The sequence below is a fragment of the Pseudokineococcus lusitanus genome (assembly GCF_003751265.1).
Taxonomy (GTDB): Bacteria; Actinomycetota; Actinomycetes; order Actinomycetales; family Quadrisphaeraceae; genus Pseudokineococcus; species Pseudokineococcus lusitanus.
In genome coordinates this window covers 1-52,024 of record NZ_RJKN01000012.1, presented here as the reverse complement: position 1 = coordinate 52,024, position 52,024 = coordinate 1, and the positions used below count along the sequence as shown (strand labels likewise).

42 protein-coding genes and 4 tRNA genes are annotated in these 52,024 nt (G+C 76.8%); 31 read left to right on the top strand and 15 right to left on the bottom strand.

Features of this window, described 5'->3' with window-relative positions:
- The first annotated feature begins 270 nt into the window (after positions 1-270).
- Together zapE and EDC03_RS16890 are read left to right on the top strand one after the other, a co-directional pair.
- Positions 271-1,326, top strand: coding sequence for a cell division protein ZapE (gene zapE / locus EDC03_RS16895; protein ID WP_199720375.1), 1,056 nt, complete (start codon positions 271-273; stop codon positions 1,324-1,326).
- 155 nt (positions 1,327-1,481) lie between these two features.
- A complete protein-coding gene (locus EDC03_RS16890) occupies positions 1,482-2,930 on the top strand; it encodes a hypothetical protein (RefSeq protein ID WP_199720374.1) in 1,449 nt (482 codons plus the stop codon).
- Between the two features lie 57 nt (positions 2,931-2,987).
- Here EDC03_RS16890 and treZ read toward each other — a convergent pair whose 3' ends face one another.
- Genes treZ through glgX form a run of 3 tightly spaced genes read right to left on the bottom strand, consistent with a single transcriptional unit; the run spans position 2,988 to position 9,678 of the window.
- Positions 2,988-4,796, bottom strand: a complete 1,809-nt coding sequence (gene treZ / locus EDC03_RS16885) for a malto-oligosyltrehalose trehalohydrolase (protein ID WP_123381434.1) — start codon at positions 4,794-4,796, stop codon at positions 2,988-2,990.
- Between the two features lie 56 nt (positions 4,797-4,852).
- Positions 4,853-7,405 (bottom strand): malto-oligosyltrehalose synthase, encoded by a 2,553-nt coding sequence (gene treY, locus EDC03_RS16880; RefSeq protein WP_123381433.1) that lies wholly within the window; start codon positions 7,403-7,405, stop codon positions 4,853-4,855.
- On the bottom strand, positions 7,402-9,678 hold the full coding sequence (glgX, locus tag EDC03_RS16875; protein ID WP_123381432.1) for a glycogen debranching protein GlgX: 2,277 nt from the start codon (positions 9,676-9,678) through the stop codon (positions 7,402-7,404). Before glgX ends, treY begins: the two co-directional genes overlap by 4 nt.
- Before the next feature lie 163 nt (positions 9,679-9,841).
- Here glgX and EDC03_RS16870 point away from each other — a divergent pair, with 163 nt between their 5' ends.
- Positions 9,842-10,753, top strand: coding sequence for a YihY/virulence factor BrkB family protein (locus tag EDC03_RS16870; RefSeq protein WP_123381431.1), 912 nt, complete (start codon positions 9,842-9,844; stop codon positions 10,751-10,753).
- Between the two features lie 5 nt (positions 10,754-10,758).
- On the opposite strand, the gene EDC03_RS17990 is transcribed toward EDC03_RS16870, so the two are convergent.
- The 6 genes from EDC03_RS17990 to EDC03_RS16845 all read right to left on the bottom strand — a co-directional run bounded on the left by EDC03_RS17990 (position 10,759) and on the right by EDC03_RS16845 (position 16,631).
- A complete protein-coding gene (locus EDC03_RS17990; protein ID WP_199720373.1) occupies positions 10,759-11,589 on the bottom strand; it encodes a class II fructose-bisphosphate aldolase in 831 nt (276 codons plus the stop codon).
- A complete protein-coding gene (locus EDC03_RS17985; RefSeq protein WP_199720372.1) occupies positions 11,586-12,548 on the bottom strand; it encodes a 1-phosphofructokinase family hexose kinase in 963 nt (320 codons plus the stop codon). Before EDC03_RS17985 ends, EDC03_RS17990 begins: the two co-directional genes overlap by 4 nt.
- Positions 12,545-13,498, bottom strand: coding sequence for a DMT family transporter (locus EDC03_RS16860; RefSeq protein ID WP_123381430.1), 954 nt, complete (start codon positions 13,496-13,498; stop codon positions 12,545-12,547). The genes EDC03_RS17985 and EDC03_RS16860 overlap by 4 nt, the downstream gene beginning before the upstream one ends.
- Positions 13,495-14,493: an N-acetylglucosamine kinase gene (locus tag EDC03_RS16855; RefSeq protein ID WP_123381429.1), complete on the bottom strand. Its 999-nt coding sequence runs from the start codon at positions 14,491-14,493 to the stop codon at positions 13,495-13,497. Before EDC03_RS16855 ends, EDC03_RS16860 begins: the two co-directional genes overlap by 4 nt.
- A complete protein-coding gene (locus EDC03_RS16850; RefSeq protein WP_123381428.1) occupies positions 14,490-15,719 on the bottom strand; it encodes an SIS domain-containing protein in 1,230 nt (409 codons plus the stop codon). Before EDC03_RS16850 ends, EDC03_RS16855 begins: the two co-directional genes overlap by 4 nt.
- Before the next feature lie 120 nt (positions 15,720-15,839).
- On the bottom strand, positions 15,840-16,631 hold the full coding sequence (locus EDC03_RS16845) for a GntR family transcriptional regulator (protein WP_123381427.1): 792 nt from the start codon (positions 16,629-16,631) through the stop codon (positions 15,840-15,842).
- A 110-nt stretch (positions 16,632-16,741) separates the two neighbouring features.
- Between EDC03_RS16845 and EDC03_RS16840 the strand changes: the two genes are divergently transcribed.
- The 5 genes from EDC03_RS16840 to nagA are packed head-to-tail and all read left to right on the top strand — an operon-like array spanning position 16,742 to position 22,094.
- On the top strand, positions 16,742-18,043 hold the full coding sequence (locus EDC03_RS16840) for an ABC transporter substrate-binding protein (protein WP_123381426.1): 1,302 nt from the start codon (positions 16,742-16,744) through the stop codon (positions 18,041-18,043).
- A gap of 1 nt (position 18,044) precedes the next feature.
- Positions 18,045-18,992 carry a carbohydrate ABC transporter permease gene (locus EDC03_RS16835; protein WP_123381425.1) on the top strand — a complete coding sequence of 316 codons (948 nt, stop codon included), beginning with the start codon at positions 18,045-18,047 and terminating at the stop codon, positions 18,990-18,992.
- Positions 18,989-19,912 carry a carbohydrate ABC transporter permease gene (locus EDC03_RS16830; RefSeq protein ID WP_123381424.1) on the top strand — a complete coding sequence of 308 codons (924 nt, stop codon included), beginning with the start codon at positions 18,989-18,991 and terminating at the stop codon, positions 19,910-19,912. Before EDC03_RS16835 ends, EDC03_RS16830 begins: the two co-directional genes overlap by 4 nt.
- Positions 19,909-20,919 carry an ROK family protein gene (locus EDC03_RS16825; RefSeq protein ID WP_123381423.1) on the top strand — a complete coding sequence of 337 codons (1,011 nt, stop codon included), beginning with the start codon at positions 19,909-19,911 and terminating at the stop codon, positions 20,917-20,919. Before EDC03_RS16830 ends, EDC03_RS16825 begins: the two co-directional genes overlap by 4 nt.
- Positions 20,916-22,094: an N-acetylglucosamine-6-phosphate deacetylase gene (nagA, locus tag EDC03_RS16820; protein WP_123381422.1), complete on the top strand. Its 1,179-nt coding sequence runs from the start codon at positions 20,916-20,918 to the stop codon at positions 22,092-22,094. The genes EDC03_RS16825 and nagA overlap by 4 nt, the downstream gene beginning before the upstream one ends.
- Before the next feature lie 64 nt (positions 22,095-22,158).
- Here nagA and EDC03_RS16815 read toward each other — a convergent pair.
- The 3 genes from EDC03_RS16815 to EDC03_RS16805 all read right to left on the bottom strand — a co-directional run bounded on the left by EDC03_RS16815 (position 22,159) and on the right by EDC03_RS16805 (position 22,447).
- A tRNA-Val gene (locus EDC03_RS16815) sits at positions 22,159-22,233 on the bottom strand.
- A gap of 45 nt (positions 22,234-22,278) precedes the next feature.
- Positions 22,279-22,349, bottom strand: a tRNA-Cys gene (locus EDC03_RS16810).
- Positions 22,350-22,375: 26 nt separating this feature from the next.
- A tRNA-Gly gene (locus EDC03_RS16805) sits at positions 22,376-22,447 on the bottom strand.
- Between the two features lie 59 nt (positions 22,448-22,506).
- Between EDC03_RS16805 and EDC03_RS16800 the strand changes: the two genes are divergently transcribed.
- Positions 22,507-23,658, top strand: coding sequence for a chorismate-binding protein (locus EDC03_RS16800; protein ID WP_123381421.1), 1,152 nt, complete (start codon positions 22,507-22,509; stop codon positions 23,656-23,658).
- Positions 23,655-24,557, top strand: coding sequence for an aminotransferase class IV (locus tag EDC03_RS16795; RefSeq protein ID WP_123381420.1), 903 nt, complete (start codon positions 23,655-23,657; stop codon positions 24,555-24,557). The genes EDC03_RS16800 and EDC03_RS16795 overlap by 4 nt, the downstream gene beginning before the upstream one ends.
- An 84-nt stretch (positions 24,558-24,641) precedes the next feature.
- On the opposite strand, the gene EDC03_RS16790 is transcribed toward EDC03_RS16795, so the two are convergent.
- Positions 24,642-25,088: an SsgA family sporulation/cell division regulator gene (locus EDC03_RS16790; protein ID WP_123381419.1), complete on the bottom strand. Its 447-nt coding sequence runs from the start codon at positions 25,086-25,088 to the stop codon at positions 24,642-24,644.
- Between the two features lie 491 nt (positions 25,089-25,579).
- Between EDC03_RS16790 and EDC03_RS16785 the strand changes: the two genes are divergently transcribed.
- From EDC03_RS16785 to EDC03_RS16700, 18 genes are all read left to right on the top strand, one after another.
- Positions 25,580-25,654: transfer RNA gene (locus tag EDC03_RS16785), tRNA-Val, on the top strand.
- A gap of 80 nt (positions 25,655-25,734) precedes the next feature.
- Complete coding sequence (locus EDC03_RS16780; RefSeq protein ID WP_158674345.1) at positions 25,735-26,406, top strand: MOSC N-terminal beta barrel domain-containing protein; 672 nt, start codon at positions 25,735-25,737, stop codon at positions 26,404-26,406.
- A gap of 106 nt (positions 26,407-26,512) precedes the next feature.
- Positions 26,513-28,537, top strand: coding sequence for a threonine--tRNA ligase (gene thrS / locus EDC03_RS16775; protein WP_422393840.1), 2,025 nt, complete (start codon positions 26,513-26,515; stop codon positions 28,535-28,537).
- 8 nt (positions 28,538-28,545) lie between these two features.
- A complete protein-coding gene (locus EDC03_RS16770) occupies positions 28,546-29,133 on the top strand; it encodes an HIT family protein (RefSeq protein ID WP_241967242.1) in 588 nt (195 codons plus the stop codon).
- 62 nt (positions 29,134-29,195) lie between these two features.
- Complete coding sequence (gene pgsA, locus EDC03_RS16765) at positions 29,196-29,858, top strand: phosphatidylinositol phosphate synthase (RefSeq protein ID WP_123381439.1); 663 nt, start codon at positions 29,196-29,198, stop codon at positions 29,856-29,858.
- Complete coding sequence (locus EDC03_RS16760) at positions 29,855-30,802, top strand: phosphatidylinositol mannoside acyltransferase (RefSeq protein ID WP_123381417.1); 948 nt, start codon at positions 29,855-29,857, stop codon at positions 30,800-30,802. Before pgsA ends, EDC03_RS16760 begins: the two co-directional genes overlap by 4 nt.
- On the top strand, positions 30,799-32,037 hold the full coding sequence (locus EDC03_RS16755; RefSeq protein ID WP_123381416.1) for a glycosyltransferase family 4 protein: 1,239 nt from the start codon (positions 30,799-30,801) through the stop codon (positions 32,035-32,037). The genes EDC03_RS16760 and EDC03_RS16755 overlap by 4 nt, the downstream gene beginning before the upstream one ends.
- A complete protein-coding gene (locus EDC03_RS16750) occupies positions 32,034-32,714 on the top strand; it encodes a hypothetical protein (protein WP_199720370.1) in 681 nt (226 codons plus the stop codon). The genes EDC03_RS16755 and EDC03_RS16750 overlap by 4 nt, the downstream gene beginning before the upstream one ends.
- A gap of 1 nt (position 32,715) precedes the next feature.
- A complete protein-coding gene (gene pdxS / locus EDC03_RS16745) occupies positions 32,716-33,699 on the top strand; it encodes a pyridoxal 5'-phosphate synthase lyase subunit PdxS (protein WP_123381415.1) in 984 nt (327 codons plus the stop codon).
- A gap of 218 nt (positions 33,700-33,917) precedes the next feature.
- On the top strand, positions 33,918-35,285 hold the full coding sequence (locus EDC03_RS16740) for a hypothetical protein (RefSeq protein WP_123381414.1): 1,368 nt from the start codon (positions 33,918-33,920) through the stop codon (positions 35,283-35,285).
- Positions 35,272-36,039: a class F sortase gene (locus tag EDC03_RS16735; protein ID WP_199720369.1), complete on the top strand. Its 768-nt coding sequence runs from the start codon at positions 35,272-35,274 to the stop codon at positions 36,037-36,039. The genes EDC03_RS16740 and EDC03_RS16735 overlap by 14 nt, the downstream gene beginning before the upstream one ends.
- A 141-nt stretch (positions 36,040-36,180) precedes the next feature.
- Positions 36,181-37,452, top strand: a complete 1,272-nt coding sequence (locus tag EDC03_RS16730) for a hypothetical protein (protein ID WP_123381413.1) — start codon at positions 36,181-36,183, stop codon at positions 37,450-37,452.
- Positions 37,453-37,640: 188 nt separating this feature from the next.
- Positions 37,641-38,972 (top strand): glycosyltransferase family protein, encoded by a 1,332-nt coding sequence (locus EDC03_RS16725; RefSeq protein ID WP_123381412.1) that lies wholly within the window; start codon positions 37,641-37,643, stop codon positions 38,970-38,972.
- Positions 38,959-40,266 (top strand): glycosyltransferase family 4 protein, encoded by a 1,308-nt coding sequence (locus tag EDC03_RS16720; protein ID WP_199720368.1) that lies wholly within the window; start codon positions 38,959-38,961, stop codon positions 40,264-40,266. Before EDC03_RS16725 ends, EDC03_RS16720 begins: the two co-directional genes overlap by 14 nt.
- Positions 40,263-41,543, top strand: a complete 1,281-nt coding sequence (locus EDC03_RS16715) for a glycosyltransferase family 4 protein (RefSeq protein WP_123381411.1) — start codon at positions 40,263-40,265, stop codon at positions 41,541-41,543. The genes EDC03_RS16720 and EDC03_RS16715 overlap by 4 nt, the downstream gene beginning before the upstream one ends.
- A complete protein-coding gene (locus EDC03_RS16710) occupies positions 41,540-43,339 on the top strand; it encodes an ABC transporter ATP-binding protein (RefSeq protein WP_241967241.1) in 1,800 nt (599 codons plus the stop codon). Before EDC03_RS16715 ends, EDC03_RS16710 begins: the two co-directional genes overlap by 4 nt.
- Positions 43,336-44,547 (top strand): aminoglycoside phosphotransferase/kinase family protein, encoded by a 1,212-nt coding sequence (locus tag EDC03_RS16705; RefSeq protein WP_123381409.1) that lies wholly within the window; start codon positions 43,336-43,338, stop codon positions 44,545-44,547. The genes EDC03_RS16710 and EDC03_RS16705 overlap by 4 nt, the downstream gene beginning before the upstream one ends.
- Positions 44,544-45,593 (top strand): phosphotransferase family protein, encoded by a 1,050-nt coding sequence (locus tag EDC03_RS16700; RefSeq protein WP_148058134.1) that lies wholly within the window; start codon positions 44,544-44,546, stop codon positions 45,591-45,593. The genes EDC03_RS16705 and EDC03_RS16700 overlap by 4 nt, the downstream gene beginning before the upstream one ends.
- 49 nt (positions 45,594-45,642) lie before the next feature.
- Here the strand turns inward: EDC03_RS16700 and EDC03_RS16695 are convergent, their stop codons facing one another.
- The gene (locus EDC03_RS16695) at positions 45,643-46,041 is read right to left on the bottom strand and encodes a hypothetical protein (protein WP_148058133.1); all 399 of its coding nucleotides are present in this window, start codon (positions 46,039-46,041) and stop codon (positions 45,643-45,645) included.
- 539 nt (positions 46,042-46,580) lie between these two features.
- Between EDC03_RS16695 and EDC03_RS16690 the strand changes: the two genes are divergently transcribed.
- The 3 genes from EDC03_RS16690 to EDC03_RS16680 all read left to right on the top strand — a co-directional run bounded on the left by EDC03_RS16690 (position 46,581) and on the right by EDC03_RS16680 (position 50,987).
- Entirely contained in the window at positions 46,581-47,042 is a 462-nt protein-coding gene (locus tag EDC03_RS16690; RefSeq protein ID WP_148058132.1) for a hypothetical protein, read from the top strand.
- A gap of 113 nt (positions 47,043-47,155) precedes the next feature.
- Positions 47,156-47,605: a hypothetical protein gene (locus tag EDC03_RS16685; RefSeq protein WP_123381405.1), complete on the top strand. Its 450-nt coding sequence runs from the start codon at positions 47,156-47,158 to the stop codon at positions 47,603-47,605.
- A gap of 976 nt (positions 47,606-48,581) precedes the next feature.
- The gene (locus EDC03_RS16680) at positions 48,582-50,987 is read left to right on the top strand and encodes a family 43 glycosylhydrolase (RefSeq protein WP_123381404.1); all 2,406 of its coding nucleotides are present in this window, start codon (positions 48,582-48,584) and stop codon (positions 50,985-50,987) included.
- A gap of 147 nt (positions 50,988-51,134) precedes the next feature.
- On the opposite strand, the gene EDC03_RS16675 is transcribed toward EDC03_RS16680, so the two are convergent.
- Positions 51,135-51,569, bottom strand: coding sequence for a YlmC/YmxH family sporulation protein (locus tag EDC03_RS16675; RefSeq protein ID WP_123381403.1), 435 nt, complete (start codon positions 51,567-51,569; stop codon positions 51,135-51,137).
- Positions 51,570-52,024 lie beyond the last annotated feature (455 nt).

The following is a 52,024-nucleotide window of genomic DNA, read 5'->3' as shown; positions in this document are numbered from 1 at the left end:
GCCGAGGTGGTCGGCCAGCCACTGCGTGGTCACGAGGCGCTCGGGGTGGGCGTACTGCGCCAGCGCGGGGCTCGGGTCGGTCGGGACGCTCACGGGTCTCCTCCTGGTGGGGCCGGGCCGCCTCGCGGGAGGCGGAGGGGTCTCGGTCTCGTACCTGCTGGGCGCAACGTCGCCCGCGCGGACCGATCTTCCCGGACGGCACCCCGCGTCCGTGCCCTTGCCCGCCAGCCGGGACGCCGCGGCGGCGCGTCCTGCGTAGGGTCGACGCCCGTGGTGGACCCCCGCACTGGTGACGGCGTCGGCTCCCTCGTCGGCAGGACGCCGCAGCTGGGGCGCGACCGCATCGTCGCCGAGCTCGTGCCCTCGCCCAGGTTCGCGGACGTCTCCTTCGGGTCCTACGTCCCCGCCCCCGACCAGCCCTCCCAGGCGCGGGCCGTCGAGGTGCTGCAGGGCCTCGCCGAGCGGGTCCGCGCGGGGCGTGCGGGGGAGCAGGGCGGCTCCGGCCTGCGCCGCCTCCTCGGGGGACGACCCAAGGCGCCCGCCGGCGCCCCCGGCGTCTACCTCGACGGCGGCTTCGGTGTCGGCAAGACCCACCTGCTCGCGTCCACGTGGCACGCCGTCCCCGGGCCCAAGGCCTTCGGCACCTTCGTCGAGTACACCAACCTCGTCGGCGCCCTGGGCTTCGCCGAGGCCGTGCGCGCGCTCTCGCCCATGACGCTCGTGGCCATCGACGAGTTCGAGCTGGACGACCCGGGCGACACCGTCCTCATGGCCCGGCTCCTGCGCGAGCTCGTCGACGCCGGCGTCCACCTCGCCGCCACCTCGAACACGCTGCCCGGGTCCCTCGGCGAGGGGCGCTTCGCCGCCGACGACTTCCTCCGCGAGATCCAGGCGGTGGGCAGCCACTTCGAGGTCGCCCGCGTCGACGGCGAGGACTACCGCCACCGCGGCCTCCCCGACCCGCCCGCGCCGCTCGACGACGCCGACCTCGTCACGGCCGCCCGCGACGCCGGGCCCGGCGCCGTGCTCGACGACTTCGGCGCCCTCACCGAGCACCTCGCCCGCGTCCACCCCAGCCGCTACCGCGCGCTCCTCGACGGGGTCGAGGCCGTCTTCTGGCGGGACGTCCGCCCGCTCGCGGACCAGAACGTCGCCCTGCGAACCGTCGTCCTGGCCGACCGGATGTACGACCTCTCGCTCCCGTTGGCCGTGTCCGGCGCCGGCCTCGCGGACCTCTTCACCCCCGAGATGCTCGAGGGCGGGTACCGCAAGAAGTACTACCGCGCCCTGTCCCGCCTCACCTCGCTGGCCCGCGGGACGGCCTGACGCCCCGGCCCCGCGCCGCCGGCCACGACGCTTGACCCCGGGCCGTCCGCGGGCGACGCTCGCCGCGCCGCAGCGGCACCGACGCCGCCGCGCACCCGCCGAGGCCGTGCGGGCAGGACCAGGGGCCGACGACGACGTCGGCGAGGGGGAGCGCCATGAGCCGTCACGACCAGCCGACCACGCGGAGCGTCCCGACGCCCCGCCCCGCGGTGGCGTCCCGCCCGGGGCGCCGGGCCGTCCTGGCCGGGGCCGCGGGGGCGGCGGCCCTCGCCGTGGGGGCCCCGACGGCCGCCACGGCCCGGACGCCGCGGCGCGACCCGCGCGTCCTGCGGTCCGCCCGCAGGGGGCTGGACTTCCTCGGCCGCATGACCGCCGCCTACGACGACGTCACGGGCGGCGGGCCCGTCCTGGCGCAGAGCTACAGCGACCAGAACGGCCTGTTCGCCACGGCCTTCGTCTACGACCAGGCGCTGGCCGTCTGCGCGGCCCTCGCCGCCGGTCGCCCCGGCGAGGCCGTGGCCCGCCGCCTGGGCGACGGCCTCCTCTTCGCCCAGGACAACGACCCCGTCCACGACGACGGCCGGCTGCGCCAGGCCTACAACGTCGGCCCGTACACGTTCTACGACGGCTCCCGCAACGAGCACGGGCTCCGGCTGCCCGACGGGACCGCCAACGTCGGCTACCAGTTCGGCTTCCTCGGCACCGCCGTCGGCGACATGGCCTGGCCGGGCATGGCCCTCGCCCAGCTCGCCGGGCGCACGGGGGAGGCGCGCTACCTCGAGGGGGCGCTGCGCATCGGCCGGTGGATCACGACGAACGCGCGCAACGGCGGCGCCCTCGGCGGCTTCTCCTTCGGCGTCGACGCCGCCGGGAACCGTGTCCCCAACGTCTCGACCGAGCACAACGTCGACTGCGTCGGGTTCTTCGGCCAGCTCGCCGCGGCCACGGGCGACGCCGCGTGGGCCCGGGAGGCCGACGAGGCCCGCGCCCTCGTCGAGCGCACGTGGGAGCCGGTCGGCGGGTACTTCTACACCGGCAGCAACGACGGCAGCACGCTCAACCGCGACCCGCTGCCGCTCGACCCCCAGACCTGGAGCTGGCTCGCGCTGCAGGACAGGCGCTTCGCCGGCGCCCTCGACTGGGCCGCGTCCGCCCTCGCGGTCGTCGACGACGCCGCGCAGCCGCGGAGCGCGCTGCCCGACGGCCTGCGCGTCGGCGGCGTGACCTTCAGCTCCGCGAGCCTCACGTCGACCGCCGTCTACGACGGGCGCGGGGTCAACCCGCAGGGCGTGTGGTGCGAGGGGACGGCGCAGCTCGCGACGTCCCTCGTCGACCGGGCCGGCCGCCGCGCCACCGGCCGGGCCGACGAGGAGCGCGCGGCGGCGCTGCTCCAGAAGATGCGCCGCGCCCAGGAGGGCGTCGGGCAGGGCCAGACGGTCGGCGGCCGCCCGCTGCCGGCGGCGTCGGGGCTCGTCGCCGCGACGAGCCCGATCGACACGGGCTTCGGCTTCGGCTACTTCCCGTCCCAGCACGTCGGGGCGACGGCCTGGTACGTCATGGCCGTCGAGGGCGCCAACCCCTTCCGGCGCACCGGGCTCCGCTGAGCCGCGCGGGCCGGCGGGACGTCCCGCCGGCCCGCCGCCGGGGCGGGCGCCGCGGCGTCAGCGGAGCCGGACGACCGCCACCGAGTGCGCCGGCAGCCGGACGACCTCGCCCTCGGCGACGACCTCGGCGTCCCCGTCCTCGCCGCCGTACGCGGCCACGAGCTCGGCGCCGCTCTCGCCCTCCACGCCGCCGCCGCGCTGGACGCCGACCTCCTGCGCCGTGTCGCCGAGGTTGGCGACGACGCGGAACGCACCGCGCACGAGCACGAGCCAGCCCGCGTCCTCGTCGCCGACGAGGTCGAGCGACGGAGACCGGCCCAGGACGTCGTCGCGCAGGTCGCCCTCGGCGGCCCGCAGCGCCAGCAGGCGGCGGTGCCAGTCCAGCAGCGCCGCCCCGCGGCCCGTCGTCGGCTCCGCCCAGTCGAGCACCGACGCGTCGCGGGTCGCGGCGTCCTGCGGGTCCGGCACGTCCTCGGCGTCCCAGCCGTGGGAGGCGAACTCGCCCCGCCGGCCCTCGCGGACCGCGGCGGCCAGCTCCGGGTCGGGGAAGTCCGTGAAGAACTGCCAGGGGGTGCGGGCTCCCCACTCCTCGCCCATGAAGAGCATCGGCGAGAAGGGGCCGAGGAGGACGAGCGCCGCGCTCGTGGCGAGGACGCCGCCGGGCAGCGTCGCCGAGGGACGGTCGCCCGTCGCGCGGTTGCCGACCTGGTCGTGGTTGGACGTGTAGGCGACGAAGGAGCCGCCGCGGTGCAGCGTCGGGTCGACCGGCCGGCCCCACACCTCGTCCCGGAAGGTCGAGAACGTCCCGGCGTGGAGGAAGGCGCCGGTCATCGTCGTCCGGAGCACGTCGACCGAGCCGAAGTCCACGTAGTAGCCCTGCCGCTCCCCGGTGACGAGGGCGTGCAGCGCGTGGTGGACGTCGTCCGCCCACTGCGCCTGCATGCCCCAGCCGCCGTCGCGCGCCGGCTCGACGGTGCGCGGGTCGTTGAGGTCCGACTCGGCGACGAGCGTCAGCGGGCGGCCGACCTCGTCGGAGAGCTCCGCCGCCTTGAGCGACAGCTCGGCGAGGACGTGGACCGCCGAGTCGTCGACGAGGGCGTGGACGGCGTCGAGCCGCAGCGCGTCGACGTGGAAGTCGCGCAGCCAGCGCAGCGCGCCCTGGACGACGTAGGCGCGCACCTCCCGTGAGCCGGGGGCGTCGAGGTTGACCGCGGTGCCCCAGGGGGTCTCGTGCTCGTCGGTGAAGTACGGCCCGAACTCGGGCAGGTAGTTCCCCGCCGGCCCGAGGTGGTTGTAGACGACGTCGAGGCAGACGCCGAGGCCGCGGGCGTGGCAGGCGTCGACGAAGCGCTGGAGCGCCTCCGGCCCGCCGTACGGCTCGTGGACGGCCCACAGGCCGACGCCGTCGTAGCCCCAGCCCCACCGGCCGGGGAAGGCGGCGACGGGCAGCAGCTCGACCACCTGGACGCCGAGGTCGACGAGGTGGTCCAGGCGCCCCACCGCGGCGTCGAGGGTGCCCTCGGCGGTGAAGGTGCCGACGTGGAGCTCGTAGAAGACCGCGCCCCGCCCGTCGACCCCCGCCCAGCCCTCGTCCGTCCAGGCGAACGCCGCCGCGTCGAAGACCCGGCTCGGCCCGTCCGGCCCCTGCGGCAGCCAGGCGCTGCGGGGGTCGGGGCGGGCGGGCCCGCCGTCGAGCGAGAAGGCGTAGTCGGTGCCGTGGCCGGCGTCCGCGACGGACGCGGACCACCAGCCCCCGCCCGCGCGGACGGCCTCGACGCGCGGGGCGTCGTCCGCCGCGGCGCCGGCGGCGGGCAGCAGGACCTCGACGCGCGCGGCGTCGGGGGCCCAGACGGAGAAGTCGTGCACGGGGTGCCTCCTGGTGCGTGGTGCAGGTGCGGGAGCCGGCGGGCCGCCGGGGTCGGTCAGGAGCGCTCGAGGAGGAGCGCGACGGGCAGGTCGGCCAGCAGGTCGGCCAGGCGCGCGGCGCCGGCCGCGTGCTCGCGGCCCGTGAGGACGTCGACCCACGTGCCGCCGTCGTCGACGTCGGGCAGCGTCAGGACGTGGTCGCCCCACCCGCCGAAGCGGGCGAGGGCGTCCGGCAGGCGGGTGGCCACCGTGACGGCCCGGGCGCGCCCGGCCTCGGTGCGGGCGAAGGCCACGGCCGACCCGCTGGAGGTCGGCAGCGGTGCGTACCCGGCGTCCGGCCCGGTGAAGGCGCCGACGAGGTCGCGCCGCGCCCGCAGGGCCCGCGAGGTGACGAGGAGCTTCTCCTCGTCGAGGTCGCGCGGGCGGGCACCGCCGTCCAGCCGGTCGAGCAGCGTGCTGCGGCGGTCGTAGTCGACCGCGCGACGGTTGTCGGGGTCGACGAGCGAGCGCTCGCCCAGCTCGGTGCCCTGGTAGACGTCGGGCACGCCCGGCATCGTCAGCTGGACGAGCTTCTGCCCCAGCACGGCCGTGCGCGCCGCGGGCGCCGTGGCGCGCACGAAGTCGCCGACCTGGGCCAGCACCGCCTCGTCGCCGAGGACGCCGCGGGCGAAGGCCGCCACCGCCTCCTCGTAGTCGGCGTCGGGCGCCGTCCACGTCGTGTGCCGCTTGGCCTCCTTGACCGCCTTCTCGAGGTACGCGAGCAGGCGCTCCTCGGTGATCGGCCCGCCCGGGCCCTCGACGCCCGCGGGCGTCCACGTCGCGACGAGCGTCTGCCACAAGAGCAGCTCGGTCGGCCCGTCGAGCAGCGGGGAGCGGTGGGCGGCGGCCGCGGCACGCCAGAGCGTCAGCGCCTCCGCCCACGCCGCCGGGACCCCGGCGACGACGGACAGCTGCACGCGGGCGTCCTCGGCCCGCTTGGTGTCGTGGGTCGAGAGCGTCGTCATCGTCGTCGGCCAGGACGTCACGAGGCCGGCGCAGAAGGCGTGGAACTCCTCGGGGGAGACGCCGAACCGCTCGGGGGCGCCGCCGACCTCGTTGAGGCTCGACAGCCGGAACCAGCGGTAGAAGGCGGTGTCCTCCACGCCCTTGGCCATGACCGGCCCGCACGTCTGCTGGAAGCGGACGACGAGCTCGGCCCGCTCCGCCTCCGCGGTGCGGCCCGCCGACCCGGCCTCGCGGCCGAGCAGGAGGTCGCGGACGAGGTCGAGGGTCTCGTGCCGCTCCGGCGCCAGCCGTCCCCGCGCGTGCTCCACGGCCTCGTCGAGGACGTGGACCGCCTCCGCGGGGGCGTCCTCGCCGGGCACGACGTACGCGCGGTACCGGTCGAAGGCGACGAGCAGCTCGGTGACGACCTCGGTGAACGCGCGGCGGGTGTGATCGCGCAGCAGGACGTCGGCGTGGGTGATGCCCGCGAGGAGGTCCACGAGCCGGTGGACCTCGGTGTAGAGGTTGTCGGCGACGACCTCGCGCTTGGCCTGCTCGACGACGCCCGCGAAGTCCGCGGGGTCGCCCGTCAGCTGCGTGAAGAGCGCCGTCAGCGGCGCCTCCCCGGCCGGGTCGACGAAGAGGCCGCCCACGCGCAGCAGCGCGTCGTAGCCGGTCGTCCCCGCGCAGGGCCAGTCGTCGGGCAGCTGCTCGGCGCCCTCGAGAATCTTCTCGACGACGACCCAGGCGCCTCCCGTCCGGTCGGCCAGCCGCCGCAGGTACTCCCGCGGGTCGGCGAGGCCGTCCGGGTGGTCGATCCGGAGGCCGTCGAGCTCGCCGTCGCGCAGCAGGTCGAGCAGCAGCGCGTGGCTGGCGTCGAAGACCTGCTCGTCCTCGACCCGGACCGCCGCGAGCGTGTCGACGTCGAAGAAGCGGCGGTAGTTGAGCTCCTCGTCGGCCACCCGCCAGTGCGCCAGCCGGTACCACTGCGCCTCGACGAGCCGGTCCATCGGCAGCGACTCGCTGCCGGGCCGCACGGGGAAGACGTGGTCGAAGTACCGCAGCAGCGGCTCGTCCCCGCTCGTGTCGAGCTCGAGCTCGCCGGCCGCGAGCACCTGCCCGATGCGGGAGCCGAGGACGGGCATGAGCAGCGCGTGGTCGTCGGTCGTCCAGTCGACGTCGAACCACGCGACGTACGGCGAGAAGGGCCCGTCGCGCAGCACCGACCACAGCGCCGTGTTGGCCGACGCGGGCGTCGGCACGGCCATGTGGTTGGGGACGACGTCCGCGACCGCCGACAGGCCCTCGGCGCGCAGTGCGGCGAGCATCCGCTCGAAGGCGGGGCGCCCGCCGGCCTCGTCGGACAGCCGGGAGTGGTCGACGACGTCGTACCCGTGCTCCGAGCCCGGCGCCGCCTGGAGGACGGGCGACAGGTACGCGTGCGTGACGCCGAGGCGGGCGAGGTACCCGGCGACGGCGGCCGCGTCGTCGTAGGTGAAGGCCGGCTGCACCTGCAGCCGGTACGTCGACGTCGGCACCGGGCGGCCCGGGCCGGGCCGGTGCGCCCGGCGGCGGGCGCCGTCCTCGACGTCCCCGGTGCCGGGTGCGGCGTCGGTCGTGGTCATCGGGGGTCTCCCTTGCGACGGCGGGGCGTGCGGCGCGAGCCGGCGACGGGGGTGGCGGGGGAGTCGGTGGCCCCGGGCGTGCTGGCGGCCCGGGTGCGGCGGGCGGTGGCCCCGCCGTCCGCGGCGGCGCTGGCCCGCGCCGCGGTGCGGACCTCCTCGGCGGCGGCCTCCGGGTCGGCGACGAGCACCACCTGGCTGCGTGCGCCGAGGTGCAGCGACTGCCCGGCCTGCACGACCTGGCCGTCGAGCAGGCTGGCCGTGTCGACGAGGACCCGCCAGGCCGGGCCGTAGGCGGCGTCGGGCATGACGAACTCGAGCACCTCGTGGTGGCTGTTGTAGAGGACGAGGAAGGAGTCGTCGTCCACGCGCTCGCCGCGGGGCCCGGGCTCGGGGATGTCGTGGCCGTTGAGCCACACCATGACCGCGCGGGCGAAGTGGCTGTTCCAGTCGCCGTCGCGCATGACGCCGGCGGCCGGGGTCATCCAGACGATGTCCGAGAGGTCGGACTGCCCGCCCTTGGAGGCCTCGCCGCGGAAGAACCGGCGGCGCCGGAAGATCGGGTGGGCCTTGCGCAGGTGGACCGCGCGCCGGGTGAAGGCGAGCAGCTCGCGCTGCTGGTCGTCGAGCTGCCAGTCGATCCAGGCGGTCTCGTTGTCCTGGCAGTAGACGTTGTTGTTGCCCCCCTGCGTCCGGCCCAGCTCGTCGCCGTGGGCGATCATCGGCACGCCCTGGCTCAGCAGGAGGGTCAGCAGGAAGTTGTGCTGCTGGCGCGAGCGGAGGACGAGCACCTCGGGGTCGTCCGTCGGCCCCTCGACGCCGCAGTTCCACGAGCTGTTGTGGCTCTCCCCGTCGGCCCCGCCCTCGCCGTTGGCCTCGTTGTGCTTGTCGTTGTAGGACACGAGGTCCCGCATCGTGAAGCCGTCGTGCGCCGTGACGAAGTTGATGGACGCGACGGGGCGGCGGCGCGAGGACTCGTAGAGGTCGCTCGACCCGGTGATGCGGCTGGCGAACTCGGCCAGGGTGCCGCCCTCGCCGCGCCAGAAGTCGCGGACGGTGTCGCGGTACTTGCCGTTCCACTCCGTCCACAGGGGCGGGAAGCCGCCCACCTGGTAGCCCCCCTCGCCGACGTCCCAGGGCTCGGCGATGAGCTTGACCTGGCTGACGACCGGGTCCTGCTGGATGAGGTCGAAGAACGCCGACAGGCGGTCCACCTCGTGGAACTGGCGGGCCAGGGTCGAGGCGAGGTCGAAGCGGAAGCCGTCGACGTGCATCTCGGTGACCCAGTAGCGCAGCGAGTCCATGATGAGCTGCAGGACGTGCGGGTGGCGCATGAGCAGGCTGTTGCCCGTGCCCGTGGTGTCGAAGTAGTGGCGCTTGTCCGAGTCGACGAGCCGGTAGTACGCGGCGTTGTCGATGCCCCGGAACGACAGCGTCGGGCCCCGCTCGTTGCCCTCGGCCGTGTGGTTGTAGACGACGTCGAGGATGACCTCGATGCCCGCCTGGTGGAGCGCCAGCACCATCGCCTTGAACTCGGGGACCTGCTCGCCGCGCGTGCCGGACGAGGAGTACTGGCCGTGCGGCGCGAAGAATCCGATCGTGTTGTAGCCCCAGTAGTTCGACAGGCCCTTGTCGACGAGGTGGGTGTCCTGGACGAACTGGTGGACGGGCATGAGCTCGACGGCCGTGACGCCCAGCTCCACGAGGTGCTTGACCATCGCCGGGTGCCCGACGGCGGCGTAGGTGCCGCGCAGCTCCTCGGGGATGTCGGGGTGCGTCATCGTCAGGCCCTTGACGTGCGCCTCGTAGATGACCGACTCGTGGTACTCGTGCCGCGGCGTGACGTCGCGGCTCCAGTCGAAGAAGGGGTTGATGACGACCGACAGGGCCGTGTGGCCGAGGCTGTCGTCGTCGTTGAAGGCCGACGGGTCGTCGAAGCGGTACGAGAAGAGGGACTCGTCGCCGTCGTCCTGCCCGTCGATCGCCTTGGCGTACGGGTCCAGCAGCAGCTTGGCCGGGTTGCACCGGTGCCCCGCCGCCGGGTCGTAGGGGCCGTGCACGCGGTAGCCGTAGCGCTGGCCGGGGCGGACGCTCGGCAGGAAGGCGTGCCACACGAAGCCGTCCACCTCGGTGAGCGGGACCCGCGTCTCCCGGCCGTCGTCGCCGATGAGGCACAGCTCGACGCGCTCGGCGACCTCGCTGAAGAGCGCGAAGTTCGTGCCGGTGCCGTCGTAGGTGGCCCCGAGGGGGTAGGGGCTGCCGGGGTAGGTGAGCATGGGTCCGTCCGTCTCGTCGGGCAGGTGCGCCCCGCGCGACGGTCCCCGGGGAGCCGGGACCCGGCGTCGGGAGCACGGTCACCCAACCGCACCGGGGGGTCGCCCGCGCGTCGGGGCCCGACGGCGCGCCGCCCGCCCCCCGCCGGGCCTAGCCTGCGGAGCCGTGGCGGACGTGCGGCAGGCCCTGCGCCGGGGCGACCTCGCGCCTGCCCGCCGGCGCACCCGCCGGGGCCGGGCGTGGGCCGTCGTCACCGGTGCCGTCGGGCTCGGCGCCCGTCACCGCGTCACCGGGCTCGCGGCCGAGGCGGCCTTCTTCGCCCTGCTGTCCCTGCCCCCGCTGGTCCTCGGCCTCGCGGGCCTCGCCGCCCTCGTCGGCTCGCGGCTCGGCGCGGACACGACGACCCAGCTCACCGACGTCCTCCGCACCCAGCTGAGCCCCTTCCTCACCGAGCGGGTCGTCGACTCGACGATCCTGCCGACGCTGGCGCAGGCGCTCGAGGGACCACGTTTCGACGTCATCTCGCTGGGCTTCCTGCTGTCGCTGTGGTCGGGCTCGCGGGCGCTCGCCGTCCTCCTCGACACCGTCTCGATCATGTACGGGATGGGCGGGCGCCGGGGCGTCGTCAGGGCCCGGGCCCTGTCGGTCGTCCTCTACGTCGTGGGCCTGCTCCTCGGCGCCGTCGCGCTGCCGCTGCTGCTCGCGGGGCCGGGCGTCCTCGAGCGGCTGCTGCCGGACGCGCTCGCCGACCTCGTCGGCCTCTACTGGCCCGCGGTCCTGCTCGCCGGCTCGCTGCTCCTGGCCGTTCTCTACCACGCGGCCACGCCGGAGCGGCTGCCGTGGCGGCGCACGGTGCCGGGCGCCGTCGTAGCGCTCGGGCTCTGGGTGCTCGCGTCGTGGGGCCTGCGCGTCGTCCTCGGGCTGACGACCGGGACCGAGACCGGCGTGACGATCTACGGCCCGCTGAGCGCGCCGATCGTCCTGCTGCTGTGGCTGTACCTGCTGGCCCTCGCCGTCCTCGTGGGCGCCGGTGTCAACGCCGCCGCCGAGGCCCAGCACGACGACGCGACGCGCTGACCCCGTCAGGGCGAGGCGAGGAGCCGCAGCAGCCGCCCCGTCTCCGTCGCGACGGCGTCGCGCGCCGGGCCCACGTAGCGCCGGGGGTCGACGAGCGCCGGCGCGGCGTCGAGGCGGGCCCGCACCTCGGCGGTGAAGACGCCGTTGAGGTGGGTGGAGATGTTCACCTTCGTCATGCCGGCGCGGACGGCACCGCGCAGCTCGTCGTCCGACAGCCCCGACGAGCCGTGGAGCACGAGCGGCACCTCGAGCGCCGCGGCGAGCGCGGCGACGAGCTCGGTGTCCACGGAGGCCACCCGCTCGGTCATGGCGTGCGAGGTGCCGACGGCGACGGCGAGCGCGTCCACGCCGGTGGCGGCCACGAAGGCGGTGGCCTCGGCCGGGTCGGTCCGGGCGCCGGGCGCGTGGACGCCGTCCTTGCCGCCCACCTCGCCGAGCTCGGCCTCGACGGCGACGTCGTGCGCGTGGCAGTGGTCGACGACCTCGCGCGTCGTGCGCACGTTGTCCCCGTAGGGGAGGACCGACCCGTCGTACATGACGCTGTCGACGCCCGCCGCGACGGCCGCGCGGACGAGGTCGACGTCGTCGGCGTGGTCGAGGTGGACGAGCGCGGGGACCTCGCAGGCGTCCGCCAGCGCCCGGGTCGCGGCCAGCAGCGGTGCGGCGCCCCCGTGGTACCGCACGCAGTTCTGGCTGACCTGGAGCACGACGGGCAGGCGCACCGCCTCGGCGGCGGCGACGAAGGCCTCCGCGTGCTCGAGGAGGACGACGTTGAAGGCGCCGAGCCCGCGCCCCTCGCGCCGGGCCTCGAGCAGGACGTCGCGGGCACGGCTCACGGGGTGACCTCCGGGTCGGGGGACGGCGGGACGGTGGCGGGACGGGGGGCCGGGAGCCGCGCGCCCAGCGCGGCGACGTCGGCGGGGTCGACCTGCCCGGCGAGCGGGGCGAGGACCGCGGCCGCGCCGAGCACGGCGGCCCGGCCCACCGCCGTCGGCAGGTCGGCACCGCCGCGCAGGGCCGCCACGAGGCCGGCCGTCGCGGCGTCGCCGGCGCCGGTGGGGTTGCCGACGACGCCGGGGACGCCGGGCTGGAGGACGGGCGCGCCGTCGGCGTGGGCCTCGAGCCCGTCCGCGCCGCGGGACACGACGACGACGGCGCCGGCGTGCTGCCGGAGCCGGCGCACCGCCCCGGCGAGGTCGGCGGCGCCCGTGGCGGCGCGGGCCTCCTCCTCGTTGGGGACGAGGAGGTCGGCGCCGGCGTCGGCGGCGAGGACCAGCGCGGGCCCGCTCGCGTCGACGACCACCCGGGCGCCCGCCCCGCGCGCCGTCCGGACGAGGTCGCCGACGACGCGCTCGTCGCCGGGCGGGAAGGACCCGGCGACGACGAACCACCCGCCCGGGGCGCAGCGGGCGCGGACCTCGGCCAGCACGTCCTCCCACGCCGCGGGCGGCAGGGGGTCGCCCGGCTCGGCGTAGACCGTCGGCGGGAGGGCGTCGTCGACGACCGTGACGGTCGAGCGGGTCCCGGTGCCCCCGACGTCGACGACGGCGACGGGCAGGCCCTCGGCCTCGAGGGCCGTGCGGACCCATCGCCCCGCGTCGCCGGACAGCGGGAGGAGGGCGACGACGTCCTCGCCGAGCGTGCGCAGCACGGCGGCGACGTTGACGCCCTTGCCGCCGGGCCGGCGCGAGACGCGCCGGACCCGGACGGTGGTGCCGACCTCCTGGGCGTCGACGGCGTAGGTGACGTCGACGGCGGGGTTCGGCGTGAGGACGACGACGGGCGGCGCGCTCACCCGCGGCCCGCGGGGTCGGCGCCCGTGGCCGTGCGACGGCGTGCCTCCGGGACGTGCGAGGCGGCGAGGGCCTCGCCGCGCCGCTCGTCGCTGCGGACCATGAGGGTCGAGCCGACGAGGGCGAGCACGATGCCGACCGTAGCGGGGACGCTCGGCAGCGTCCGGAAGAGCAGCAGCGACAGGACGATGGTGAGGACGGGCGCCAGCGCGTTGGTGACGGGGGCGACGACCGAGGCCTTGCCGCGCGACAGCGCCATGACGAGGAAGAGGGCGCCGACCGCGTTGAGCAGCTGGGTGCCGCCGGCCAGCGTGGGGGCCTCCCAGCCGACGCCCGAGGGCAGCCCGCCGGCCATGACGAGGGCCAGCGGCACGAGCAGCAGCCCGCTGATCGTCATCCAGCCGAAGGTCGTCCCGTCGTTGACGCCCTGCACCGCGGCGAGGCGCATGACGAAGGCCTGCACGCCCCAGGCGACCGTGACGAGCGCCGCGAGGGGCAGCCAGGCGGCGACGGAGCCGCCCTGCCCGTCGCCCGAGGAGACGCTGAAGAGCACGACGGCGACGAGCGCCATGACGACGCCGGCCGCCGAGAGGCGGTTCAGGCGCTCGCGGAGGAGCACGAGCGCGAGGAGCACGGTGATGGCGGGGGAGAGCGCCACGAGGGGGAAGACGAGGTAGGCGGGGCCGAGCGTCAGCGCCTTGAAGAGCAGGAGCTGGCCGCCGGCGCCGGTGAGCCCGACGACGAGGCCGTAGCCCGTGGCGACGCCGCGGCGGTCCCACGTCGTGCGCCGCAGGACGACCGCCGCGGGCACGAGCATCGTGAAGGCCCAGATGACGTAGACCATCTCGTCGGGGTAGCCGTACCGGGCGGTGGGCAGCCCCGAGGTGGCGCCCCAGACGCCCCAGAAGAGCACGAGGCCGGCGGCGTAGGGGATCCAGCTGTTCCTGGTCATGGGTGTCCTCGCTCGGGAGGGGCGGTCGACGACGTGCGCAGGCGGGCCAGCGCGGCGTCGTCGAGGGGGGTGCCCGCGAGGGCCGCCGCGTGCAGCGCGGCGCCGAGGACGGGCGGGAGGGCCGGGGGGCGGGGCTCGTAGCGCCCGCCGCGCCCGCGCAGGCCCTCGAGGAGGGCGGCGCGGACGACGTCGTCGGCCAGGAGGCCGCCGGACCAGGAGACGGGCACGACCTCGTCGGGGTCGTGGCCCAGGCGCTCGCGCGCGGTGGCGACGAGCTCGGCGAGGGCGCCGCCGGCGTCCTGCAGCACTCGGCGCGCGGCGGTGTCGCCGGCCCGCGCGGCCCGCCCGACGAGCGGGGCGAGGGCGGCGACCCGCCCGCGGTCGGCGCCCCAGCGCTCGTGGACGAGGCCCACGAGGTCGAGGTCGTGGCGCAGGTCGAGGTGGTCGCGGACGACGTCGAGCAGCGGCCCGGCCGGCTCGCGGCCGTCGGCCATGCGGCTGAAGAGGCGGAGCCCCGCCACGGCCACGGCGTAGCCGGAGCCCTCGTCGCCGAAGACCTCGCCCCAGCCGCCCACGCGCGCGCCCCGGTCGCCGCGGCGGCCGTAGGCCATCGAGCCCGTCCCGGCGATGACGTTGACCCCGTCGGCGCCGGCCAGCGAGCCGGCCCAGCCGCAGACCATGTCGTTGTCCGCCGCGCACCGGTCGTGGCCGAGGACCTCCACGACGACGTCGTCGAGAGGCGCTGTCCCGTCGGGGGACTCGCCGTAGCCGGGGAGCCCGAGAAAGGCGTGGGCGACCTCTCGCGGGCGCGTGCCCGCGGCCGCGCACACCTCGGCGACGCCGGCGGCGAGGACGTCGCGGACGAGGGCCGTCCCGCCGGTCGGCGTGTAGGTCGTCGGCCCCGCGGCCTCGGCCAGGACGACGCCGTCCCCGCCGACCAGGACGAAGCGGGTGCCGCTGCCCCCGCCGTCGACCCCGAGGAAGGGTCCGCTCACGACGGCGCGGAGGTCGACGGGTCCGTCCGGGCGGCGGCGGGGCCGGCGTCGTACGGGTGGACGGTGACGCCCTGCACCACGCGGTTGACCTCGCCGGTGGGGAAGGGGTTGTCGGGCGTGAGCCCGAGGTGGACCGACGTCTGCAGGGCCAGCAGCTGCGCGTGGACGACGAAGGGCAGGGCGCGCCAGGCGTCGTCGAGCCCCTCGAGGCCGGGGACGCGCCAGGTGGCCCCGTCGTCGCCGTCGGCGCCGCCCGCGTCCCCGTCCGCGGCGTCGCCCGTGACGACGACGACGTGGCCCGCGGGGAGGCCGGCCCGCAGCTCGGCGACGAGGTCGAGGTCGTAGCGGCGGGCGTGCGGGTCGCCCGACACGAGCACGACGACGAGCGTCGTCGGGTCGAGCACCGCCTTGGGGCCGTGGCGGAAGCCGAGGGAGGAGTCGGCGTAGGCGACGACGCGGCCCGCCGTCAGCTCGAGGAGCTTGAGCGCCGACTCGCGCGCCAGCGCCGTCAGCGCGCCGCTGCCGAGGTAGACGACGCGCGGGGGCGCCTGGGCGGCGAGCGCCCGGGTCCGGGCGGGAGCGGTGGCCAGCACCTGCTCGGCGGCGGCCGCGACGCGCTCCACGGCGTCCGCGGGGACGGCCGGGTCCAGCGCCAGCCGGGTGGCCACCGTCATGCAGGTGAGGCTCGACGTCATGGCGAAGGCGCGGTCGTCGGCCGCGGGGGGCATGAGCAGGACCGTCGAGCGGGGCGCGTCGGCGTGGGCGCGGGCGAGGGCGCCGTCGGGGTTGCACGTGACGACGAGGTGGTGGCACTCGGTGAGCAGCTCGTCGGCGAGCCGGGTCGCGGCCAGGCTCTCGGGGCTGTCCCCGGACCGCGCGAAGGAGACGAGCAGCGTCGGGACGTCGTCGGCGAAGGCGTCCGCGGGGGACGGGACGACGTCGGTCGTCGCCACCGCCTCGACGCGCCGCCCGAGCGCCCGGGCGAGCGCGGGGGCCAGGAGCCCGCCCGCGAAGGCCGACGTCCCCGCCCCCGTGAGCACGACGCGCAGGTCCTCGCGGGCCAGCAGGTCCGCCGGGACGCGGGGGGCCGTGGCCGCCGCCCGGGCCACCTCGCGCCAGAGCGCCGGCTGCTGCGCCACCTCCTCCGCCGTCCACCGCGCGCCGGGGGCGGAGCGCTCGGGCGCGAGGGGGTCGGCGGGGCCGGGGGCCGGGGACGTCTGCGTCACGCGGCGGACGCTAGGCCCGGTCCGGTCGGTCGTCAACCGGCCTGCGTCCGGTCTGTGGTCGGTATGACCGATGTGGTCCGTACGGCCGCTGGTGTGGGCGTCCCGGCCGGCGACCCGGGCTCAGCTCGTGATGGACGCGGTGAAGCGGTACCGGTCGCCGCGGTAGGCGGCCACGGTGTACTCCAGCGGCCGCCCCTCCTCGTTGTAGGAGAGCTGGGTCGCGACGAGCAGGGGCACGTGGGCGTCGACCTCGAGCAGCCGCCGCTCCTCGTCCTCCGGCGGCCGGGCCTCGACGGAGTAGTCCGCCCGCCACGGCACCTGCGGCGGGTCGGCGAGGCGCAGCGTCGCGTAGAGCGACGCCTGGGTGAAGTCCGTCGTCGCCAGCGCCGGGCACAGGTGCAGCGGCAGCCGGTTGCGCTCGACGACGACGACGTGGTCGTCGAGGAAGCGGAGCCGCCGGAGGTCGAAGAGCGGGGCGCCGGGCGCCATCCTCAGCGTCACCGCCTCCTCGACGGTGCAGCCCCGGGTGGTGGCGTGGAGGACGTCCGTGCGCGTCCCGAGCCCGTGCTCGGCGGCGAAGTCCGCGAAACCCTGCAGCCGCGGTGACCGGCGCCCCGGCCCGGCCACCTTCATGTCCTCGACGAACCAGCCCCGCGAGGGGGAGGAGGACACCATGCCGCGGCGCTCCAGCTCGCCGAGGGCCGCCCGGAGGGTGACCCGCGAGACGCCGTACCGCTCGCCGAGGCGGCGCTCCGGGGGCAGCCGGTCGCCGCGGGCCGCACCGGCGAGGTCCTCCGCGAGCCGCGCAGCGACCTGGCCGTACAGCGGCAGGCCGCCGTCGAGGGCGGCGCGGGGGAGGAGGGGCCCGTCGGACGGGGCGGGCGGCGCAGGGGTCGACGACGACGCTGGCATACCAAGACCGTACCAGTAGCAGACTGTTGACCGACCGGCAGACCGCTCCTACGGTTCGGCGCACCGCGCGGTCGGCTGATCGGGTCGACCGGCGTCCCGGAGGAGCGACGATGCCCACCACCCCCCGCCACCGCCACGGCCGCCCCGGCCCGTCCGTCCCGCTCGCCCGGCGCACCTTCCTCGGCGGTGCCCTGGGCGCCGGCGGGCTGGCGGCGCTGGCCGGGTGCGGCGGCGGGTCGTCCGGCGACGCCGACGCCGGGGGCGTGACCTTCGGCCTCAACGCCAACGCGGCCATCCCGACGGCCGGCTACGACGCCGTCTTCCGGGCCTTCACCGAGGAGACGGGCACGGCCGTCACCGTCAACCGGCTGCTCTACACGGAGCAGGTCAACAACTACCTGCAGTCGGCGCCGGACGACGTCCTCATCTGGAACGCGGGCTACCGCATGCGCTTCTTCGCCGAGCAGGGGCTCGTCGGCGACCTGTCCGAGGTGTGGGCGGAGGTGGGCGACGGCGTCGCCGACGGCGTCCGGCAGGCGTGCACGGCCGCCGACGGGCAGCAGTACCTCGTGCCCTTCTACACCTACCCCTGGGTCGTCTACTACCGCCCGAGCCTCTTCGCCGAGAACGGCTGGGAGGTGCCGACGACGCTCGACGAGCTCGAGTCCCTCGGGTCGGCCATGCAGGGCAGGGGCGTCACCCCCTTCGCCTTCGCCGACCAGGAGGGCTGGGAGGCCATGGGCACCTTCGACGCCCTCAACATGCGGGTCAACGGCTACGACTTCCACCTGTCGCTGCTGGACGGCGCGGAGAGCTGGACCGACCCGCGGGTGCGCGAGACCTTCCGGGTGTGGGAGCAGCTGCTGCCGCTGCACCAGACCGGCGCCCTCGGCCGCACGTGGCAGGACGCCGCCGCCTCGGTCCAGCGCGGCGAGAGCGCCATGCTCCTCATGGGCAGCTTCGTCCTCGACCAGTTCGAGGGCCCCGACCGCGACGACCTCGACTTCTTCGTCTACCCGGAGGTGGAGGCGGAGCACGGGCAGGACGCGGTCGACGCGCCGGTCGACGGCTTCATGATGGTCGCCGACCCGGACAACCGGGACGGCTCCCTCGAGCTGCTCCGCTACCTGGGCACCGGTGCGGCGCAGGGCGTCTACGCGCAGACCGACGCCAACACCGTCGGCACGGCGGCCGACGTCGACACCGCGGCCTACTCGCCGCTGCAGCAGAAGTTCGTCGAGGTGCTGGCCTCGACGCCGAACCTCGCGCAGTACCTCGACCGCGACACGCGGCCGGACTTCGCGGCGCCCGCCGTCATCCCCGCGCTGCAGGCCTTCATCGAGGACCCGAGCGGCGTCGAGGCGGTGCTGGAGCAGGTGCAGCAGCAGGCCGAGGCGACCTTCGTCGACTGACATGACCACCACCGCACCCGCTCCCACCGGGACGCCGCCCCGCGAGGCCGGCCGCCGGCGCCGCCGCGGCGCCGCGCACCTCGGCCGGCGCGACACCGCCGTCCTCGCCGCGATGCTCGGCGTCCCGCTGCTGCTGAGCCTGGCGCTCGTCTGGGGCCCGGCGCTGCTGTCCGTGGCGCTGTCCTTCACCCGGTGGAACGGCGTCGGCGAGCTGACGGACGCCGTCCCCGTGGGCCTGGAGAACTACCGGCAGGTGGTCACCAACTACCCGCCGTTCTGGCCGGCGCTGCAGCACAACGTCGTCTGGCTCGTCGTCTTCCTCGTGCTCGCGACGCCGACGGGGCTGCTGCTCGCCGTCCTGCTCGACAAGGAGCTGCGGGGCACGCGCGTCTACCAGTCGGCGATCTTCCTGCCGGTGGTGCTCTCGCTGGCTCTCGTCGGCTTCATCTGGCAGCTCGTCTACAGCCGCGACCAGGGGCTGCTCAACGCCGTGCTGGGCACGGACGTCGACTGGGTCGGTGACAGCAGCATCAACCTCTGGGCCGCGCTGCTCGCCGCGTCGTGGCGGCACGTCGGGTACGTCATGGTGCTCTTCCTGGCCGGCCTCAAGGGGGTCGACCCCGCGCTGAAGGAGGCGGCCGCGCTGGACGGGGCGGGCGAGGTGCAGGTCTTCCGGCACGTCACGCTGCCCTCGCTGGCGCCGACGTCCGTGGTCGTCCTCGTCATCACCGTCATCGAGGCCCTGCGGGCCTTCGACCTCGTCTACGTCCTCAACCGCGGACGCAACGGCCTGGAGCTGCTCTCCGTGCTCGTCACCGACAACATCATCGGCGAGGCCAGTCGGATCGGGTACGGCTCGGCCGTGGCGACGATCCTGCTCGTCGTGTCGCTCGGCGTCATCGTCCCGTACCTCGTCGTCGTGCTCCGCGAGCGCCGGGGCGCGTCGTGAGCGCCGCGACGACGGCGGCGGCGCCGGGACGGGCGCCGGCCCCACCTCGCCGGCCCCGCCGGCGGGGACCGCGGCCGGCGCGCGTCGTCCTCCACGTGGCGCTGACGCTCGTGGCCGCGGCCTTCCTCCTGCCGGTCGCCTGGGCCGTCCTCACCTCCCTGCGCCCCTACGAGGAGACGGCCCGCAGGGGCTACGTGAGCGTCCCCGACACCCTCACCCTCGACAACTACCGGACGGCGCTGCAGGACGGGCAGCTGCTGCCCTTCTTCCTCAACACCGTCGTCATCGTCGTGCCCGCCCTCGTCGTCACCCTGGCGCTGGCCTCGATGGCGGCGTTCGTGCTGTCCCGCTTCAGCTTCCGCCTGAACCTGCCGCTGCTCCTGCTCTTCACGGCCGGCAACCTCCTGCCCCCGCAGGTCATCATCACGCCGCTCGTCAGCATCTTCCGCGACGTCCCGCTGCCGGACGTCCTCAGCTCGTCCGGCGCCCTCTTCGACTCGTACTGGGGGGTCGGGCTCGTGCACGTCGGCTTCCAGGTCGGCTTCTGCGTCTTCGTCCTCAGCAGCTACATGCGGACCCTCCCGGTGGAGCTCACGGAGGCGGCCCGCGTCGACGGGGCCGGGGTGTGGCGCCAGTACGCCTCCGTCGTCCTGCCGCTGTGCCGGGCGCCGCTGGCGGCGCTGGCCACCCTGCAGTTCACGTGGATGTACAACGACTTCTTCTGGGCGCTCGTGCTCATGGTCACGGGCGACAAGCGCCCCATCACCTCGGCGCTCGACAACCTCCGCGCGGGCTTCTTCACGGACAACAACCTCGTGGCCGCGGGGGCCGTGCTCATCGCCCTGCCCACCGTCGTCGTCTTCGTCGTGCTGCAGAAGCAGCTCGTCGGCGGCCTCACCGTCGGCGCGACGAAGGGATGAGCGTCGCGGAGGGGGCCCCGGGGCCCGGCGTCGTGGCCGTCGACCTCGGCGGCGGGTCGGCCAAGGTCGCGTGGTGCGCGCGAGCGGGCGACCTCGTCGGCGAGCGCGTCGTCGAGGTGGCGGACCTGACGGCCGACGGCGGGGACCTCGTCACCGGCCTGGGCCGCCTCGTGCGGCGGATGGCCGACGACGCCCCGCCCGGCCTCGACGTCCGCGGCGTCGGCCTGGCCGCACCGGGCATCCACGACGAGGCGGCGGGCGTCGTCCGGCTGTCGCTCATGCTCGACCTCCACGACGTCCCGCTGCGCGACCGCGTGGGGGAGGCCGCCGGGCTGCCCGTCCGGCTCGTCCACGACGTCGGCGCCGGCGCGACCGCCGAGGGGCGCCTCGGTGCCGCCGTCGGCCACGAGGACTGGCTCTTCCTCGCCCTCGGCACGGGCCTCGGCTCCACGCTCGTCCTGCGCGGACGGCCCTACCGCGGGGCCACGGGCTGGGGCGGGGAGCTGGGCCACGTCGTCGTCGACCCCGCCGGACCGCGGTGCCCCTGCGGCAAGCGCGGCTGCCTCGAGACGCTCATGGGCGCGGCGGCGCTGCAGGCGCGGTACCGCGACCGGACCGGGCGGGACCTCCCCGCACGCCGGGTGCTCCACGCCGCCGCCGCGGGCGACGACGACGCCGCCGCGGTGTGGCGCACCGCCGTCACCTCCCTCGCGGAGGTGCTCGCCGGCGTCGTCGAGGTGCTCGAGCCCTCGCTCGTCGTCGTCGGCGGGGGACTGGCGGCGAGCGCCGTGCCGCTGCTCCCGCCCCTGCGCGCCGCGCTCGCCGAGCAGGTCCGCTTCGTCGGCACCCCGCCGCCGGTGGTGCCCGCCCGGCTCGGCCGGCTGGCCGGCCTCCACGGCGCGGCCCTGGCCGGCCTCGCCCTCCTCGACGGCACGGACGGCGCGGACCGCACGGACGGCACGGACGGCACGGATGGCACGGACCGCACGGACGGGGGCGCCGCATGAGCGGTCCGGAGGACCACCTCGTCAGCGCCGGCGCCGTCGTCACCGACGGACGGCGGCTCGCGCCCGGCTGGGTGCTCGTCGCCGACGGCCTCGTCGCCGACGTGGGCAGTGGTCCGGCGCCGCCGGCGGCGACGACGACGGTCCTGCCCCGGACGGCGACGGTCGTGCCCGGCCTCGTGGACATGCACGTCCACGGCGCGGGCGGCGGCGACCTCACGGCGGGCGACCGCGCCGCCGCGGTGACGGCGCTGCGGGCCCTGCTCGCGGCGGGGGTCACCTCCTGCGCGGCGAGCCTCGTCACCGTGCCCGAGGAGGAGATGTTCGCCACCCTCGACGTCCTCGCGGGCCTCGTGGCGGTGCCCGTCCCCCGCACGACCCGCCTCGTCGGCACCCACCTCGAGGGCCCGTTCCTCTCGCCGCTGCACCAGGGGGCCCACCACGGCCCCTCGCTGCGGCCGCCGGACGCCGCCGTCGCCCGCCGGCTGCTCGACGCCGCCGGCGGCACCGTCCTCATGGTCACGCTGGCGCCCGAGCTGCCCGGCGCCGACGACGTCCTGCGGCTCCTGCGGGACGAGGGGGTCGTCGCGGCCATGGGGCACACCGCGGCGACGTACGACGAGACGAGGTCCGCGCTGGCGCAGGGGGTCACCGTGGGGACGCACCTCTTCAACGGCATGCGGCCCCCGCACCACCGCGAGCCCGGCCCGGTGCTGTCGCTGCTCGACGACGACCGGGTCGTCGTCGAGCTCATCAACGACGGGCAGCACGTCCACCCCGCGGCGGCGCGGGTGGCTCGTCGGGCGGCCGGCGCGGGCCGGCTGGCCCTCATCAGCGACGGCGTCGCCGCCACGGCGGCCCCCGACGGCGACTACCGGCTCGGGCGCGTGGGCATCCGGAGCCGGGAGGGCCGCGTCGAGACGGCCGACGGGTCGTCCCTGGGCGGGGGCGTCGTCACGCTGGGGGTCGCGCTACGACGGGCCGTCACCGAGCTCGGCGCGGACCTCGTCGGGGCGGTGGACGCCGCGACCGTCGTCCCGGCCCGCGCCCTGGGGGTGGCGGACCGGGCGGGCTCGCTCGACCGGGGCCGGGCGGCCGACCTCGTCGTCCTCGACGCGGACCTGGAGGTGGACGGGGTCATGCTCGGCGGGTCGTGGGTCCACCGGCCGTCGGGCTGAGCCCGGGCGCAGGACGCCCGGACGCAGAAGAGCCCCGGTCCGCGAGGACCGGGGCTCTTCTGGCTGGTGGGCGATACTGGGATCGAACCAGTGACCTCTTCCGTGTCAGGGAAGCGCGCTACCGCTGCGCCAATCGCCCGGGGGTTCCACGACCGTGGCTCGACGTCGCCGCCCCGGCGTACCGAGGTGGAGACGGGATTCGAACCCGTGTGGACGGCTTTGCAGGCCGCTGCCTAGCCACTCGGCCACTCCACCGTGAGTCGCACCGAGGTGCGATCTCGAGCGGACGACGGGATTCGAACCCGCGACCCTCACCTTGGCAAGGTGATGCTCTACCACTGAGCCACGTCCGCATGCTTCCCCCGCCGGACCCGCTGGTCCCGCGTTGGCGTGCGTCGTGGACTCTAACGGAGTGCGCGCGAGTCCGTCCAACCAGCCCCGCCGAGCCGCCCCGCCGGCGCCCCCGGCCGCGTGGTGGGGCGGTCTCCTCGCCACCTCCGCGGTCGAGGAGGTCGACCTGCGGGTGGACCCCGGCGCGCTGGACCGCGGCGGCTGGTGGTTCGTCGTCGCCGACTTCGGCGCGGCCGTGGGGGAGCCGTCCGCGCTCACGGCCCCGCCCGCCGACGACCGGTCCGCCGCCCCGGCGGGGAGGGCCCGCGCCTGGCGCTTCGCCGACGTCCGTCCGGCGCCCGCCCCCGAGGGCGGCATGTGGGTCGGGCCGCCGGCGACGGCGTGGCGCTCGTCGCTCGACCGCGAGGGCTACACGTCCGGGGTCCGGGCGGTGCGCGAGCTGGTGCGCCGTGGCGTCGTCTACCAGGCGACGCTCTGCCGGGTGCTCGAGGCGCCGCTGCCGGTCGGCCCGGACGGCCGGCGTGACGCGTGGGCGCCGTGGGCACTCTCGGCGCGGCTGCGCGCCGGCAACCCCGCGCCGCTGGCGGGGGTCCTCGACCTCGGGGACGAGGGCTTCGTCGTCTCGGCGTCGCCCGAGGTCTACCTGCGCCGCGACGGCGACGTGCTGGAGAGCGGGCCCATCAAGGGGACGTCGCGCCCGGGGGAGGACCTCGGGCCGAAGGACGTCGCCGAGAACGTCATGATCACCGACCTGGTCCGCAACGACCTCCAGCGCGTCTGCCGCCCCGGCACCGTGGCGGTGACGTCGCTGCTGGCCCGCGAGCCCCACCCGGGCCTCGACCACCTCGTGTCCACGGTGCGCGGACGGCTGCGCCCGGACGTCGGGTGGGGCGAGGTCCTGGCGGCGACCTTCCCGCCGGGCTCGGTGAGCGGGGCGCCGAAGCGGTCGGCCCTCGACGCCGTCGCCGCGCTGGAGCCCGTCCCGCGCGGCCCCTACTGCGGGGCGGTCGGGTGGGTGGACGCCGACCGCCGCACCGCGGAGCTGGCCGTCGGCATCCGGACCCTCGTCGCGGCGGACGGCGTCCTGCGGCTCGGGACGGGGGCGGGCATCACGTGGGGGTCGGACCCGGAGGCGGAGTGGGCGGAGACCGAGCTCAAGGCGGCGCGGCTCCTGGCCCTCACGTCCGCCGACCAGGGCAGGATCGGCGCATGACCGCCGCGCCCGGCCCCGCCGCCCCGCAGGCCCCCGCCGTCCCCACCGTCGTGTGGGCCGGCGGCCGGCTCTTCCCGGACGGGGGAGCGCCCGTCGACGCCCTCGACCACGGCCTGACGACGGGCGACGGCATCTTCGAGACGTGCAAGGTCGCCGACGGCGTCCCGTTCGCCCTCAAGCTCCACCTCGAGCGGCTCGCGCGCTCCGCCGCCGGGCTCGGTCTCGAGGCGCCCGACGCGGGCCTCGTCCGCGAGGCCGTCGACGCCGTCCTCGGCGCCCGGCCCCTGGCGCGCGGGCGCCTGCGCATCACGTGGACGAGCGGGCCGGGCCCCCTCGGCTCCGAGCGGGTGCCCGCCGCGCAGACGCTCGTCGTCGCGGCGTCGGAGGCCCTGCCGCTCGCCGCCGCCCCCGCCGTCGTCACGGTGCCCTGGACCCGGAACGAGCGGTCGGCCACGGCCGGGCTCAAGACCACCTCGTACGCCGAGAACGTCGTGGCCCTGCGCGCCGCCCACGCCGCCGGCGCGGGGGAGGCGCTGCTGGCCAACACCCGCGACGAGCTCTGCGAGGGCACGGGCAGCAACGTCGTCGTCCAGCTGCGCGGCGCGGACGGCCGGCCGGCGCACGAGCTCGTCACGCCGCCGCTCTCGTCCGGCTGCCTCGCGGGCGTCTCGCGCGCCCTGCTCCTGGGGTGGGCCGCCCAGGAGGGGCTGCCCGTCGTCGAGCGGGACCTGCCCTTCGCGGCCCTCGACGACGCCGTCGCCGTCCTGCTCACCTCGTCGCTGCGCGACGTCCAGGTCCAGGCGACGCTCGACGGCCGTCCGCTCGCGACCGACGGGCTGCCCGCCCGGGCCGCCGAGCTCTTCGCACGGCGGGCCGCGGAGGACGTCGACCCGCGCTGACCGGGCGACGGCGTCCCCGCCGGGGTCCGGACGCGACGACGCCCGCCCGCCGAGGTCGGCGGACGGGCGTCGGGGTGCCGCGGGTCAGGCGGTGAGCAGGTGCCCGATCTCGGCGTCGAGGTCCATGCACCGGGACTCCCCGCCCCGGGGGACGACGGCGAGGGTGCGGACGACGAAGGCACGGAGGTCGCTCGTGCTGGCCTCGAGGAGCGCGCGGCCGTCGGGCGAGCTGAGCGCGACGCACGTGGTGTCGGGGCGGCCGTCGGCCGCCGGCCACACCCGGACGTCGCCGTCGCCGCTGGCGGCGTCGAGACCGGCGAGGAGGAGCTCGCGGGCGAAGACCCACTGGACGTCGGCCCCCGCGTCGGCGCCGGTGCCGAACGCGACGGTGACCGCGAAGGGGTCGTCGGAGGTGTAGCGCAGGGTGACGGGGAGGGCGACGGCGTCGCCCTCCGGGGAGACGAGACGGAGGTCCACGGGGACCTCGACGTCCTGGGGGCGTCCGGCGCTGCGCGGCGTTGCGGGGGACATGCGGGCCTCCAGCGGGGGCTCGTGCGATGAGGTGGTCGACCCGATCGGTCGACCGGTCTGACGAGCATGTGCCCAGGCGGCGCCAGAGCTAAACACGAGGACCGAACGGGACCCCTGCGTGACCCGGACGGGCTAGCCGCGGACCCGCTCGGCTCAAGCCGCGTCCCCCGGATGCCGAGCACGACGGGTCGGGGCGGGAGGACGCCGGCAGGGCGTCCGGGGAGCGTGGTGCACGCCGGCGGGGCGTCCGGGGAGCGTCGGGCACGGCTCGCGAGGCCCCGGCCGTGCCGGGTGCTCCCCGGTCGCGTCCTGGGAGGTCGTGCAGGGCTCGGGAGGCTCGCGTCCTGCCGGGGGTTCCCCGATCGCGTCCCGACCGTGCCGGGCGCTCCCGGGTCCGCCCGTCGACCGGCCGGGCGACGTCGTCGTCGACGCCGCTGGACGTCGGGCGTCGATCGGGTACTGTGGGCACCCGGCGCCGCACCTGGTGCCACGGGCGATTGGCTCAGCGGTAGAGCACCTCGTTCACACCGAGGGGGTCACTGGTTCGATCCCAGTATCGCCCACCAGCACGGCAGCGGCCGGTCCCTCCAGGGGCCGGCCGCTCGTGCGTCCGGGCCCGGACGGGCTCCCGTCGGACGGAGGTCCCGTGGACCAGCAGCCGCACCCCGCCGAGCACGTCTCGGGGGCGGGCGGCCGTCACGTCGGCCGTGTCGCCTCGCTCACCCGGTACCCGCTGCGCTCGGCCGGCGGCGAGGCGCTGGACGCCGTGGCCGTGACGCCCGACGGGCTGGAGGGGGACCGGGTCGCCGTCCTCGCCGGCCCCGACGGGCGCCCCCTGCGCAGCCGTGACGCCCCCGGTCTCGCACGCCTGCGCGCCACCCTCGTCGACGGCCGCCCGCGGGTGGTCGACGCCGACGGCACCCCTCTGGACGGCGCGGACGTCGGTGCCGCGGCCGGCGTCGCCGGTGCGAGGGCCGTCCCGTCCGCCGACCTCGCCGCCGGTCCGGGGTCGGACGGCGTCGCCCCGCTGCACGTCGTCAGCGAGGGCGCCGAGGCCGGCCCGGACGCCGAGGGCTGCGACCCCTTCCCGCGCGCCAACGTCGTCCTGGCGCTCGACCCCGCCGAGGGGCCCGGCGCGGAGCGCGGCTGGACCGGCGCGGGCCTGCGCGTCGGCGGCGAGGGGGGAGCGCTGCTGCGCGTCGTCCGGACGCCGAAGAGGTGCCTCGGCGTGTACGCCGAGGTGGTCGTCCCTGGCCGCGCCGCCGTCGGCGACGACGTCGTCCTGCTGCCCGCCGGGGACACGCCCGCCGCTGGCTAGGCTCGGCGGCGTGACCTCCGCCGCACCCGAAGAGCCCGCAGCCCCGAGCGACGGGGCGTCGACGACGACGCCCGACGGCGGTGGCCCCGCCGGCCCGACGATCACCGTGGTCGTCGTCGGCGCCGCGGGGAGCACGGAGCAGGAGCTGCCCGCCGGCGCGACGGCGTGGGACGCCCTCGAGGCGGAGCACAAGGCCGGTCGCGGTGACGAGGCCCTCGTCGTCGCCCGCGTCGGCGGCGAGCTGCGCGACCTCGACACGCGGCTGGCCGACGGCGACGTCGTCGAGCCCGTCCTCGCCGCGTCGCCCGACGGCCTCTCGGTGCTGCGGCACTCGGCGGCGCACGTGCTCGCCCAGGCGGTCCAGCAGGCGCACCCCGACGCGAAGCTGGGGATCGGCCCGCCCGTGACCGACGGCTTCTACTACGACTTCGACGTCGAGACGCCCTTCACGCCCGAGGACCTGCAGGCCCTCCAGAAGGCCATGGCGAAGATCGTCAAGGAGGGCCAGCGCTTCCGCCGCCGCGTCGTCACCGAGGACGAGGCGCGCGCCGAGCTCGCGGACGAGCCCTACAAGCTCGAGCTCGTCGGGCTCAAGGGCCCGGCCGGCCAGGGCGAGGTCGCCGAGGGCGCCGCCGCCGAGGTCGGCGAGGGCGAGCTGACGATCTACGACAACCTCCGCCGCGACGGCTCGGTGGCCTGGCGTGACCTCTGCCGGGGCCCGCACGTGTCCTCGACCCGCCTCGTCGGCAACGCCTTCGCGCTCACCCGCGTCGCCGCCGCCTACTGGCGCGGCGACCAGGACAACGCCCAGCTCCAGCGCGTCTACGGGACGGCGTGGGCCACCAAGGAGGGGCTGACGGCGTACACCGAGCGCCTCGCCGAGGCCGAGCGACGCGACCACCGCCGCCTCGGCACCGAGCTCGACCTCTTCTCCTTCCCCGAGGAGATCGGCTCGGGGCTGCCCGTCTTCCACCCGCGGGGCGGCCTCGTCCGCCGCGAGATGGAGGACTACTCGCGCCGTCGTCACGAGGCGGCCGGCTACTCCTTCGTCAACACCCCGCACGTCACGAAGAAGGACCTCTTCGAGACCTCGGGGCACCTCGACTGGTACGCGGACGGCATGTTCCCGCCGATGCACCTCGACGAGCTGCGCGACGCCGACGGCCAGGTGCGCCGGCAGGGGCAGGACTACTACCTCAAGCCGATGAACTGCCCGTTCCACAACCTCGTCTTCCGCAGCCGCGGCCGCTCCTACCGCGAGCTCCCGCTGCGGCTCTTCGAGTTCGGGTCGGTCTACCGGTACGAGAAGTCCGGCGTCGTCCACGGGCTCACGCGGGTGCGCGGCATGACGCAGGACGACGCGCACATCTACTGCACCCGCGAGCAGATGGCCGGGGAGCTCGGCAGCCTGCTCGAGTTCGTCCTGCAGCTGCTGCGCGACTACGGCCTCGACGACTTCTACCTCGAGCTGTCGACCCGCAACCCCGACAAGTCCATCGGCAGCGACGAGGACTGGGAGGAGGCCACCGAGGCGCTCCGGCAGGCCGCCGGCACCTCCGGCCTCGACCTCGTCCCGGACCCGGGCGGCGCCGCCTTCTACGGGCCGAAGATCTCCGTCCAGGCCCGCGACGCCATCGGCCGCACGTGGCAGATGTCGACGATCCAGGTGGACTTCCAGCTGCCGCAGCGCTTCGAGCTGGAGTACCAGGCCGCCGACGGCACCCGGCAGCGGCCCGTGATGATCCACCGCGCCCTCTTCGGCTCGATCGAGCGCTTCTTCGGCGTGCTGCTCGAGCACTACGCCGGCGCCTTCCCGCCGTGGCTCGCGCCCGTGCAGGTCGTCGGCATCCCGGTCGCGGAGACCTTCAGCCCCTACCTGCACGACGTCGCCGCGCGCCTGCGCGAGCAGGGCGTCCGGGTCGAGGTCGACGACTCCGACGAGCGGATGCAGAAGAAGATCCGCACCCACACGAAGCAGAAGGTGCCCTTCATGCTCATCGCGGGCGGCGAGGACGCCGAGAACGGCGCCGTCTCGTTCCGCTTCCGCGACGGCACCCAGGACAACGGCGTGCCCGTGGAGGAGGCCGTGGCGCGCGTCGTCGAGGCCGTCCGCTCCCGGGCGCAGGTCTGAGCCCGGCCGTGGGCGACCCGAGCACGGGCGACGGCCCGGCGCCGGAGGCGGCGTCGGGCTTCGCCGGCACGCCCGACGCCTTCGAGCGGCTGTGGGTGCCGCACCGGATGGTCTACGTCGGGGGCGAGGGCAAGCCGGCCGACGCGGACGCCGGGCCGCAGTGCCCGTTCTGCCGCGCGCAGGACGCGCCGGACGCCGACGGCCTCGTCGTCGCCCGCGGCGAGGAGTGCTTCGTCGTCCTCAACCTCTACCCGTACAACCCCGGGCACCTGCTCGTGTGCCCGTACCGGCACGTCGCGTCGTACACCGACCTCACCGAGTCCGAGACGGTCGAGGTCGCCCGGATGACGCGCACGGCCATGCGCGTGCTCACCGAGGTCAGCGCGCCGCACGGCATGAACCTCGGCATGAACCAGGGCGAGGTGGCGGGCGCGGGCATCGCGGCCCACCTGCACCAGCACGTCGTCCCGCGGTGGGGCGGGGACGCCAACTTCCTGCCCGTCGTGGCGCGGACGAAGGCCGTCCCGCAGCTGCTCGCCGACACCCGGGGGCTGCTGGCCGCCGCGTGGCCGGCGCCGGACCGCACGCAGCCCTGAGCGGCGCGCCGTCGTCCGCGGGGAGGGGCGACGGCGGGCCGCTGGCTAGGGTGCACAGCACCATGCTGAGCCGCTACGCCCGTGCCGTCGTCTCCGCGGTCTTCGCCCCCGCGGCGCGGGCCCTCGTCCGCCGCGGGGTGGACCCCGACGTCGTCACCGTCCTCGGGACGCTCGGCACGGTGCTGTCGGCCCTGCTGCTGCTCCCGGACGGCCACCTCGTCGCCGGCTCGCTCGTCGTCACCGTGTTCACGCTGACGGACTCCCTCGACGGCGCCATGGCCCGGGAGATGGGCCGCACGGGGACCTGGGGGGCGTTCCTCGACTCGACGCTCGACCGCCTCGGCGACGCGGCGATCTTCCTCGGCGTGGCCCTGTGGTTCCTCGGCGCCGGGGCCGACGGCCCCGCCGAGCGCACGGCCGGTCTCCTGGCGCTCGGCTGCCTCGTGCTCGGCTCCGTCGTCTCCTACGCCAAGGCGCGCGCCGAGGGCCTGGGCATGACCGCCGACGTCGGCATCGCTGCCCGCGCCGACCGGCTCGTGGCGGTCCTCGCCGCCACCTTCTTCGTCGGCCTCGGCGCGCCGACGGCCCTCATGGTCGTCGTGCTCGCGGTACTGGCCGTGCTGTCGGCCTTCACGATCGGCCAGCGCGTCGCGACCGTGCGGCGCCAGGCGCTGGGCGGCGACGCCGCACGCCCCCGGCGGCGGGCCGGCCGGGCCCGCCCGTGACCCGGCGGCCGCCGCTGCTCCTGGCCTGGCGGGCGGCCTGCCTCCTGCCGGAGCCCCTCGTGCGCGGGGCGGCGGCCCTGGCCGCCGACGCGCTGTGGCTCGCCTGGCGGGCGGCGCCCCCGCGCCCGGCCGGCGAGGGACGTCTCGGCGGGGTGCGGCAGTACGCGCGGACGCTCGCGGCCGTGCGGCCGGACGTCGTCGGCCGTGCCCGCCGCCGCCTCGTCCGCGACGGGCTGCGCTCGTACGCCCGCTGCTGGGTCGACGTCTTCCGCGTGGGCACGTGGGACGACGACCGGCGCACCCGGGCCTTCCGCCCCGTCGGCTTCGAGCCGATGCACGCCGAGCTCGCCGCGGGACGCGGCGTCGTCGTCGCCCTCTCGCACTCGGCGAGCTGGGACGTCCCCGGTGCCTGGGGGTCGCTGCACCTCGGGCCGGTGACGACGGTCGCCGAGCGGCTCGAGCCGCCGGAGGTCTTCGAGGCCTTCGTGGCCGCCCGCGCGGCGGTCGGCGTCGAGGCGCTCCCGCTCACCGGCGGGCCGCCGCCCATGCCCACGCTGGTCCGGCGCGTGCGGGCGGGCGGCGTCGTCCCGCTGCTCGTGGACCGCGACCTCGGCGGCGCCGGCGTGGAGGTCGACCTGCTCGGCGGGCGCGCCCGGGTGGGCGGCGGCGCGGCCGCGCTGGCCGACGTCGCGGACGCCCGCCTCTTCGTGCTCGAGTCCTCGTACGAGCGCGACGGCGGGGCGCCCGGCGGGTGGGTCGTCGTCGGCCGGGCGCACGAGGTCGAGCGGGTGAGGACGGGGCCGCGGGCCGCGCGGGTGGCCGCGACGACGCAGCGCGTCGCCGACCTCCTCGGCGAGGCCGTCCGCCGGCACCCCGAGGACTGGCACGTCCTGCAGCCCGTGCTCCTGCCGCCGGGCCCCCCGGCGGCCGGGGCGTCGTCGTGAGGATCGGCGTCGTCTGCCCGTACGCCGTCGACGTCCCGGGCGGCGTCCAGCTCCACGTGCGCGACCAGGCGCGCGAGCTGCGCCGGCGCGGGCACGTCGTCGGGGTGCTCGCACCCGGTGCGGAGGCCGAGGGCCCCGAGGGAGAGCCCGTCCCGGGGGACGGCGGGCTCGCCGACGACCCGGGCCTCGAGCTCGCCGGCCGCGCCGTCGCGGTCCCCTTCAACGGCTCCGTCGCCCGGCTCGCCTTCGGGCCGCTGGCGGCGGCACGGGTCCGGCGCTGGCTGGCCGAGGGGCGCTGGGACCTCGTCCACGTCCACGAGCCCGCGTCCCCGAGCCTCGGCCTCCTCGCGCTGCTGGCCGCCCAGGTGCCCGTCGTCGGGACCTTCCACAGCGCGCTGGAGCGCTCGCGGGCCATGCGGGCGGCCCAGCCGCTGCTGCGGCCCGGTCTCGAGCGGCTGTCCGCGCGGGTCGCCGTCAGCGAGGACGCGCGGCGGACCGTCGTCGAGCACCTGGGCGGTGACGCCGTCGTCGTCCCGAATGGGGTGCAGGTCGACGACTTCGTCTCCGCGGCCCCGCGCCGGGAGTGGGAGGGGCTGCGCGCCGGACGGCCGCCGGCCGTCGCCTTCCTCGGGCGCCTCGACGAGCCGCGCAAGGGCCTCGCCGTCCTCGCGGCGGCCCTCCCGGCGCTGCGGGCGGCGCACCCCGGCCTGCGCCTGCTCGTCGCCGGGACGGGCGACGGCGAGGTGCTCCGCCGGCTGCCGGCCGCCGACGCCGCGGCCGTGGAGGTCCTCGGTCCCGTCGACGAGGAGGCCAAGCGGGCGCTGCTCGCCTCCGTCGACGCGTACGTGGCCCCGCAGACCGGCGGGGAGTCCTTCGGCATCGTCCTCGTCGAGGCGATGGCGGCCGGCGCTCCCGTCGTCGCGAGCGGGCTGCCCGCCTTCCGCCGCGTGCTCGCCGACGGCACCCTCGGCGCCCTCTTCCCCGTCGGGGACGCCGGCGGACTCGCCACCGCGCTGGGCGGGGTGCTGGCCGACGGCGCCGCGGGCACCGGCCCGGCCGTCGAGCGGCGCACCGCGGCCTCCGCCGCGGTGGCGCGCTACGACTGGTCGGTCGTCGCCACCGAGCTCGAGGCCGTCTACGAGACGGTCCTCCAGGGGCCGCGCTCGCTGGCGGCCGACCCCGGCGCCGCCACCCCGGCGTCGTGGTGGCGGCGGCCCGTGCGGGGCGGGCCGTGACCGGCGCCGAGCAGGTGCTCGTCGACCGCTGGCTCCTCGTCGTCGCGCCGCTCCTGCTCCTCGCGCTCGTGCTGCTGGCCGTCGGCCTCAGCACGGCCGCGCGCCGCCTCGACCGCCTCCACCGGCGGGCGGACGCCGCGCGGGCCGCGCTGCTCGAGCAGCTCGTCCGCCGGGCCGCCGCGGCGGACCGCGCGGCCCGCTCCGGCCTACTCGACCCCGCGGCCTCGGTGCTGCTCGCCGCCGCGGCCGCCGAGGCGCTGGCGGCCGGGGAGGACGACGGGCCGGGGGACGGGACGACGTCCTCCGCCGACGACGGGCCGCTCGGGCCGGCCCGCGAGAGGGCCGAGAGCGAGCTGTCCGCCGCGCTGCGCGCCGCGCTGCCGCCGGAGGTGCTCGTCGTGCTCGCGGACCAGCCGGCCGCCGCGGGCGTCGTGGAGGACCTCGCGGTCGCCGGCCACCGGCTCACCCTCGCCCGCCGCTTCTCCAACGACGCCCAGGTGCAGGTGCGGCGGCGTCGGCGCGGCCGCCTCGTGCGGTGGGCCCGCCTCGCCGGGCGGGCGCCCGCACCGCGTACCTTCGAGGTGGACGACGCCCCGCCGCCGGGACTCGTCGAGGCCGCCGTCGGGCTGCCCGGTGGGCCGGTGGCCGGGTCGGGCGGGCGGGGGACCGGCGCCTAGGATGCGGGCCGTGACGACGCCCGAGACCAGCGAGACGACGAGCACCCCCGGCAGCACCTCCCCGGCGCCCCCCACGGGGCCCGGCGACACGGCCGCCGGCGCCGCGGCGCGCGGCACCGCCCGCGTCAAGCGCGGCATGGCCGAGATGCTCAAGGGCGGCGTGATCATGGACGTCGTCACCGCCGAGCAGGCGAAGATCGCCGAGGACGCCGGGGCCGTCGCCGTCATGGCGCTCGAGCGGGTCCCCGCCGACATCCGCTCCCAGGGCGGCGTCGCCCGCATGAGCGACCCGGACCTCGTCCAGGGCATCGTCGACGCCGTCTCCATCCCCGTCATGGCGAAGGCGCGCATCGGCCACTTCGTCGAGGCGCAGGTGCTGCAGTCCCTCGGCGTCGACTACGTCGACGAGTCCGAGGTGCTCACGCCCGCCGACTACGTCCACCACATCGACAAGTGGCGCTTCACGGTGCCCTTCGTCTGCGGCGCCACGGGTCTCGGCGAGGCGCTGCGGCGCATCACCGAGGGCGCGGCGATGATCCGCTCGAAGGGCGAGGCGGGCACGGGCGACGTCTCCAACGCCACGGGGCACATCCGCACCATCCGCGGCGAGATCGCCAAGCTCTCCTCGATGAGCAGCGACGAGCTCTACGTCGCCGCCAAGGAGCTGCAGGCGCCCTACGAGCTCGTGGCCGAGGTCGCCGCGGCGGGCAAGCTGCCCGTCGTCCTCTTCACCGCCGGCGGCATCGCCACCCCGGCCGACGCCGCGATGATGATGCAGCTGGGCGCCGAGGGCGTCTTCGTCGGCTCGGGCATCTTCAAGTCCGGCAACCCGGCGCAGCGCGCCGCGGCCATCGTCCGGGCGACGACCTTCTTCGACGACCCCGACGCCGTCGCCGACGCCTCGCGCGGCCTCGGCGAGGCCATGGTGGGTCTCAACGTCGACGCCATCCCCGAGCCGCACCGCCTCGCCAGCCGCGGCTGGTGACCCGGTCGGGTGAGGGCGCCGTGAGGCGCCCTCACCCGACCGGACCGGCCGGTCACCCGCCCGGGCGACGGCTGGTCACGGCGCCGTCACGCCCGGGTCACGGTTCGCCCCGTCGCGCAGGCGCTTGCGCAGAACCCTCCCGGGACCGGGGTGCGCCCGACTACTTTCCGGGGTACTCGCGGGCGGTGCCGCCCGCACCGACTCCTGAGGGAGCCCCCATGTCCCGCACCACGTCCCGAGGCCGCGCCGCCGGCATCGGGCTCGGCGCCCTGGCCGCCGTCGCCCTCGTCGCGTCTCCGGTGGCCGCTGCCCCGGCCGAGGACCTGCCGACCATCGAGCTCGGCGCCGAGCCGGAGGACGTCCAGGTCGTCGTCTACGGCGGCCCGGCCGACGAGGACCAGGCCTCGGTCCTCGACACCATCCCCGTCCCCGAGTCGGGCGCGGTCTCCTTCCTGCTCCCTGCACCGGTGCTCCCGGGCGACCCGGTCGTCACCCTGGTCGACAACGCCGTGTACGAGGACCCGGACTTCGAGATCCCCGAGGACGGCGAGCTGCCGACCCTCGACGTCGACGTCGACGTGGTCCCCGCCACGACCGACGACGGCTTCGACTCCCTCCTCATCACGATTCCGCAGGACGACCCGGCGCTCGTCGAGGTCGACGAGGTCGAGCTCACCGTCACAGGGCTCGAGGTGGACGGCCTCCCGGGCGCCCTCGTCGTCGCCACCACGACGGTGGACCTCAAGCCGGGCAAGCTCGGCCAGCTCCTCATCCAGGACCCGGCCCCGGTCGAGGGCTTCGCGGACGTCTTCCTCGACCTCGACGACGTCGCGTTCCGAGCCGGTGACCAGGTGCGGCTGGAGGTCCCGACCGACTCCGCGCTCGACGTCCTCGGTCTCGGCCGGATCGACTACGCCGACGTCATGGTCATCCCGGGGGAGGACGGCCAGTTCGGCTGGTTCGCCTCCACGCGCGAGTCCGCGGGAGCTCTCTCGGCCTCGCCGGACTCGCTCGCGGCGGCCGTGGCGACCGGTCGGACCGAGGACGGCCTCGCCGACGTCGCCGACGAGTACTCGGTCGAGGTCGAGGACGGCGCCACGCTGGCGCAGGACGACGTGGTGGACGAGGAGGAGGACCCCTACTACCTCGAGGCCGAGGTCGACGAGGACGGTCGCGGCGCCACCCTGCAGAGCTCGACCGCTCTGCCGGAAGGCGAGTACCTCCTGTACGTCAACGTCGCCTCTTACGACAGCGACCTCAACGTCGGCGGCATCTCCTTCGCGGAGGTCGCGGCCGCCCCGGTCGAGCCCGCCCCCGAGCCGGAGCCCGAGCCCTCCGCCCCGGCCCCCGCGCCCCAGCCCACGCCCACCGTCACGGTGATCGCGCCGGCGCCGGCCCAGACCGCCACCGCCACCCGCGTCCCGGCCCGCCAGAACCCGGGCCTGCGCTCCAACACGGGTGTCGAGACGGCCGCCGCGCCGGGCCTGTCCGACGGGCAGCTCGTCGGCCTCGGCGCCGGTCTCCTCCTCCTCGGCTCCGCCGCCGGGGCCGTCGCCCTCAGGTCGCAGCGGCGTGCCCGCGCCTGACGTGACCCCCTCCGAGGGCGCCGCCGACCCCACCGCGGGTCGGCGGCGCCCTCGGGGCGTCCGCGCCCGGGTCGTCGGGGCCGTGGTCGCGGGGGCCCTCGTGCTCACCGGCGGCGGTCTCCTCGCCGCCGGCCTGCTCGGCGACGACGAGCCCGTCGCGGCGCCCCTTCCCGTGCCGTCGGCCACGGCGTCGCCCTCGCCGTCCCCGGAGCCCCCGGCACCGGAGCCCTCGCCGTCCCCGTCGGTGGCGCCGCAGCCGACGGCCGTGCCGACGCTCGAGGCGGAGGCCGACATCCGGCTCCGCGTGCCGGCCGTCGGCATCGACCTCCCGGTCCACGCGCTCGAGCCCGACAGCGGGGCCATCAACCCGCCGACGATGAGCGACGCCTACTGGATCGACCCCTACGGCGAGCCCGGCGCGGGTGACGCCGCCCCGGACAACACCGTCTACATCGCCGCCCACTCGTGGAGCCGCGGCGACGCCGCCTTCAACAAGCTCCTCGACGAGGACCACGAGGGCGGCGCCGTGGACGTCGGCGACGAGGTCGAGGTCGAGACGCCGTCGGGCACGGCGACCTACCGCGTCACCGAGGTGAAGCGGTACGGCAAGGACGCCCTGCCCGACGCGGACGAGGTCTGGGAGGTCTCCCCGGGGCGGCTCGTGCTCATCACGTGCTTCCAGCGCGAGGACGGCCGCCGGTCGACCGAGAACCTCGTCGTCACGACGGAGCTCGTCCCGCCGCGGGCGCGCTGAGGCCGGCGGGCCGCGCCGGGCGCACCGACCGTCGGTGGGTGCGCCGGGCAATCGGTTGCGCTTCCGCCCCGCGGGCGCGGTGAGCCGTCTACGGTCGCCGTGCCGCGGGCCGTGCGCGCCCGCACCGAGCCTGGGAGACCCATGTCCCGCAGCACCTCACGCCGTCGCGCCGCCGGGATCGGCGTCGGCGCCCTCGCCGCCGTCGTCCTCGCCGCCCCGTCGGCCCTCGCCGCGACCGACGAGGTCGTCCTCGACCCCGTGGAGGGCAGCGTCGTGGCCGAGGTCGCGGCGCTCTCCTTCACCGAGGACGAGGAGGAAGGCCTCGTCTCGCTCGACGACGTCGTCTCCGTGCCCGCCTCTGGCGCGGTGAGCATCGAGCTCACCGCAGGCCTGTCCGCCGTGGACGGCGAGGTCACGGCCGGCCTCGTCGACGCCGAGGAGTACGACCGGAGCCTGTACGCGGACGACCCCGTGCTGCCGGAGCCCTTCCTCGACGGGCTCGCCGTCCAGGTCGTCGAGGCCGCCGGCGTGACGACGGTCGAGGTGACAATCCCCCTCGAGGACGACCTCCTCGCCGACGTCGACGAGACGTACCTCGTCGTCGACGGCGTCGTGGTGGACCTGCTCGACGCGACGTCCCCCCTGCTCGTGGCGCTCGACCTCTTCCCCGCCGCCGAGGACGACCCCGCCGTCGTCCAGACCACCCTCACCTTCTACGGCGAGCTCGACGACGACCCGATCGAGGCGCGTGCCGGCGAGGACTTCACCGTCTCGCTGCCCCCCGAGGGCCTGCTGCCCTCGCTCGGCGTCGAGACGCTCGACGACCTCGGGGTCTTCCTCTTCCCCCTCGACGAGCTCGAGCAGCTCGGCGTGGAGCCGGGTGACGTGCTGGGCGCCGAGGAGCTCGCGGGCCTCGGCGACGCCGCGGCCGCGAGCGGCTCGGCCGACCTGTCCGCGCTCTCCGAGATCGCCGAGGGCGCGGCCGGCTCCGCGGTCGAGGAGGACGTCGACGACGCCGAGCCGCTCGTGGGCTTCCCGCTCGTCGAGGGCGCCGGCACCACGGCGTCGGTGACCCTGGCCGCCGAGGAGGAGGCCGGCTCCTACGGCGTCATCTTCGTCGCCTACGGCGACACGGCGCCGGTGGTCCTCACCGCCGAGGCGGAGGTCGCCGCCGCGGCGGTCGAGCCGGCCCCGACGCCGGAGCCCACGGCCACGGCCGCTCCGGTCCCCACGCCGACGGCGACCACGCCGCCGCGTCAGAACCCGGGCCTGCGCTCCAACACGGGCGTCGAGACCGCTGCCGTGCCGGGCCTTTCCGACGGGCAGCTGGCCGGTCTCGGCGGCGGGCTGCTCGCCCTCGGCACGGTGGCGGGCGTCGCCGTCGTCCGGACGCAGCGCCGCAGCCCCGCCTGACCGACGCCCACGAGGCGCCGTCGACCCGTCCGGGCCGGCGGCGCCTCGTCGCGTCGGGGGAGCCGCGGGGGAGTGGGAGAGGCTGCGCGGCCGCCGGTCTCGACGGCCTCTCCGTGAGAGCCGGCTCATGAGGGCGCCCTCATCGACGGCTCATGGACGCGTCATGGACGGCCGTCAGGGTCATGCCCATGGTCGACAGCAGCAGCACCTCACCCGCCGCCCGTACCGCCGCCGCCCCCCGGCCGGCGGGGGCCCGCCGGGTCCGCACCGCCGCTGTCCGGGCGCTGCCCACCCGCGGCAGCGCCCGCCCCCGCGTCGCCCTCTACGGCCACGACACCCAGGGCCTCGGCCACCTCCGCCGCAACCTCGCCCTCGCCGAGGTGCTCGCCGACGACGGGCCCGACGGCGCCGGGGCCGATGTCCTCGTCCTGTCCGGCGCCCCCGAGGCCGGCCTCTTCCCCCGCCCCGAGGGCGTGGACGTCGTCGTCCTCCCCGGCGTCCGCAAGGACGCCGACGGCGGCTACGCCCCGCGGGCCCTGCGCTCGGACCTGGCCGACGTCGTCAGCATCCGCAGCGCCCTCCTCGCCACCGCCCTGACCTCCTTCGCGCCCGACCTGCTCGTCGTCGACAAGGCGCCCTGGGGCTTCGGGGGAGAACTCGCCGACGTCCTCCCCGTCCTGCGCGCCCGGGGCACCCGCGTCGTCCTCGGGCTGCGGGACGTCCTCGACGACCCCGCGACGGCCACCACGCAGTGGGCCGCCGACGAGGGCGACGACGCCGTCCGCCGCTGCTACGACGAGGTGTGGGTCTACGGCGACCGGGCCGTCCACGACCTCCCCGCCGCGGCGGGCATGGCGCCCGACGTCGCCGCCCGGTGCGTCCACGTCGGCTACCTCGCCGAGGGCCGCGTGCCCGAGGCCGACGCCGCCTCCCGCCCGCCGGTGCCCACCGACCGCTGGGTCCTCGGCGTCGTCGGCGGCGGCCAGGACGGCGCGCCGCTCGCCCGGGCGCTCGCCGAGGCGCCCGCGCCCGAGGGCACGACGCTCGTCCTCGTCGCCGGGCCGCAGCTGCCGGACGACGAGCTGCGCGTCCTGCGCGAGCGCGCCCTCGCCCGCGACGACCTCCACGTCGTCCGCTTCAGCCGGCACAGCGCCGCCTGGGCCGCCGGCGCCGAGGCCGTCGTCGCCATGGGCGGCGCGAACACCGTGGCCGAGCTGCTCGCCACCGACGTCCCGGCGCTCGTCGTCCCCCGCACGCGACCGCGCCGCGAGCAGGAGGTGCGCGCCCGCGCCCTCGAGGCGCGGGGCGCGCTCGACGTCCTGCTGCCGGAGGAGGTGACCCCCGGCCGGCTGGGCGCCTGGCTCGCGGGCGCCGTCACCCGCCGCACCGACCGCTCGGGCCTGGCCCTGGGCGGCCTGCGCACCGTCGGCGAGCGGGTCGCCCGCCGGCTGCGCCCCGCCGTCCCCGTCCAGCTCGCCGCCACCGACACCACCTGGGAGACCGACCGTGCTGCTGTCTGAGCCCCTCACCCCGACCGCCACGGCCGCCCCCGCGGGTCCCGTCCACGGCGGTGCCCCGGCCGACGCCGACCGACCTCTCGTCGGCTACGTCGTCAAGAGCTACCCGCGGTTCTCGGAGACCTTCATCGTCCGCGAGCTCGTCGCCCGCGAGGAGGCGGGGGAGCGCGCCGTGGTCGCGAGCCTCCGGCCGCCGAAGGACCCGCGGTTCCACGCGCTGCTCGCCCGCGTGCAGGCCCCGGTGACCTACGTGCCGGACGACGTGCGCGGCGGCCTCGTCCGGGTGTGGGAGGGCCTCGCCGCCCTGCGCGCCGCAGGCGTCGCCCCGTCGCGCGAGGCGCTCGACGCGCTGCTCGACGAGGACCCCGGCGTCGCCGCCCAGGCCGTCGGGGTCGCCCGCTGGGCCGTCGCCGAGGGCGTGACCCACCTGCACGCGCACTTCGCCTCGCTCCCGGGCCGGACGACGCGGCTCGCGGCGATGCTCACCGGGCTGCCGTGGACCATGACGGCGCACGCCAAGGACGTCTTCCACGAGGACGTCGACCCGCGCCGCCTCGCCGCTGTCATGGCCGACGCCGACGGCGTCGTGGCCGTCAGCGACATGACGACGGCGTGGCTCGCCGAGCGCCACCCGACGGCCCGGCTGCACCGCGTCCACAACGGCCTGGACCTCGACGAGCTGACGTGGAGCAGCCCGGCGCACCGCCCGGCCGTCGTCGCCGCCGTCGGTCGGCTCGTCCCGAAGAAGGGCTTCGACGTGCTCCTCGACGCCGTCGCGCTCCTGCGCGGCCGCGGGGTCGACGTCCGGCTGCGCCTCGCCGGGGCCGGCGACGGCGCCGCCGACCTGGCCGCGCGCGTCACCCGCCTCGGGCTCGAGGACGCCGTGGAGCTGCTCGGCCCGCTGCCGCAGCACGAGGTCGTCGCGCTGCTGCGCGGGGCGGCGGCCTTCGCGGCGCCCTGCGTCGTGGCCGAGGACGGTGACCGGGACGGGCTCCCGACCGTCGTGCTCGAGTCCCTCGCGGTCGGGACGCCCGTCGTCTCGACGCCGGTGACCGGCGTCCCCGAGGCGGTGATCGACGGCGTCACCGGCCACCTCGTGCCCGAGCGCGACGCCGCGGCCCTGGCCGACGCCCTCCAGCGCCTGCTCGCCGACGGCGAGGAGCGCGAGCGGCTCTCGCGGGCCGGCCGCGCGCACGTCGAGCTCCGGTTCGACGTCCGGGGCCAGGCCGCGGCGCTGCGGCGGATCACCGCCGACGTCGCCGCCGCCCGCACGACCGCCCCGGCGGTGACGGCATGAGCGCCGTCCCCGTGCCCGGCACGGCGGGCACCGGCCGCGCCGCGGTCCACGTCGTCCTCGACCCGGGCGTGCCCGCCTACGGCCGCAAGGGCTGCTCGGTGCACGTGCAGGAGGTGCTGCGCCGCCTCGTCGCCCGCGCCGACGGCGCCCCCGTCCACCTCGTCGCCGCCCGCCTCGGCGGGGACGCGCCCGCGGGGCTCGAGGGCGTCGTCGTCCACGAGCTCGGACGCCCCCGCGCCGACGGCCCCGCCGCCGCCGAGCGGGCGCTGACCGCGCTCGACGAGCGGGCGGCGGACCTCGTCGCCGACCTCGTGGCCGACCTGCACGACCTGCCCGGCACGACCGGGGTCCCCGTCGTCTACCAGCGCTACGGCCTGTGGAGCGCCCGCACGCTCGAGCGCGCCCGCGCCGCTGGCGCCACGACGGTGCTCGAGGTCAACGCCCCGCTCGTCGACGAGCAGGCGCGTCACCGCGTCCTCGTCGACGACGCCGGTGCCGTGGCCCTGAGCCGCCGCGCGCTCCGCAGCGCGCACGCCGCGGTCGCGGTGAGCGACGCCGTCGCCACCTGGGCCCGCGAGCTGTCCGGCGCGCCCGTCACCGTCGTGCCCAACGGCGTGGACGCCGACCGCTTCGCCCCCGCCACCGGCAGCGGCGCCGTCCCGGGCGCCCCGCTCACGGTCGGCTTCGTCGGCACCTTCCGGCCGTGGCACGGCCTCGAGCTGCTCGTCGACGCCGCCGCCGCCCTCGTCGGGACGCCCGACGCCGTGCGGCTGCTCCTCGTCGGCGACGGCCCCACCCGCGAGCAGGTGCTCGCGCGCGCCGCCGCGCCGGGCGTCGACGTCGTCGCGCCCGGGGCCGTCGACCCCGCGGAGGTGCCCGCCCTCCTCGCCGGCTGCGACGTCGCCGCGGCGCCGTACCCCGCCGGGGAGGCGTACTTCTCGCCGCTCAAGCTCGTCGAGTACCTGGCGGCCGGCCTCCCGGTCGTGGCCTCCGCCGTGGCCGACGTGCCGCGGCTGCTCCACGACGAGCGGGAGGTCCTGCTCGTGCCGCCGGGGGACGTGGCCGCGATGGCGGGCGCCCTCCGGCGGCTCGTGCGGGACCCGGCGCTGCGCCGGCGGCTGGCCGACGCCGGGCGCGCCGCCGCGACGAGCCGCTTCACCTGGGACGACGTCGTCGCCCGCACCCTCGCCGGGGCGGACGCCGCCCGGGCCGCCGCCGACGCCGTCGCGCCCGGGCCCGGCCGCGCCGCCGCGCCGCTCGTCGGGAGCCGCGCGTGAGCCGCCGAGGACGGGGCAGCGCCCCCGCCGCGGGGCCCGTGCAGCGGCCCCCGGCCGGGGCCCTGCGCCGCACGCTCGGCGTCATCCGCCCCCACACCGGCGGCGCACGCCTGCTCGCCGGCGGCGGGCTCCTCGCCGTCCTCGTCGAGGTGGCCGCGCGGCTGCTCGAGCCGTGGCCGGTCAGCTGGGTCGTCGACGGCGTCATCCCGGCGGTCACCGGGCAGGGCGTGCCCCCCGGCACGACGCAGCTGCTCGTCGGCGCCGGGGTCGCCGTGCTCGTCGTCGCGGGGATGCGCGCCGGCGCCGCGTACCTGTCGACGGTCGCCTTCGCCCTCGTCGGGGCCCGGGTCACGACGCGCCTGCGCGCCCACCTCCACGAGCGGCTGCTCGGCGCGCCGCTGACCTTCCACGAGACCGCCCGCAGCGGCGACCTCGTGCAGCGCGTCGTCGGCGACGTCGGCCGCGTCCAGGAGGTCGCCGTCACCGCCGGCCTGCCGTTGTTCGCCAACGTGCTCACGGTCGTCGGCATGGTCGTCGTCGTCCTCGTCCTCGACCCGCTGCTGGCCCTCGTCGTCGTGGCCGTCCTGCCGCTGCTCGTCCTGTCGGGCCGCACGTCCGCGAAGCGGATCACCGGCGCCTCGCGCAGCCAGCGCACCCAGGAGGGCGCGATGGCCGGCGACGCGGGCGAGGCCTTCGCCGCCGTCCGCACCGTCCAGGCCTACGGGCTCGTCGACCACCTCTCCGCGCGCCTGCGCGGCAACGACGCCAAGGGCCTCGCCGACGGCGTCCGGACCAAGCGGCTCACGGCCGGCCTCGAGCGGCGGACGGACGTCGTCGTCGGCGCGGCCACCGCCGTCGTGCTCGTCATGGGCGGGTGGCGCGTGCTGCAGGGCGCCATCACCCCCGGCGAGCTCGTCGTCTTCCTCACCTACCTCAAGACCGCCTTCAAGCCGCTGCGCGACCTGGCCAAGCACACCGGCCGGATCGCGAAGGCCGCGGCGTCGGGCGAGCGGATCGCCGACGCGCTCGACGAGGCCGTCCCCGAGCGCGACCGGTCCTGGGCGCGCCCGCTGCGCCGCACCCCCGGCCGCTCGCTGGCGGTCGACGTCGAGGGGCTCGTCGTCGGACACCCCGGCCGCACGCCCGTGCTCCGGGGCGCCGACCTGCGCATCCGCGCGGGCGAGACCGTCGCCCTCGTCGGGGCCAGCGGCGCCGGGAAGTCCACGCTGCTGCAGGTGCTCCTGCGCTTCCTCGAGCCGCAGGACGGGACCGTCCGCGTCGACGGGCACGACGTCACCGCCGTCACGCGGGAGAGCCTGCGCGCCGCGACGGCCGTCGTCCTGCAGGACTCGGTGCTGCTGCAGGGCACCCTCGCGGACAACGTGCGCCTCGGCCGCCTCGACGCGACCGACGCCGAGGTCGAGGACGCCCTGCGCCGGGCCGGCCTCGGCTCGCTCCTCGACGTCCTGCCGGAGGGGCTCGCGACGTCCGTCGCCGAGCGCGGCGCGACGCTGTCGGGCGGCCAGCGCCAGCGGGTCGCCGTGGCGAGGGCGCTCCTGCGGGACCCTGCTCTCGTGCTGCTGGACGAGCCGACGACCGGCCTGGACGCGCGGAGCGCCGCGGAGGTGCTCGGCTCGCTGCTCGAGCTGTCCCGCGGGCGCACCACCCTGCTCGTCACCCACGACCCGGCGCTGCTGCACCACGTCGACCGGGTCGTCGCCCTCGAGGACGGCCGGCTCGTGGAGCGGCCCCGGCCGGCGGCGCCCGTGGCCGCGGCGCAGGAGGTGGGCCGGTGACCGCGCCCGCCGGCACCGTCCCCGAGGCGCCCACGGGATGGGCGGCCCCGCCCGCCGAGGACGTGGCGGCCGCCGTCGCCGCGTCGCGGGCGGCCGCGGCGGACGCCGCCGTGACGGCGCGGCACCCGGGGCTGCCGGGGCTCGCGCTCGTCCTCGACGTCGACCGGCTGCGGACGGCGCTCGCCGCCCTCGTCCCGCCCGAGGTCGCCGCGACGGCCGTCGTCGAGCGGCTGCGCGTGAAGCCCGGGGCCTCCGTGCGCGCGGGCGTCCGCCTCGAGGGGCCCGACGGGCGGTCGCCGCGCGTCCTCGTGACCGCGCGGGCGGCCGACGACTGGGAGGCGAAGGCGCGCAAGGAGGTCGACGCCGCCCGGCGGGCCGAGCTGCCCGCGTGCGTGGAGCCCGCCACCCGGGTGCTGCTCGCCCCGGCCGCCGCGGACCGCGCGCTCCGCGGCCTCGCGCGGCTGCGGCCCGACACGGGTCTGGCGGTCCGCCGGCCCCGGGAGGCCCGCGGTGGCGGGGACGTCGTCGCGACGACGCTCTCCTACAACCCCGGACGGCGCTGGGTCGGCCGTCTGGACCCCGCGCCCGGCACCGACGGCACGTCGCTGCTCGTCCGCCGCCACGCCGACGGCGACGCCGAGGTGCTGCCGTGGGTGCCCGGACGCCCGTGGGCCCCCGCCGACGGGACGGACGCCGTCCGCGCCCGGCTCGTCGAGCACGCCGCCGGTCGTCACGACGGGCACCCGGGGGCGGCCGCGGAGGCGCGGCGACGCCTGGAGCGTGCGGTCACCGCCGCGGTCGGCGGCCTGGGCGTCCTCGACGACGGCTGGGCGTCACGCGCGGGGCAGCTGCTGCCGCGGCTGCGGGCCCGGCTCGCGCACGAGCCGCTCGCGCCCGCCCACGGCGACCTCTCCCCGGACCAGGTCGTCGTCGGCCCCGACGGCCGCCTTCACGTCCTCGACTGGGACCGCGCAGGGCTGCTCCCGCGCGGGTGGGACGCCGCGAGCTGGGACGCCGCGCAGCGGGCGACCACCGCTGCCGCGCAGCCGGTGCCGCTCGGTGGAGCGGGTCGGCCCTCGGGGGCGGTGGTGGCCGCGGCCCACCTCGTCCGCGCCGTCGAGCCGTTCCGTCGCCGTCACCCCGCGTGGCCGGACGCCGTCGAGGACCTGCTCGCCGTGGCCGAGGACGCGCTCGGGGGAGCACGGTGAGCGCAATTGCCGCGGGGTCGGCGGGCGGCGGCGTGGTCCAGCGGCGCGCGTGGCCGGCCGACCTCAAGGCCCCGTCCCGTGACCTCGTCCTCGAGCTCGCGGTGGACGACCGCGTCCGTGCCGGACGCGTCGTCGACGGCCGCCTCGAGGTGCTCGACGACGACCCCGACCTGCCCGCGCTCGCCGCCCTGGCCGCCGAGCCGGGCGCCGTCGTCGTCGGGCACCGTGCCGGCCGGCGCGCGGTGGTGCGTCGCGCCGACGGCACCTTCGCCAAGGTCGCCCGCCGCAGTGCGACCCGCCGGGCGCTGGCCCGGCTCGCGGCCGTCGACGCCCTCCTGGCCGCGGCACCTCCGGCCGCTCCCGCTCGCCCGGAGGTGGTCACGGCCGACCCGGGCGGCGGCGTCGTGGTCCTCGCCCCGGCCGCGGGGACGCCGCTGGACGACCTGCTCGCACGGGGGAGCGCCCGGGAGTGCCGTCGGGCCGGCGTGCTGCTCGGCCGGGCCCTCGCCGCCCTGGCGCTCGCCGCCCCGGGGGCGGGCAGCGAGGGGGAGGGGTGGCCCGTGCACTCGCCCGAGGACGAGGCCGTGACGACCCGCCGGTGGACGGCCGCGGCCGTCGCCGCCGACGTCCTCGACCCCGGGGAGGCCGAGCGGCTCGTGGCGCGCCAGGACCGGGCGCTCGCCGCGCTGGCGGCGCTGCCCGCGGCCGCGCCCGTCCCGACGCACCGCGACCTGCACGAGGGCCAGGTGCTCGTCCGCGACGACGGGGTGCTGCTCCTCGACTGGGACACCGCGGCTCTGGCCGACCCGGCGGGCGACGTCGCCAACCTCGCCGCGCACCTCGACCTCCTCGCGGCGTCCTCGCCGGCACGACGACGCGCGGCTGCGGCGGCGGCCGCCGGCCTGCGCGCCGGGCTCCGGCAGGGCGGCCACCCACTGGCCCTCCACCCGGCAGGGGCCGCTCGGGTCGACGTCCTGCGCGAGGTGACCGCGGTCCGGCTCGTGGCGGTGCACGCCTTCCGACGTCGGCCGTGGGCGCCGGGATGATGCGGCCGGTGTCGTCGACGGCACGGCCCGAGACGGGACGACGGCCGATCTACCCCTGCTCGTCGACGGGCGTGAAGAGGCGCCAGGTGCCGTCCTCGAGTGCTGCCAGGGCCGACCCGGGTGCTCTGCCTCGCACCTCGTGCAACGAGGTACCGGCTGGCAGGTACGCGGAGTCGCCGTCACGGGGCCGGAAGTCGGGGTCCCCGACGTCGGCGATGCGGCAGGAGACCGTGGCGACGACGTCGCCGACCTCGGACTCCTCGAGGGCGTGCTCCGGGTCGTAGGACGTCGCGTACATCTGCCCGTCGACGACCACGAACGGCACCCAGTCGATCTGCGCGTCACCCCGAGCCGGGGGGAGGCAGGACGAGGCGGACGGTGCGGTGGGGGTCTGGACCGTCGCGCACCCCGTCGGCACCGCGAGCAAGGACACGAGCAAGGCAGCCACCACGGCTCCTCGAGTGCTGGTCGTCATCCGACTCCGACGCCTCCCAGGTGTCCCGCGGCTCCGTCCCCCGTCGGCGCCGTGCGCCACCGACGTCGTCGCGGGAGGGCTCGCCGCGTCGAGGAGGCCGACGACCGACGGCCGGTCGGCGTCCCGCTGACGCTCCCGCGCAGACGGCCACGAGCGGTGCCGACGGCAGGGACCTGAGCTGCCCGCCCCGCCGGCGAGCGGTCGTCGACCGGGACCGTGGGCCGCGGCAAGAGCCGCGACCGCTCCAGGGTCTCTCGTGACGGCGAGGTGATGAAGAGCTCGTCCGACGAGCCCGTCGTCCGGTCGGGTCGGCGAAGGGAGGCGGCGAAGCCGACTTCCGCGGAGATCCACGAGCCGGGCGGAAGGGCCGGGCCATCGCGGACGACGAAGCCGCCGTCGGTGTCCTCGACCGCCCCCGGCCCCCGCGGTGCCGATGGGCAGGAGGTGACGAGTCGGCGTCGGACCGCGCCTCGACCGTGCGCACACCTCTGCGGGAGTGCCACGCTCGGTGGGTGCCTACCCCGACGTCCAGGAGCAGGCGCGAGGGCGCCGTGGTCGGCTACGTCACGGGCGTCCTCCTCGTCGGCGCCGTCGCCGGTGGCATCTACCTCCTGGGGCACCCACCGGGTACCGGAGCGCCTGCGCGGGTGCTGACCGGTGCCGAGGGCGTCACCGTGGTCGCGACGTCGCCCGCGGACTCGGCGATGGAGGCCGCCGGCGGCGGCACCGTCGGTGTGGTCGACGGGTGCCTGGGCTTCGTCGGCAGGGCAGGGAGCCAGGGCACGGTCGTCTCGTGGCCCCGGGGCAGCCGCCCCCTGGACGACCGGGTGGGGGTGAGGTTGCCGACCGGTCGCGTCGTCGAGGCCGGCGATCGCCTCGAGGTGGCCGGCGGGACCCAGCCGGCCGACGACGACACGCGCGAGTCGTGCGGCGGGGTCGTCGACGTCTTCTTCTTCGGCTACATCTCACGGTGAGCTCGGGACGGTCGGGCCGGGGCGCCGCCGGTCGATCGTCGGCGGGCCGCCGACCACGGGTGCAGCGATCTCGGCCCAGGAACCGCAGCCCGCGCGCGAGCCGTCGGAGGCCCATGGTCCTCGGCCCGAAGACAGGCAAGGCACTGGTCCTGCTCGCGGCAGCAGCCCTGACGGCGACCACGGCGTGCGCTTCCCCCGCGCCCGGCGAGCAGCAGGTACCGCTCGTCACCGTCGGTCCCGACCCCACCGGAGACCGAGGTCTCGACGCCAGCGGGCGCGAGGGGGTCCTCACCGTCAACGGTGCTGGCTGCCCGACCATCGACGACGAGAACGTGCTGGCCTGGCCCTCCGGGTCGACGTGGTCCGTCCCGGGGCAGTCGATCGAGCTCCCCGACGGATCGGTCGTCGAGAGGGGAGACACGCTGGTGGTCAGCGCGACCTCGCCCCTCGACCCGACGGAGTGGTTCGACGCCGCGACCCTCGAGCTGAACGACCGCTGCACCGCCGGCAGCACCGTCGAGAACCGCAACCCGGGCGGAGCGCCTGACGTCCTCATCGCCTAGCGGGGCGCGGCGTGGACATGCCGCCGGCGCCTCCCGACGTCATGGTCCCCGGGTCGGCTCCCGCTCACGTCAGAAGGGCGACCCCGGGCACCCCGCACCGCCGAGGCCGATCGAGCCCGCGACTACGCGACCTCCACCGTCGAGCTGGACGACGAGGAGGGGTCGGTGGTGGAGGTGACGTACTCCGTGGCAGACGGACCCGAGGCCCTCGCCCTCGCCGAGGGGCTGCGCGAGGCGTCGTCGCGCCGCCACGACGTCGAGCCCTCCTGAGGGTCGTCAGCGGGACCGGCCGGCGCCGGGCCCGCGGCGTCGTGCCTCGACCAGCGAGGTGACGGGTCCGGCTCGTCGTCGCTCCCGCGGCGGAGGCGAGCAGTCGTGCGGTACCCCTCGAGGTCGACGAGCACCTGTCCCCGACGACGCGGCCGTGCTGCTGCGCTGGTCCTGCTCGGCCTCGGGGGAGGCAGCGCAACGCTCGACGTGTCAACGGGCGACGACGACGTCCCGCGGCACCTGCGGCGCACCGGGGACGTCGTCGCCATCGGCCCATCGGCCCATCGGCCCATCGGTCACCAGGTGCCCAGCAGTGGTCGCCGACGCAGGCCTCCTCGTCGAGGCCTGCGGCACAGGGTCGGTGGTCGGTCAGCGTCCCGCTGACGAGGCCTCGTGACCCGGCCGCCCCTCCCGGTCCGAGGTGGCCCGTCGGTGACGCACCTGGACCGTGCGCCGTAGGAGCGCTAACATTTCCGATATCTGTGCACTGTCGCACAAGCGTAGTTTCGGCAACGGGCCGACCGGCAACGACGCGGCCGCCCTCGTCCGGACCTCGTGGCGAGCGGTGAGCAGAGCTGCTCGCACGACCGACACCGCTTCTCGGACGAGCCCTGACCCGCTCGTCGTCCGACCCCACGAGCCACCGCGGAGCTCGTGCGGTCGTCACCTCCGGCCACCCGGTCGGCACGCTCGCGAAGGAGACGAGATGACGCACCCCACAGGACCTCGCACCCGCAGGCGACGGCAGGTCGCCGTGCTCGCGATGGGCGCGGCAGGCGCGCTGGTCGCCGGCGCCCTCACGACCGGCACCGCGGCCGCGGCGGACGAGGAGCTCCTCGTCAACGGCGGCTTCGAGGACGGCCTCGACCCGTGGTTCGACAACGACGGCAACGCGACGGACGGGGCGACGCTCACGCTCACCGACGACGCGTACTCGGGGGAGCACGCGGTGCTCGTCACCGACCGGGCGACCACGGGCTCCGGGCCGATGCAGGACCTGTCGGGCAAGGTCGTCGCCGGCCAGACCTACCGGCTGAGCGCCCGCGTCCGGTACGACGACCCGGACGCGCCGGCCACCAAGCAGTTCTTCATGACGATCCACTACGGCGGCGGGTCGTACACCAACATGGGCACCGCCACGGTGGCCCGTGGGGAGTGGGGTCTCGTCGAGGGCTCCTTCACCGTGCCGGCCGGCCAGGACGTGTCGACCGCGCGGGTGTTCCTGGAGACGCCGTGGACGGCCGACCCGCAGGCCGCGCCGGACGTCCACCTCATGGACTTCACCGTCGACGACGTGTCGCTCGTCGGCGTCGCGGCCCCACCGGCGCCGGAGCCGGGCTCGCGCACCATCGAGGTGCTCGGCAAGGTCCCGGGCGACAGCAACCCGCTCATCTCGCACAAGTTCGGCGCCGACGGCTTCGGCATGGTCGACGGCGACCGCGTGTACATGTACATGACCAACGACACGCAGGGCTACGCGCCCGACGCTCAGACCGGTGTCTCGCCGGGGATCGACTACGGCGACATCAACCAGCTCACCGTGATCTCGTCGGAGGACCTGGTCAACTGGACCGACCACGGCGAGATCCAGGTCGCCGGCCCGGACGGCGTCGCGCCGTACACGAACAACTCGTGGGCGCCGGGTGCGGTGCAGAAGGTCGTCGACGGCGAGAAGAAGACGTTCCTGTACTACGCCAACGGCGGCGGCTCCAGCAACGTCGTCGTCGGGGACTCCCCGCTCGGGCCCTGGGACGACCCGCGCGACGACACCCTCATCGACGGCGGGACGCCGGGCGCGGAGGACGTCGCCTGGAAGTTCGACCCCGCGCCGTTCATCGACCCCGCCGACGAGGAGGAGTACCTCTTCTTCGGCGGCGGGCCCGCGTCGACGTCGCTCCCGCCGGCCGAGCGGTTCAACAACCCCAAGAACATGCGGGGCATCCGCCTCACCGAGGACATGATCGACACCGAGGGGTCCGCGTTCGTCCTCGACACCCCCGTGTCGTTCGAGGCGCCGCACGTCTTCGAGCGCCGAGGGCTGTACTACCTGACGTACTCCTCCCACTTCGGCGGCCCGGACTTCGGCGGCAACCAGGCACCGCTGCCGGGCTACCCCGGTGGCGGTCAGATCCCCTACCTGATGTCCGACGACCCCACCTCCTGGCCGGCGGAGGCCTACGAGGGCGTCCTCTTCCCCAACCAGTCGCAGTTCTTCGGCGCAGGCACCGGCGGGAACAACCACCAGTCGGTGTTCGAGCTCGGCGGGGAGCACTACTTCACCCACCACGCGCCCACGTTGAACAAGCGCATCAACGGCGACCAGACGCAGGGCTACCGCAGCCCCCACATCGAGCGGTTGGTGTTCGACGAGGACGGCACGATGCAGCCTGTCGTGGGGACCTACGCGGGCGTCGACCAGGTGAAGCCGCTCGCCGTCCACGACGGCGTGCTCGAGGCGGAGACCATCGCCTGGCAGCAGGGCCTCACCACGCGTCAGGTCGAGGGCTCCTCGGCGCAGTTCGGGGAGGGCACCCCCAACCTCGTCCTCACCGACGTCGACGCGGGCGACTGGACGTCGCTCGCGCAGGCCGACTTCGGCGACGGGGCCGGCTCGCTCACGGCGCGCGTCAGGCCGCTGGTGGCCGGCGGTGCCGTCGAGGTCCGCCTCGACGACCGCGAGGGCGAGGTCGTCGCGACCATGGCGCTGGACGGCCCGCTCGGCGAGTGGTCCGAGGCGACCGCCGACCTCACCGGGGTGGCGGGCGTCCACGACGTCTACATCACCTTCACCGGTCCGGAGGGCGAGGACCTCGTCGAGGTCGACACCTACACCTTCTCGTCGGCGCCCGAGGGACCGCAGCTGGTGCTGACCGGCGGCACCGCGATCGCGGCGGGCGACCGGGTGGAGGTCGACCTGTCCGGCTTCGACGCCCGCGAGGCCGTCGTGGTCACGCTCGGCGGCGAGCGCGTCGCCCGCGTCCGCACCTACGCCGACGGCGCTGCCACGGGCGTGGTGCGCGTCCCGCGCCGCACCCTTGCCGGCACCTCCGAGATGGTCGCCACGGGCGCCGTCTCGGGCGAGCGGGTGAGCGTGGCGGTCACGATCGGCTGACCGCCGGAGCACCGCGGGGGCCTCGCAGCGATGCGCTGCGGGGCCCTCGTCGTCGGCGGTCGCCGTCGAGCGTGGCCCGGTCCACGGATCCGACCGCGACCCTGCTGCATGCCGGACGGCGCCCGCCGGGGCACGTCCGCGTGAGGGTCAGGCGGGCGTGAGCTCCTGGCCTGCCGGCCCGTCGCTCCCGGCCTCGGCCGTCCGCGCCGCCGGGGCCTGCGGCACGGTGGCGGGGTCGGCCGGAGCGGTGAGGCCGTAGTGGGCGAGGAGCCTGCGCTCGTCGAGGCCGCCGAGGTGGTCGCCGCTCGGGAGGGCGGGCACGCCGGCGACCTGCTCGGCGATGGCCACGACACGCAGCACCCCGCGGGAGTAGGTGGCGGAGCGCAGGGGGACGAGCGCGAGACGCCCGGGGGAGCCGGACGGGAGGGCCGGGGTGGCCGCGCGGACGGTGGCCCAGGTCGGCTGCCCGGTGAGGTCGTCGAAGTACAGGTCGACGACCGGCCCGAGGTCGTGGCCGTCTGCTGTGACGACACCGGCTCGGGAGAGGAGCAGGCCGTGGTGCTCGGTCAGCGGGGAAGGCATCGCGGTGGGGTCCTTGCTGGTGCACCGCCCCGACGGCTGCGACCTCGCGGGTCGCGTCGGGGACGGTGTCTCTGGTCGTGGGTCGTCGTCCACCGACCGGGACGTCGGTCGCCGGGTCGGCAGGGCGTGCCGGTGAGGCCCGGCGTGGCGGGCCGGGGGAGGAGGTCGCGCGGCTCGGGCGTCCGGGCGCTCGTGCGGGTACGCACCTGAGGCAGGCCGTCCCGGCTCAGCACGACGCCGGCGCACCCGGGGGGTGGTGCGCCGGCGTCGTGGTCGGTGGCCGGGACGACCTGTGCGGGGGGTGGTCCCGGCGGGGTGTCACTGGACGCGCGAGGTGCTGCCCCCGTCGGCGTCGTCGGAGTCGTCGTCGGCGTCGTCCAGGCCGGGGATGAACACGTCGACGACCTCGACGTTGACCTCGGTGACGTCCAGGCCGGTCATCCGCTCGACCGAGC

Bases quoted from the DNA above. Each gene is read 5' to 3' on its own strand.
- EDC03_RS16890 (WP_199720374.1), top strand. From the start codon at position 1,482: ATGAGCCGTCACGACCAGCCGACCACGCGGAGCGTCCCGACGCCCCGC.
- treY (WP_123381433.1), bottom strand. From the start codon at position 7,405: ATGACCACGACCGACGCCGCACCCGGCACCGGGGACGTCGAGGACGGC.
- glgX (WP_123381432.1), bottom strand. From the start codon at position 9,678: ATGCTCACCTACCCCGGCAGCCCCTACCCCCTCGGGGCCACCTACGAC.
- EDC03_RS16860 (WP_123381430.1), bottom strand. From the start codon at position 13,498: ATGACCAGGAACAGCTGGATCCCCTACGCCGCCGGCCTCGTGCTCTTC.
- EDC03_RS16845 (WP_123381427.1), bottom strand. From the start codon at position 16,631: ATGCCAGCGTCGTCGTCGACCCCTGCGCCGCCCGCCCCGTCCGACGGG.
- EDC03_RS16840 (WP_123381426.1), top strand. From the start codon at position 16,742: ATGCCCACCACCCCCCGCCACCGCCACGGCCGCCCCGGCCCGTCCGTC.
- EDC03_RS16835 (WP_123381425.1), top strand. From the start codon at position 18,045: ATGACCACCACCGCACCCGCTCCCACCGGGACGCCGCCCCGCGAGGCC.
- EDC03_RS16825 (WP_123381423.1), top strand. From the start codon at position 19,909: ATGAGCGTCGCGGAGGGGGCCCCGGGGCCCGGCGTCGTGGCCGTCGAC.
- nagA (WP_123381422.1), top strand. From the start codon at position 20,916: ATGAGCGGTCCGGAGGACCACCTCGTCAGCGCCGGCGCCGTCGTCACC.
- EDC03_RS16795 (WP_123381420.1), top strand. From the start codon at position 23,655: ATGACCGCCGCGCCCGGCCCCGCCGCCCCGCAGGCCCCCGCCGTCCCC.
- EDC03_RS16790 (WP_123381419.1), bottom strand. From the start codon at position 25,088: ATGTCCCCCGCAACGCCGCGCAGCGCCGGACGCCCCCAGGACGTCGAG.
- pgsA (WP_123381439.1), top strand. From the start codon at position 29,196: ATGCTGAGCCGCTACGCCCGTGCCGTCGTCTCCGCGGTCTTCGCCCCC.
- pdxS (WP_123381415.1), top strand. From the start codon at position 32,716: ATGCGGGCCGTGACGACGCCCGAGACCAGCGAGACGACGAGCACCCCC.
- EDC03_RS16740 (WP_123381414.1), top strand. From the start codon at position 33,918: ATGTCCCGCACCACGTCCCGAGGCCGCGCCGCCGGCATCGGGCTCGGC.
- EDC03_RS16730 (WP_123381413.1), top strand. From the start codon at position 36,181: ATGTCCCGCAGCACCTCACGCCGTCGCGCCGCCGGGATCGGCGTCGGC.
- EDC03_RS16725 (WP_123381412.1), top strand. From the start codon at position 37,641: ATGGTCGACAGCAGCAGCACCTCACCCGCCGCCCGTACCGCCGCCGCC.
- EDC03_RS16715 (WP_123381411.1), top strand. From the start codon at position 40,263: ATGAGCGCCGTCCCCGTGCCCGGCACGGCGGGCACCGGCCGCGCCGCG.
- EDC03_RS16685 (WP_123381405.1), top strand. From the start codon at position 47,156: ATGGTCCTCGGCCCGAAGACAGGCAAGGCACTGGTCCTGCTCGCGGCA.
- EDC03_RS16680 (WP_123381404.1), top strand. From the start codon at position 48,582: ATGACGCACCCCACAGGACCTCGCACCCGCAGGCGACGGCAGGTCGCC.
- EDC03_RS16675 (WP_123381403.1), bottom strand. From the start codon at position 51,569: ATGCCTTCCCCGCTGACCGAGCACCACGGCCTGCTCCTCTCCCGAGCC.